The 45,463-nt window shown below is 62.7% G+C and carries 46 protein-coding genes and 2 pseudogenes; 28 read left to right on the forward strand and 20 right to left on the reverse strand.

Features of this window, described 5'->3' with window-relative positions:
• Both GM910_RS20935 and guaA read left to right on the forward strand, forming a co-directional pair.
• A pseudogene (locus GM910_RS20935) lies at positions 1–641 on the forward strand (hypothetical protein); the annotation flags it as partial.
• A 129-nt stretch (positions 642–770) separates the two neighbouring features.
• Positions 771–2,345 carry a glutamine-hydrolyzing GMP synthase gene (gene guaA / locus GM910_RS20940; RefSeq protein WP_159590885.1) on the forward strand — a complete coding sequence of 525 codons (1,575 nt, stop codon included), beginning with the start codon at positions 771–773 and terminating at the stop codon, positions 2,343–2,345.
• 65 nt (positions 2,346–2,410) lie between these two features.
• On the opposite strand, the gene GM910_RS20945 is transcribed toward guaA, so the two are convergent.
• Positions 2,411–2,809, reverse strand: coding sequence for an Hsp20/alpha crystallin family protein (locus tag GM910_RS20945; protein ID WP_425482712.1), 399 nt, complete (start codon positions 2,807–2,809; stop codon positions 2,411–2,413).
• Positions 2,810–3,311: 502 nt separating this feature from the next.
• Between GM910_RS20945 and GM910_RS20950 the strand changes: the two genes are divergently transcribed.
• Positions 3,312–3,605: a hypothetical protein gene (locus GM910_RS20950; RefSeq protein ID WP_159590888.1), complete on the forward strand. Its 294-nt coding sequence runs from the start codon at positions 3,312–3,314 to the stop codon at positions 3,603–3,605.
• 183 nt (positions 3,606–3,788) lie between these two features.
• The gene (locus GM910_RS20955; RefSeq protein ID WP_159590891.1) at positions 3,789–4,145 is read left to right on the forward strand and encodes a response regulator transcription factor; all 357 of its coding nucleotides are present in this window, start codon (positions 3,789–3,791) and stop codon (positions 4,143–4,145) included.
• Between the two features lie 35 nt (positions 4,146–4,180).
• On the opposite strand, the gene GM910_RS20960 is transcribed toward GM910_RS20955, so the two are convergent.
• The 3 genes from GM910_RS20960 to GM910_RS20970 all read right to left on the reverse strand — a co-directional run bounded on the left by GM910_RS20960 (position 4,181) and on the right by GM910_RS20970 (position 8,760).
• Complete coding sequence (locus GM910_RS20960) at positions 4,181–4,804, reverse strand: response regulator (RefSeq protein WP_159590894.1); 624 nt, start codon at positions 4,802–4,804, stop codon at positions 4,181–4,183.
• Entirely contained in the window at positions 4,797–7,040 is a 2,244-nt protein-coding gene (locus GM910_RS20965; RefSeq protein ID WP_246226247.1) for a PAS domain S-box protein, read from the reverse strand. Before GM910_RS20965 ends, GM910_RS20960 begins: the two co-directional genes overlap by 8 nt.
• 826 nt (positions 7,041–7,866) lie before the next feature.
• A complete protein-coding gene (locus tag GM910_RS20970) occupies positions 7,867–8,760 on the reverse strand; it encodes a LysR family transcriptional regulator (RefSeq protein ID WP_159590897.1) in 894 nt (297 codons plus the stop codon).
• Positions 8,761–8,854: 94 nt separating this feature from the next.
• Here GM910_RS20970 and GM910_RS20975 point away from each other — a divergent pair, with 94 nt between their 5' ends.
• A complete protein-coding gene (locus GM910_RS20975) occupies positions 8,855–9,592 on the forward strand; it encodes an SDR family oxidoreductase (RefSeq protein ID WP_159590900.1) in 738 nt (245 codons plus the stop codon).
• A gap of 28 nt (positions 9,593–9,620) precedes the next feature.
• Complete coding sequence (locus GM910_RS20980; RefSeq protein ID WP_159590903.1) at positions 9,621–9,842, forward strand: tautomerase family protein; 222 nt, start codon at positions 9,621–9,623, stop codon at positions 9,840–9,842.
• Here the strand turns inward: GM910_RS20980 and GM910_RS20985 are convergent.
• Positions 9,823–10,590: a hypothetical protein gene (locus GM910_RS20985; RefSeq protein WP_159590906.1), complete on the reverse strand. Its 768-nt coding sequence runs from the start codon at positions 10,588–10,590 to the stop codon at positions 9,823–9,825. The two genes, GM910_RS20980 and GM910_RS20985, sit on opposite strands and share 20 nt — an antisense overlap.
• A gap of 28 nt (positions 10,591–10,618) precedes the next feature.
• A complete protein-coding gene (locus tag GM910_RS20990) occupies positions 10,619–10,816 on the reverse strand; it encodes a hypothetical protein (RefSeq protein WP_159590909.1) in 198 nt (65 codons plus the stop codon).
• A gap of 243 nt (positions 10,817–11,059) precedes the next feature.
• Between GM910_RS20990 and GM910_RS20995 the strand changes: the two genes are divergently transcribed.
• The 3 genes from GM910_RS20995 to GM910_RS21005 all read left to right on the forward strand — a co-directional run bounded on the left by GM910_RS20995 (position 11,060) and on the right by GM910_RS21005 (position 13,950).
• Positions 11,060–11,506 carry a CBS domain-containing protein gene (locus GM910_RS20995; RefSeq protein WP_159590912.1) on the forward strand — a complete coding sequence of 149 codons (447 nt, stop codon included), beginning with the start codon at positions 11,060–11,062 and terminating at the stop codon, positions 11,504–11,506.
• A 3-nt stretch (positions 11,507–11,509) separates the two neighbouring features.
• Complete coding sequence (locus GM910_RS21000) at positions 11,510–12,433, forward strand: complex I NDUFA9 subunit family protein (RefSeq protein WP_159590915.1); 924 nt, start codon at positions 11,510–11,512, stop codon at positions 12,431–12,433.
• 131 nt (positions 12,434–12,564) lie between these two features.
• The gene (locus GM910_RS21005) at positions 12,565–13,950 is read left to right on the forward strand and encodes a UDP-glucose dehydrogenase family protein (RefSeq protein ID WP_159590918.1); all 1,386 of its coding nucleotides are present in this window, start codon (positions 12,565–12,567) and stop codon (positions 13,948–13,950) included.
• A 50-nt stretch (positions 13,951–14,000) separates the two neighbouring features.
• Here GM910_RS21005 and GM910_RS21010 read toward each other — a convergent pair whose 3' ends face one another.
• On the reverse strand, positions 14,001–14,264 hold the full coding sequence (locus GM910_RS21010; RefSeq protein WP_159590921.1) for a hypothetical protein: 264 nt from the start codon (positions 14,262–14,264) through the stop codon (positions 14,001–14,003).
• 138 nt (positions 14,265–14,402) lie between these two features.
• On the opposite strand from GM910_RS21010, the gene GM910_RS21015 reads away from it, so the two are divergent.
• The 9 genes from GM910_RS21015 (at position 14,403) to GM910_RS21055 (ending at position 24,271) form a co-directional block, all read left to right on the forward strand.
• Positions 14,403–15,512, forward strand: coding sequence for an NAD-dependent epimerase/dehydratase family protein (locus GM910_RS21015; RefSeq protein ID WP_246226248.1), 1,110 nt, complete (start codon positions 14,403–14,405; stop codon positions 15,510–15,512).
• Positions 15,509–17,542: an NAD-dependent epimerase/dehydratase family protein gene (locus GM910_RS21020; protein WP_159590924.1), complete on the forward strand. Its 2,034-nt coding sequence runs from the start codon at positions 15,509–15,511 to the stop codon at positions 17,540–17,542. The genes GM910_RS21015 and GM910_RS21020 overlap by 4 nt, the downstream gene beginning before the upstream one ends.
• The gene (locus GM910_RS21025) at positions 17,539–18,684 is read left to right on the forward strand and encodes a glycosyltransferase family 4 protein (RefSeq protein ID WP_246226249.1); all 1,146 of its coding nucleotides are present in this window, start codon (positions 17,539–17,541) and stop codon (positions 18,682–18,684) included. The genes GM910_RS21020 and GM910_RS21025 overlap by 4 nt, the downstream gene beginning before the upstream one ends.
• Positions 18,685–18,686: 2 nt before the next feature.
• Positions 18,687–19,811: a CgeB family protein gene (locus GM910_RS21030; protein WP_159590927.1), complete on the forward strand. Its 1,125-nt coding sequence runs from the start codon at positions 18,687–18,689 to the stop codon at positions 19,809–19,811.
• Complete coding sequence (locus GM910_RS21035; RefSeq protein WP_159590930.1) at positions 19,808–20,902, forward strand: CgeB family protein; 1,095 nt, start codon at positions 19,808–19,810, stop codon at positions 20,900–20,902. Before GM910_RS21030 ends, GM910_RS21035 begins: the two co-directional genes overlap by 4 nt.
• Positions 20,899–22,038, forward strand: coding sequence for a CgeB family protein (locus GM910_RS21040; RefSeq protein WP_159590933.1), 1,140 nt, complete (start codon positions 20,899–20,901; stop codon positions 22,036–22,038). The genes GM910_RS21035 and GM910_RS21040 overlap by 4 nt, the downstream gene beginning before the upstream one ends.
• A complete protein-coding gene (locus tag GM910_RS21045; protein ID WP_159590936.1) occupies positions 22,035–23,030 on the forward strand; it encodes a UDP-glucuronic acid decarboxylase family protein in 996 nt (331 codons plus the stop codon). The genes GM910_RS21040 and GM910_RS21045 overlap by 4 nt, the downstream gene beginning before the upstream one ends.
• 16 nt (positions 23,031–23,046) lie before the next feature.
• A complete protein-coding gene (locus GM910_RS21050; RefSeq protein ID WP_159590939.1) occupies positions 23,047–23,802 on the forward strand; it encodes a TIGR04290 family methyltransferase in 756 nt (251 codons plus the stop codon).
• Between the two features lie 73 nt (positions 23,803–23,875).
• Positions 23,876–24,271 carry a hypothetical protein gene (locus GM910_RS21055; protein WP_159590942.1) on the forward strand — a complete coding sequence of 132 codons (396 nt, stop codon included), beginning with the start codon at positions 23,876–23,878 and terminating at the stop codon, positions 24,269–24,271.
• Between the two features lie 20 nt (positions 24,272–24,291).
• Here GM910_RS21055 and GM910_RS21060 read toward each other — a convergent pair whose 3' ends face one another.
• The 3 genes from GM910_RS21060 to GM910_RS21070 form a co-directional block, all read right to left on the reverse strand.
• Positions 24,292–24,624 carry a hypothetical protein gene (locus GM910_RS21060; protein ID WP_201285565.1) on the reverse strand — a complete coding sequence of 111 codons (333 nt, stop codon included), beginning with the start codon at positions 24,622–24,624 and terminating at the stop codon, positions 24,292–24,294.
• A gap of 83 nt (positions 24,625–24,707) precedes the next feature.
• A complete protein-coding gene (locus GM910_RS21065) occupies positions 24,708–25,736 on the reverse strand; it encodes a Gfo/Idh/MocA family protein (protein ID WP_159590945.1) in 1,029 nt (342 codons plus the stop codon).
• Positions 25,733–26,686 carry an MDR/zinc-dependent alcohol dehydrogenase-like family protein gene (locus GM910_RS21070; protein ID WP_159590948.1) on the reverse strand — a complete coding sequence of 318 codons (954 nt, stop codon included), beginning with the start codon at positions 26,684–26,686 and terminating at the stop codon, positions 25,733–25,735. The genes GM910_RS21065 and GM910_RS21070 overlap by 4 nt, the downstream gene beginning before the upstream one ends.
• Positions 26,687–26,976: 290 nt before the next feature.
• Here GM910_RS21070 and GM910_RS21075 point away from each other — a divergent pair, with 290 nt between their 5' ends.
• On the forward strand, positions 26,977–27,561 hold the full coding sequence (locus tag GM910_RS21075) for a sigma-70 family RNA polymerase sigma factor (protein ID WP_159591010.1): 585 nt from the start codon (positions 26,977–26,979) through the stop codon (positions 27,559–27,561).
• 381 nt (positions 27,562–27,942) lie between these two features.
• Here the strand turns inward: GM910_RS21075 and GM910_RS21080 are convergent, their stop codons facing one another.
• The 3 genes from GM910_RS21080 to GM910_RS21090 are packed head-to-tail and all read right to left on the reverse strand — an operon-like array spanning position 27,943 to position 28,915.
• Positions 27,943–28,101 (reverse strand): hypothetical protein, encoded by a 159-nt coding sequence (locus GM910_RS21080; RefSeq protein WP_159590951.1) that lies wholly within the window; start codon positions 28,099–28,101, stop codon positions 27,943–27,945.
• A 29-nt stretch (positions 28,102–28,130) separates the two neighbouring features.
• Positions 28,131–28,526: a hypothetical protein gene (locus GM910_RS21085; protein WP_246226250.1), complete on the reverse strand. Its 396-nt coding sequence runs from the start codon at positions 28,524–28,526 to the stop codon at positions 28,131–28,133.
• Positions 28,527–28,576: 50 nt separating this feature from the next.
• Entirely contained in the window at positions 28,577–28,915 is a 339-nt protein-coding gene (locus GM910_RS21090; RefSeq protein ID WP_159590957.1) for an ElaB/YgaM/YqjD family protein, read from the reverse strand.
• A 151-nt stretch (positions 28,916–29,066) separates the two neighbouring features.
• On the opposite strand from GM910_RS21090, the gene GM910_RS21095 reads away from it, so the two are divergent.
• Together GM910_RS21095 and GM910_RS21100 are read left to right on the forward strand one after the other, a co-directional pair.
• Complete coding sequence (locus GM910_RS21095; protein ID WP_425482713.1) at positions 29,067–29,225, forward strand: hypothetical protein; 159 nt, start codon at positions 29,067–29,069, stop codon at positions 29,223–29,225.
• A gap of 258 nt (positions 29,226–29,483) precedes the next feature.
• Entirely contained in the window at positions 29,484–32,030 is a 2,547-nt protein-coding gene (locus GM910_RS21100) for an SPW repeat domain-containing protein (RefSeq protein WP_159590960.1), read from the forward strand.
• Positions 32,031–32,052: 22 nt separating this feature from the next.
• Here GM910_RS21100 and GM910_RS21105 read toward each other — a convergent pair whose 3' ends face one another.
• The 6 genes from GM910_RS21105 to GM910_RS21130 form a co-directional block, all read right to left on the reverse strand.
• Entirely contained in the window at positions 32,053–32,403 is a 351-nt protein-coding gene (locus tag GM910_RS21105; RefSeq protein WP_159590963.1) for a hypothetical protein, read from the reverse strand.
• Between the two features lie 21 nt (positions 32,404–32,424).
• On the reverse strand, positions 32,425–34,968 hold the full coding sequence (locus GM910_RS21110; RefSeq protein ID WP_159590966.1) for a cbb3-type cytochrome c oxidase subunit I: 2,544 nt from the start codon (positions 34,966–34,968) through the stop codon (positions 32,425–32,427).
• On the reverse strand, positions 34,965–35,141 hold the full coding sequence (locus GM910_RS21115) for a hypothetical protein (protein ID WP_159590969.1): 177 nt from the start codon (positions 35,139–35,141) through the stop codon (positions 34,965–34,967). Before GM910_RS21115 ends, GM910_RS21110 begins: the two co-directional genes overlap by 4 nt.
• Positions 35,142–35,146: 5 nt before the next feature.
• The gene (locus GM910_RS21120) at positions 35,147–36,139 is read right to left on the reverse strand and encodes a cytochrome c oxidase subunit II (RefSeq protein WP_159590972.1); all 993 of its coding nucleotides are present in this window, start codon (positions 36,137–36,139) and stop codon (positions 35,147–35,149) included.
• Entirely contained in the window at positions 36,136–37,185 is a 1,050-nt protein-coding gene (locus GM910_RS21125; protein WP_159590975.1) for a c-type cytochrome, read from the reverse strand. The genes GM910_RS21120 and GM910_RS21125 overlap by 4 nt, the downstream gene beginning before the upstream one ends.
• Before the next feature lie 79 nt (positions 37,186–37,264).
• The gene (locus GM910_RS21130) at positions 37,265–37,864 is read right to left on the reverse strand and encodes a cytochrome c oxidase assembly protein (protein ID WP_159590978.1); all 600 of its coding nucleotides are present in this window, start codon (positions 37,862–37,864) and stop codon (positions 37,265–37,267) included.
• A 193-nt stretch (positions 37,865–38,057) separates the two neighbouring features.
• On the opposite strand from GM910_RS21130, the gene GM910_RS21135 reads away from it, so the two are divergent.
• The 3 genes and pseudogenes from GM910_RS21135 (at position 38,058) to GM910_RS21145 (ending at position 41,119) form a co-directional block, all read left to right on the forward strand.
• Positions 38,058–39,110 (forward strand): AI-2E family transporter, encoded by a 1,053-nt coding sequence (locus GM910_RS21135; protein WP_159590981.1) that lies wholly within the window; start codon positions 38,058–38,060, stop codon positions 39,108–39,110.
• A gap of 131 nt (positions 39,111–39,241) precedes the next feature.
• Positions 39,242–39,994 (forward strand): tellurite resistance TerB family protein, encoded by a 753-nt coding sequence (locus GM910_RS21140; RefSeq protein WP_159590984.1) that lies wholly within the window; start codon positions 39,242–39,244, stop codon positions 39,992–39,994.
• A 196-nt stretch (positions 39,995–40,190) separates the two neighbouring features.
• A pseudogene (locus tag GM910_RS21145) lies at positions 40,191–41,119 on the forward strand (threonine ammonia-lyase).
• A 51-nt stretch (positions 41,120–41,170) separates the two neighbouring features.
• Here the strand turns inward: GM910_RS21145 and GM910_RS21150 are convergent.
• Positions 41,171–41,662 (reverse strand): MarR family winged helix-turn-helix transcriptional regulator, encoded by a 492-nt coding sequence (locus GM910_RS21150; protein WP_159590987.1) that lies wholly within the window; start codon positions 41,660–41,662, stop codon positions 41,171–41,173.
• Positions 41,663–41,826: 164 nt separating this feature from the next.
• Between GM910_RS21150 and GM910_RS21155 the strand changes: the two genes are divergently transcribed.
• The 4 genes from GM910_RS21155 to maiA are packed head-to-tail and all read left to right on the forward strand — an operon-like array spanning position 41,827 to position 45,243.
• Positions 41,827–42,777, forward strand: coding sequence for an MBL fold metallo-hydrolase (locus tag GM910_RS21155; RefSeq protein ID WP_159590990.1), 951 nt, complete (start codon positions 41,827–41,829; stop codon positions 42,775–42,777).
• A gap of 36 nt (positions 42,778–42,813) precedes the next feature.
• Entirely contained in the window at positions 42,814–44,403 is a 1,590-nt protein-coding gene (locus GM910_RS21160; RefSeq protein WP_159591000.1) for an FAD-dependent oxidoreductase, read from the forward strand.
• A 7-nt stretch (positions 44,404–44,410) separates the two neighbouring features.
• A complete protein-coding gene (locus tag GM910_RS21165) occupies positions 44,411–44,608 on the forward strand; it encodes a DUF2783 domain-containing protein (RefSeq protein ID WP_159591002.1) in 198 nt (65 codons plus the stop codon).
• A complete protein-coding gene (maiA, locus tag GM910_RS21170) occupies positions 44,605–45,243 on the forward strand; it encodes a maleylacetoacetate isomerase (RefSeq protein WP_159591012.1) in 639 nt (212 codons plus the stop codon). The genes GM910_RS21165 and maiA overlap by 4 nt, the downstream gene beginning before the upstream one ends.
• Positions 45,244–45,463 lie beyond the last annotated feature (220 nt).

Here is a 45,463-nt window from a genome sequence, read left to right on the forward strand (position 1 = left end):
GTCTGGCCGTCTGTCTGCCGCCCCCGCGCAAGCCGAAACCCGTGAGCCCGGCGCCGCTCCTGCGCAGCCTCGGCATCGCCGTGATGGCCTCGCCCGCCGACCTGTCCGCCGAAGCCCGAAGGGCGAAGGCGGAAGCCAGGCGCGCCGCCGCGCCCGCCCGTCCGCGAAGCTTGAGCCTGCCGCTCTTCGACCCGCTGCGGCTTTCTCTGAGCCCTGAGCTTGCCGAAGGGGGCCGCGGCCGCCATGGGCCCGCGCGCGCTGTCCCGCGCATCCTGTTTCCCGGCGTCACCGAGCCGTCTGCCCTCCCGCAGCCACCCTCCCGCGACGATCCCGTCAGCGCCGCGCGCCTTGGCCAGCGCCTCGCGGCACTGGTCGCCGCGCTTGACGATCTGCCGGGACAGGCCATGCGCTTTGCCCGCTGGAAGGCGCGCCGCGATCTGGGGCTTGGGCGCCGTACCTCACCGCTGCGCGGCGGACGGCCGCCCGGCGGCCGGCTGTCTCGCTTCGACCCGTCCGCCTGGCGCGACGCCGCAGGCGCGCGAGGACAAAAAGCACCCCGCAACGTCCGTGAGGTCGACGAAATCCTTGCGCATGCCCATTCGCTGGCCCTGTACGCGCTGGAGAGCCCTGATACCTCATGACACGGGCGGCGCACGCCGGCTTTCGGCGGAGCATTTCAACAAGCTTAGAGGTCAGACGGTGAATACCGGGCGTGGCAACGATGAAACACGCCCCTTGCACGGAATCGATTCCTTCCCTAAAGGCTCGCCATGAGTATCACGACCCATCCCGACACCGTCCTCATCGTCGACTTCGGCAGCCAGGTCACGCAGCTCATCGCGCGCCGCGTGCGCGAGACCGGCGTCTACTCCGAGATCGCTCCGTTCCAATCCGCCGAGGAGGCGTTCCGGCGCCTCAAGCCCAAGGCGGTGATCCTCTCCGGCGGTCCCGCCTCCACAACCGAGATCGGCTCACCACGCGCCCCTCAGATCGTCTTCGATGCAGGCGTGCCGGTGCTCGGCATCTGCTATGGGCAGATGACGATGTGCGTACAGATGGGCGGCGAGGCAGAAGGCTCGGATCATCGCGAATTCGGCCGCGCCTTTGTTCAGATCGAGAAAGAGTGCCCACTGTTCGAAGGCCTTTGGGCGACCGGCCAGCGCCATCAGGTCTGGATGAGCCACGGCGACAGGGTCATCTCGCTTCCTGAGGGATTCGAGGTGTTCGGTCGGTCGGAAGGCGCTCCGTTCGCCATATTCGGCAATATAGCGAGCAAGATGTACGGCATCATGTTCCACCCGGAAGTGGTGCACACGCCCGATGGCGCGAAGCTTCTGTCGAACTTCGTGCACAAGATTGCGGGACTTAAAGGCGACTGGACGATGGCCGCCTACCGCGAGCAGGCGGTCGACGCCATCCGCAGGCAGGTGGGTTCGGGCAAGGTGATCTGCGCCCTCTCGGGCGGTGTCGATTCCTCCGTCGCCGCCCTTCTCACCCACGAGGCCGTCGGCGAGCAGCTCACCTGCATCCTCGTCGACCACGGCCTGATGCGCAAGAACGAGGCCGCCGAGGTGGTGGAGATGTTCCGCGGCCACTACAACGTGCCGCTCATCCTCGTCGATGCGTCCGACCGCTTCCTGGGCGCGCTCGAAGGCGAAAGCGATCCCGAGAAGAAGCGCAAGACCATCGGCCGCCTTTTCATCGAGGTCTTCGAGGACGAGGCGAAAAAGCTCGCCAAGGACGGAGAACCGGCCGCTTTCCTGGTGCAGGGCACGCTCTATCCCGACGTCATCGAGAGCGTCTCCTTCACCGGCGGCCCCTCCGTCACCATCAAGTCGCACCACAATGTCGGCGGCCTGCCCGAGCGCATGAAGATGAGCCTGGTCGAACCGCTGCGCGAGCTCTTCAAGGACGAGGTGCGCGCGCTCGGCAAGGAACTGGGCCTCCCCGACAGCTTCATCGGCCGCCACCCCTTCCCCGGCCCGGGCCTCGCCATCCGCTGCCCCGGCGGCGTGACCCGCGAAAAGCTCGACATCCTGCGAGCGGCGGACGCGATCTACCTCGACGAGATCCGCAAAGCCGGCCTCTACGACGCTATCTGGCAAGCCTTCGCCGTCCTCTTGCCGGTACAGACTGTCGGCGTAATGGGCGATGGCCGCACCTACGAATACGTCTGCGCGCTCCGCGCGGTAACCTCCGTCGACGGCATGACCGCGGATTTCTACCACTACGACATGGATTTCCTCGGCAGCGCCGCAACCCGCATCATCAACGAGGTAAAGGGCATCAACCGCGTCGTCTACGACGTGACGTCAAAGCCGCCGGGGACGATTGAGTGGGAGTAGAGGAGGGTATAAAAGTAAACTAAATCAATATGTCGCACGAGTTGTTGATGATTTAGACTACATAGTCAAATAGCTTGAGTGATCGTCCTGCCTGATGCCCGCGCTCGAGCGCGGTTTCTGTTGGCCTTCACGCTGATCTTCTTCTCGTTCTTCTTCGCTTCCGCCGATTTGGGCAACGTCACGGTCAGCACGCCCTTCGCAAACCTGGCGTCGATCTTGTCGGTGTCGACACCCTCGGGAACGCGGAAGCTGCGGTGGAAGGAGCCGTAGCGGCGCTCCGACAGGTAATATTCCTTCTCGCGCTCTTCCTTTTCCTCGGTCTTCTCGCCCTTGATCGTCAGCGTGCCGTTGGACAGCTTGATCTCGATGTTCTTTTCATCGAGCCCCGGCAATTCGGCGCTGATCTCGTAGGCGTTGTCCTTCTCGGCCAGATCCATCGCCGGCGCGATCTCCCATGTTGCCACGCGCGGCCAGTCGAACTCCAGGTCGAACAGGGACGGACGGATCGAAGGGGGACCAGAGTTCCCGTTTGGTCCTCGCTGATTTCTTCTCGGTCTTCACCGGCAGTTTGGTAGCGGCCTCGGCCATGGCTTCATCTCCTGGTGTTGATCCCGCGGGCACCGCTCCCGCGCGTTTCGCCTTGGGGTTACTTCAGGCAGCGGGGATGCGGGTCACCCTCCCGAGCATTGTGGCCGGCCCGTCGCTTGCCCGGTTTCCAAGGTGACGCTTTGCCTTGCCTGCTCCGCTCGAAGAGGTTCTCATCAAAGCCCATTGCGCCGGTGGCTTCATTGACGCGGATCAAGGCCGGTGTCCTAGCGGCACTGAGGGCAGGTGATACAGCCAGATGACGCGTTGCATCAGCGTGAAGACCCCAGCGTTGACGAAGATCAATGATGGCGGCTCCACCCTTCAATTAAACATGACAGCCGTTACACGGCGGCGGGGCGCAAGAAGAAGGGATGGGTCATGAACCAGATTTCTGCGAGATCTCGCCGCGTCTCAGACCAGGCGAGTGGCGAGAACCGTACTTTGCAGCCGGATTTTCGTGTCGAGTACTCCACAGCCGTCGGATGGCAGATCGCAATCGTGTCGCAACGCGCAAGCGAATGGGCAAGGGAGAACGCGCGCTCTCCGGTGTTCAACAACAACGGCGGTTTCATCCAGACCGATCTTGCCGGCGTCAATTTACTCGTCCACGGTTCCCGCCAGGATGGTTTGTCAACCGAATATATCGGCCCGCAGCGCATACTGAGGTTCTGATGCGGGGCTCCTCATCTCCCCGAGACTCTGCGCGTCGATGGCTCTTGCCAGGGATTTCGGAACGCAGCTTGGATCCGGCATGCCGCGAGTCACGGGTCCTTTTGCAGCGAGGTGTTGATCTGGATCATGGTCCCAACAGGCGAAAAGGTCCGATTCTGCATCTTGCAATGCGAGGTGCTTGCCTTGAAGCCGACCATCCTGATCATTGAAGACGACACGGCAGCCCGCCATTCGCTGAAAATGGTGCTGGAGACCTATGGCTACCGGGTCCGGGATTTCGCTTCCGCGGAGGATTTTGCGCGAGAGCCGCTGGATCCTCGCAGTTTTCTGATTCTCGATATCAGTTTGCCCGGGGCGAGCGGTCTGGAGACGCTCCGTCGTCTGCGCGCTGCGGGTTCATCCGTTCCGGCCGTTCTGGTCTCCGGCCGCGCATCCGACGCGCTGCAGGCCGAGGCGGCGCACCTGAATGCTCTCGCATTTTTCGACAAGCCGATCGATATCGATGCCCTGCTGACAGCAGTAAAGTCGATCAGACACTGAGCCTCATCACCATCCGAATGAGCCGCGGGAAGGTGTTAGGCTGAGTTGCGGCTGCTTCCGCCGCGGGCGGCGAGTGCTATTCGGATGACCTGCGATAGGCTCGAGGCGTGGAGCTTGTCCATCACATTTGCGCGATCCACCTCCACCATCCGCGGGTTGAGGCCGAGCCGGTCGGCTATGGCACTGTTTGGATACCCCTCGGTCAGGGCTTGCAGCACCTGTCTTTCGCGTTCGGTCAGCAGTTCCAGGTGCGCGAGCGCTTCCGCTTGATCCGCCTCCCAAGAACGGGCCGGATGTTCAAGAGCGGATAGCACAGCGGCAACAATGCGCTCATCCTCGAACGGCTTTTCGATGAAGTCGTACGCACCCGCCCGCAGGGACTCGATCGCCAGGCTCACGTCCGATTGGCCCGTGATGACGATGATGGGCAGTTCCTTGCCGATCTCACGGAGGCGGCGAACGAGAGCCAGCCCATTCATTCCGGGCATTCGCATGTCGGTCACAACACAGCCCACTTCCGAGGAGGGGAGGGTGGCCAGGAAGGACTCCGCCGTTTCATGAGCATCAACTTCGAACGCTGCGGTTCTCAGCAGGAACACCAGTGAACGGCGCATTGCGTCGTCATCGTCGATGACGTGGATACGCTTTGCCTCAGCCATGTCTGGTGCCCTCCGACATGCGCGGTAACGTGAAGCGAAAGACGGTGCCATCGGGCGAGTTTGGCTCAGCCCAGATGCGCCCGCCGTGCGCCTCTACGATTGTGCGGCAGATAGACAGGCCCATACCCATGCCATGCGCCTTGGAGGTGACGAAGGGCTGGAAGAGCTGGGTGGCCACGACTTCGTCGAGACCCGGGCCGGTGTCCGCGATGCTGACTTCGATGGATTCGCTGTCGCGAGCCGTCGTGGAGATCGTGAGTTCGCGTCTTTCCGATCCCTCCATCGCCTCCACGGCGTTTCGGATCAGATTGACCATCACCTGTTGTATCTGGATCTTGTCCACGACCACGACGCCTGAGGTCGCATCGAGCCTGTAGCGGGCATTGATCGCACGTTCCTTGGCTCCGACGAGAGCCAGCGCCCCTGCTTCCTCGATTATCTTGGAGATGTTCTCAATCGATCGTGAGCTTTCGCCGCGCTTCACAAATTCACGCAGTCGGTTGATGATCTGTCCCGCTCGGATCGCCTGTTCGGCCGCGAGGTCAAACGCCTCCACGAGCACTTCCTTTCGCGGAGGACGATCGGCCATGAGCAGGCGCCGGCAGCCCTTCAGATAGTTCGAGATCGCCCCCATGGGTTGGTTCAATTCGTGCGCGAGGTTCGATGCCATTTCGCCAAGGGCCGTGAATCTCGAGACATGGACGAGTTCTGCCTGCAGTTCCTGCAGCCTTGTCTGGGTGTCCTGCCGCTCGGTCAGGTCGCGGATGAAGCCCGTGAAGAAACGTTGACCGCCACTCTGCATTTCGCCGACGTTGAGTTCCATGGGAAACGTCGAGCCATCCTTGCGCTCGCCGGAGACGACCCGGCCTATGCCGATGATGCGCCGCTCACCCGTGGCGAGATAGCGGGCGATATAGGTGTCGTGCTCTTCGCGGTAAGGCGACGGCATCAGCATGGACAAATTCTTGCCGACGACCTCGCCGGCCGCATAGCCGAACTGGCGTTCGGCAGCCGAGGAAAAGGAGTGCACGTTTCCTCGCTCGTCGATGACGACCATCGCGTCGGGCATGGTATCGAGGATCGATTGCAGATGTGCTTCCCGCTCGTGTGCTCTGCCCGCGGCGGCCGCGAGCGCTCGCCCCACCTGGTTCACCTCCTCGACGGCCGTCCTCACGGGTCTGATTTCCTCTTTGCGGCCGGCTGCTGCTCCTGCGCTTTCAAGGCTATGAATCGCATGCGAAAGCGTGGAGCCTATTCGGAAGGCCAGAATGGTTGCCAGCACCACCAGGGCCGAGCCGATGCCGGCAAGCGTCAGCAGTGCGTTGCGCAAGGGAGCGTTCAGGAGGTGCGTCGGAGCTCCGACGGCTACGATCCACTCCGCATTTTGAGGTCTTGCGTAAGCGGTGCGCACCTCGATTCCTTCCAGGTTCCGCCCTGTCCGTATTCCCTCATTTCCGGATGTCTGCCCGATCGTTCCAGCCGGCGCTGATTTCCCGACGAGCTTCTCATGCTGTGCGGAGCGGGCGACCACCCTGTTCTTGCCGTCGACGAAGTTGGCGAACCACTCTGCCGGGAGGTCAACCTGTCCAAACACTTGCGCGAGCCGATCCGCTGGAATCCCGACAGAAAGGAAATAGATCACATCGCTGTCCTTCAGCACGGGAACCATGACCACAACCACCCATTGCTGATTGATCGGTCCCTTGATCAAGTCGGATACGACCGGCTGCTTGGTTCGAAGAACCTTCCGTTCGAAAAGGGGAATCTCGGGGTTGCCGCCGGCGGGCGGCGTTCCCCATGGCACCGAAGTGTTCATCAACTGAAGCTGCTCGCCAGGCGCGCGGAGAACGATGTTCGTGTCCAAAGCGGTGTAAATGTCGCTCGCACGCTGATAAAAACCCTCGATGTCACCCGTCTGCAACTCGATCGATGTTGCAAGTGCGTTCAACATGAGAATGTAGGAACCGAGCTCGCGGTCGAGCGCGATCGAAAGCTCACGAGCTGCCGAGACCGCGCTCTCGTCGACGCGCTCGCGCTGGGCGACGACATAGTACCACGTGAGGACGCCGGCGAATATGAGCACCGGCAGAATGAGAACTCCCGCCATTCTCAACAGGTGCGTCGACGTGGAGCGTGCTTGAACAGGCTCCTGGTGAAGGTCAGCTTTCTCCCTGTCCGCTCGCATGTGCCGTGGACCGGGGAGCAGTAGTTTTGGCAGAGCAAGGGACATGCTCATGCAAGCTCCACAGGAGCGGCAGAATCGGCATCATACTGAGGAAGCGATAGCTCGGTTCTCTGCCGCAAACTCCAGCTTAGAACATGCCTGGCAATAAGCAAGAACGAGAGGCCGGGCGCTTCGCCGCCGTGGAGCGTGGTGTCCGGCTCGCTCACGGCAGGCACATCCCGCCCTCACCCGCGGAAGCAGTGATCTATGGTCCTCGATTACCTTCAGGTCGATGACCCCGCGGTCCGGGGCTCTCGAAGGGAGTGCGTTGTCGGCAATACTTGGCGACTCTCAGAGCGGGGGGAAGGACATCATCAAGGTCGCGTTCCTGTCGAAGGAATGGGAACGTGTCCAGGGAGAGGGGGTAGGGACGATTCCTTGACTAGTGATTGCCGTTAGTAAAGACTCCGTTCTCTCCAGACGCAGTCATATAGCTCTTGTCGGGATAATCTCTCTGCCATCGCTTTGGCTACCTCGCCAAGACCTCTTCAAGCCGCGTCACCAATGTGTCGCGCTCCCGGCGAATGACGGTATTTTATGTATGCTCACAGGTGCTCAGCGAAGGGTCGCTTCCGAGGTTGAAAGGGCCGATCGACGCCGATAGTCTCTGAAGCCCCAAAAAAATTTTTCAGCCGATTTTCCCTTTAAAATCAAGAGCGTAACTTTTTGACGGCATGGTTGTCAGATTTGTCGCGCTCGTCAGTAAGAATTTCCAGCTATATCAATGGCTTATGGCATATATGAACAATCGAGTGGGAGTGATTCAGACGGTGCGAAATCCGAAGAATGCGGCAGCGGCGCAGGCGCGTTGGCTTCGGCCGCAAGAGAACGCATCGAACTACAGGTCTGCCGCGTCAAGAACTGTGGCGACCCAATCGAGGAAAACCCGCACACGCGGCGATAACTGGCGGTTCTGCGGATAGTAGGCGGCGAGCGGCAAAGGCGGCGGCGGATGACCCGGCAGAACCTCGACGAGGATGCCTCGCGCCAGATCGTCCCGGAATCGGTAGCGCGGCGCCTGAATCAATCCGTAGCCCATCCGCGCCAGATGATGCGCCGTCTCCGCCTCGTTGGCGGTCACGCGGCAGGGAAGCGTCACCTCCCTGATCCCCTCGGCGGTCTGAAACTCCAAGGGCATCACACGCCCCGTGCGCGACGACACAAAGCCGATCATCTGGTGTCCGTCGAGGTCGTCGACTGAGGCGGGCAGCCCATGACGGCTCAGATAGTGCGGGTTGGCGCAGGTTTGCTCGGGAATATCGGGAAGCCTGCGCATGATCATGCCGCTGTCGTCCGGTTCGCCCGCCCGGATCACGCAATCCACCCCTTCGCGCACCAAATCGACCAGCCTGTCGCCCTGGCCGATCTGCAGCGTGATCTCAGGATACGCCCCCATGAACTCCGGGAGGCGCGGCAGCAGGAAGGCCCGCGTCAGAGCACCATGGGCATCGATCCGCAGGAACCCAGCCGGCGCGCCGCCGCGCACGGCGCCCTCCGCCTCGTCAATATCGGCAAGGATCGACAGGCACCGCCGGTAATAGGCTTCTCCATCCGGGGTAGGCGCCACATGCCGCGTGGTCCGCTCTAGCAGGCGACAGCCGAGATCGCGCTCGAGCCGCCTGATCGCTTCGGTGGCCGTCGAACGTGGCATGTCCAGATCGGCCGCCGCGGCCGTGAAGCTGCGACGGTCGATGACCCGGACAAGAAGACGCATTGCGTCGAGGCGATCCATGTTTGTTCGAGATATCCGAATTTTATTGTCAGTAAAAGGGGGATTATCCGGAAATCAGAAGCCTCTACCTCCATGCCAGGCAATGGAGGTCAAAATGACACTGAATGACAAAATCGCAGTCGTGACCGGCGCCGGCAAGGGCATCGGCGCGGCAATTGCGCGCCGGCTAGCCCATGACGGCTGTGCCGTCGCGGTGAACTACGCACGCGACGAGGCGGCCGCCCGTCAGGTCGTGCAGGATATCGAACGGGCGGGTGGCAAGGCGGTCGCGGTACAGGCCGATGTCGGGAACCCCGCCGCCATGCCCGCGCTGTTCGACGCAGCCGAAGCCGCCTTCGGTCCGGTCGATATTCTGGTCAACAATGCAGGCATGATGCGGTTGTCCCCGCTGGCGGAAGCAGCCGACACGGATTTCGACGACCACTGTGCAATCAATCTTGGCGGCACCTTCCGCGGCATGCGCGAAGGCGCGAAGCGGCTGCGCAATGGCGGGCGGATCATCAGCGTTTCCTCGAGTGTGGTCGGCTTCTATCAGCCCGGTTACGGATTGTATGCCGCGACGAAAGCCGGGATCGAGGCCCTGACGCACGTGCTCGCCAAGGAATTGGGGCCGCGCGGGATCACCGTGAACGCGATCTCGCCCGGTCCGGTCGAGACCGAATTCTTCATGCGGGGCAAGTCCGAGGAGCTGGTGGCCAGCATCATGCGGATGATCCCGCTCGGTCGCCTCGGCCGTCCCAACGACATCGCCAGCGCCGTCGCTTTCCTGGCTGGGCCGGAGAGCGGCTGGATCAACGGCCAAACCATCCGCGCCAATGGTGGCGCGGTGTAATCGCACCCCTCAAACCAAGGAACACACCATGCCTTTCGCGAATTACAAACTGCCCCAGGCATCGCTCTCGACGGTGCAGAAGGAAGACCTGATCCACAAGACGACCGAACTCATGGTGAGTTACTTCGGGGAGGTTGCGCGTCCAACCACGATGGTTCTCATCGAAGAAGTGCCCGACGGTGGATATGGGCGCGCGGACGAGGTTTTCATCCGCCCCTTGGCTGCCGCAGTCAGTTCCAACGGCCTTTAAAGAGCGGCTTTACAGGATGCCGTGATTTCACCATGCGCAACCGCCGTATCGCGTCGGCATCCTGGTACTCTTCGTGCTCGGCCTCCAGATCGATGCCGTAGGCCTTCTCCGGGTCGGTACGTGCGCCCACGAGTAGGAATTCGGCACCCTCGTAGTCGAGCAGTTCCACATCTTCCCGGCCGAAGCGTCGACCGCGAAACTCTTCTTGCAACTTGTCAGGGTAGTCGGCCTGATCCTGCTCTCGCAGGCCCGCATAGGCAGGGCTTCCCTTCTCCGGGTTCTTGACGGAAAGGACGTAGCTCGCCTGCGCCAGAATGCGGAGCTCCTTCTGTACATCCCCCCGGCGCTCGGGCAGTTCGAGCTCGTACGACAGATGCATCTGGCCATCCTCCAGCGTGATGACATAGACACCTTCGCCCGCGGGCCGCGCGGCCGGCGCCGTGCGTTGGCCGCGCGTTTGGGTTTCATAGGTGCCACCGCGCAGCTCTTTCTCGATGTCTTTGGCCGAGTCGGCAATTTTATCGACGAAGCCCCAGTGCCGCTCATGCTCCTTCGCTTCCGGCATTCGTTTTCGCCCGACGATCATCAGGCGAACCTTCTCTCCGCCGCGTGGACGCAAGATCACGCCGAAGCGTTGGATATCACCGCCGCCCTTCGGATCCTCTTCCTCCACACGCGGGCGATAAAAGAAGAAGATGTCTCCTTCCTCTACGAGTTCCGTGTTCCTGTCGTTTTGCGGATCCGCCATCACTCTACTCCTTCGCGACTGCGAAACCTCAAGGTTCAGTAGCGTCTCCGGTTTCGCTCGGAACCGGCCTCTGGACGTCCTCGGGCGCCTCCTCCTCGAGCGCGTGGTAATCCGGGGCGACATTGCCCGCCGCCGGCCAGCCGCCAGTGATGGCGAGGAACCCCGCAAACACGAGTGCAAGCACCGCGCCTGTCACGATGAGAACGTAAAGGTCCTTTCTGGGCATGGCCCTTCCCGTTTCCCTCCAAACGCCGTTTCTGTGATCGTGTTCCGACGCCTGTGGCGGTGTACGCACGCTCCGGCCGGGAACAATCTGCCTCCCGACGGGTTCAAGCGGGCAGAGAAATCCTGCCAACCCGGGACCGGAGGAAAGAAGGCAGCCTCCGCATTCACGAAGAGACGGCCGCTACCTTTCACGAGCAGGATTGGAGAGCACTGGCATGACCACTGGCAGGAAGGAGAAGGCACTATGAAAATAAGCGAAGCAATGACGCCCAATGTCCGTACCGTGAGCCCTGACCAATCCATCCTCGAGGCGGCGAAGATCATGGCCGAGATCGATGTCGGCGTCGTGCCGGTCGGTGAAGATGACCGTCTGGTCGGCATGCTGACCGACCGCGACCTGGCGGTTCGGGCAGTGGCGCAGGGGCGCGGTTCCGACACGCAGGTCCGCGAGGTGATGACCCGCGATATCAAATACTGCTTCGAAGATGAGGATACTGATCACGTCGCGCACAATATGGGCGACCAGCAGATCAGGCGCATTCCGGTCGTGAACCGGGAAAAGCGGCTGGTCGGCATCCTCTCACTCGGCGACCTGGCGCTTAAGGAAGGGCCGGCGCCTGCCGGTGAGGCGCTTCGGGGCGTAGCGCGTCCGGGCGGTATTCATTGCCAATCGGGCGATGCGCACGCCTGAGGTATGGCCCGCACCAAGAGGCAAACACGTTCCGCGGTTGTTCTCGGCGGGACTGGATTTCTCGGCCGCCGCATCGTTCGCCATCTGCTTAGACACGGCTTCGAAGTCCGTTCAGGATCTCGCCATCCTGAACGGGCGCGCAGCATCTTCGGGGCGGCGGTCGAGGCTATCCGTGCCGATGTGACGGATGAGCTCTCGCTCAACGCGGCGCTTGCGCGTTCCGCCAATGTCGTCAATGCCGTCAGCCTATATGTCGAGCACGGCGAGCAAACCTTCGATGCGATCCATGTCAGGGCCGCCGCGCGCCTCGCGCGGGTGGCGCGTGACGTCGGTATAAGGCAACTGGTTCATATATCGGGAATCGGATCCGATCCGCTTTCCAGATCCGGCTATATCAGTGCCCGGGGCAGGGGCGAGGACGCTGTGAGGGAAGCTTTTCCCGGTGCGACGATCGTCCGCCCGGCGGTCATGGTTGGGCAGGATGACGCATTCCTGACCACCGTCGCCCGCCTCGTTCGGCTGTTGCCGGTCTATCCGTTGTTCGGCAACGGAAAGACGCGGCTGCAGCCGGTCCATGTGGAGGACGTGGCAGAGGCGGTTGTGCGCGTGTTGGATAACGGGGACAGCGCTCCCTGTTATGAACTGGGCGGGCCGCGCGTCTATCTTTATCGCGATCTCGTCAAAACCATTGCACAGCAGTCTTCTGCGCACACCGTCACGGTACCGATGCCTTTCGTTTTGTGGAGCATGATGGCGCGGCTGGCGGAAGAGGTGCCGAGCGTGCCCCTCACGCGAAACCAGGTCGAGCTTATGCGGCGCGACAATGTCACCGCCGCCGATTTGCCCGGATTTCAGCAACTCGGGATCGAACCTGTGGCGATCGAAGACGTCATTCGGGAGATGCACGACCGAAAGTCGGAGAGATAGGCTAGACCCGTCTTTCCGTTGGCTCGCCTATAGCTGCGGCAGCATCATGGTTTCATCTTCAGCGTCTACGGGAACATCGGCTACCTGCTGCGGTTAGGAGCGGCAGAACCTAAACCGAGTGGGAGCCGCTTATGCAAATCGCAATGATCGGGGCAGGCTATGTGGGCCTTACGACGGCAACGTGTTTTGCCGAGATAGGCCACGAGGTCGCCTGTCATGACGCGGATAGTGAACGCATCAGGCAGCTCGAAACGGGCGAACTACCCATTTATGAACCCCGTCTCGAAGAGGCCATGCGGCGCGTAGTAGCCTCCGGTAAACTGCGTTTTTCACGTTCTGGCGCTGATTGCGTAAGTGGCGCCGATGTGGTCTTTCTGGCCGTCGGTACACCCGCCATGCGCGACGGAGGTATAGACCTGTCGCAAGTGGAAGCCGCGGCGCGGCTCGTCAGCCGTTGGCTGAAGCCAGGCGCGGTGGTCGCTATCAAGTCGACGGTCGTTGCGGGAACATGTCGCCGTGTTCGCGAGATCATGGCGGAGGAGCGCCAGTCGCTCGATTTCAGCGTTGCGGCAAATCCCGAGTTCCTGCGCGAGGGATCGGCGATCGAGGACTTCCTGTGTCCGGACAGGATCGTCATCGGCTGCGACGACCGCCGGTCCGCTTCGTTGCTGTCCGAAGTCTATCGACCATTGACGGAACGAGGCGCACCGAAAGTGCTGTCGAGCACTCCAAATGCCGAGCTGATCAAATATGCGGCAAACGCGTTCCTGGCTCTCAAGATCGGCTTCATCAACGAAGTGGCCGACCTGTGCGCGCAGACAGGTGCGGATGTCGGCCCCGTCGCCGAAGGCATCGGCCTCGACCGGCGCATCGGCCCGAGCTTTTTGCGGCCGGGGCCGGGCTACGGCGGGTCGTGCTTCCCGAAGGATACGTGCGCCTTCGCTGCCACCGGCCGTGACCGTGGCGCACGGCAGTTTCTGATTGAGACGCTGATCGAAAGAAACGAAAAGCGTAAGGCTGCGCTGGCAGGGCGGGTCATCGCGCAAGGCGGGTTGCGGAAAGGCTCCGTCGTCGCGGTGCTCGGCCTGGCCTTCAAGGCGAACACTGACGACGTCCGCGAGTCCGCCGCTCTAACGATCGCCCCCATCCTTCAAAAGGCAGGGCTTAGGGTGAGGGCACACGACCCGAAGGCCATGACAAATGCGCGGCAGTGGCTGCGCGACGTCGAATGGGCGGATACCGCCTATGAGGCGGCACACGGTGCGGACGCGGTTGTCGTCCTCACGGAATGGGAGGAGTACAAGAACATCGACCTTGGCCGCCTCGCCTGCACGATGTCCCAGCGTGTCGTCTTCGACTATCGGAACTTGCTCGATCCACGGGCGGTCGCAGCGCACGGATTGATCTATTTCAGCCTTGGCCGCCCTCCCGTTTCTCCAGCCGGGAAAAGCACGAGAGGGCGCGTGTCGGCGTTGGCCGGTACACGCCGACGCGTAGCCGCGCCGGCGCGCGACTAGCCCATCAGACCGGGCTCTACGGCCTACGCTGGTCTCCCTGCCACGTCGCCTCAGCCACGCTCGACCAGTTTATTGAAACGGCTGATACGATCGTCGTCCGTGGGCTCCTGATAGAGGAACGCCAAGTTGTTCTCATCGAATATACGGAAGAAGTCGGCCCAGGTAATCGGTTCCAGCTCCTCTTCCGGCTCGCCGAAATCGATCCTCAATATTCCGTCCGGCTTGGTCGCCTTCACACGGGCTGGCTGGCCGCCCCTGGTCTCGGCCCATTTCCTGATCTCGTCGTGGTCGGTTGTGGTTACTGCCGCGCTCATTCGCCTTCTCCTGCATGTGTTTTGGAGCGCCAAACACGCGAGAAGGCCTTCTGTTCCAAATGCGGCCGATAGGAACAAAAGCTTCCTGCTGCTGTTGGAAGACACTGAAGAGCCCATCTTCGATATAGGCAGGAGCAAGTGAAAGATATCGTACTGATCACTGGAGGCGGCGGATTTATCGGCCGCCATGTGGCACGTGAACTGCTGGACGACGGCTTCGAAGTGCGCGTTTTCGACAGCCTCGTCGATCAGGTGCACGGTGGCCGGCCCGCCGTCCTGCCCGACGGAGCCGAGTTCATACGCGGCGACATCCGCGATGCCGATGCAGTGCGGCATGCCTTGAATGGGGTGGGCCTGGTGGTGCATCTGGCGGCCGAAGTCGGTGTCGGCCAATCCATGTATGAGATCGAGCGCTACGTCGGCGCCAACGACTACGGCACGGCCGTCCTGCTTCAGGAGATCGCCGCCCAGCCTGTCCGGCGCATCGTCGTTGCCTCGTCGATGAGTGTTTACGGCGAGGGGCTCTACTGGGATGCGGCCGGCGGTGTCCATGACGATGTGCGAAGGGACCGTTCGCGTATAAAGGCCAGGTTGTGGGACCCGGCCACCCGCGACGGCCAGCCACTCCTGCCCATCCCCACGAACGAGGATAAGCCGGTCGAGCTTGCATCCATCTATGCGCTGACCAAATTCGCACAGGAGCGTGCCGTTCTCATCTTCGCCGAGGCCTATGGCATCGATGCGGTGGCGCTGCGGCTGTTCAACGTCTTCGGGCCGGGCCAGGCACTGTCGAACCCGTATACAGGCGTGCTTGCCAACTTCGCCGCGCGCCTGATCAACGGCGAGCCCCCACTCATCTTCGAGGATGGCGCGCAGCGGCGTGATTTCGTGCATGTGCAAGATGTCGCGCGCGCTTTCGCCTTGACCCTGCGCAAGCCGGAAGCGCGCGGCAACGTCATCAACATAGGCAGCGGTCGCGCCTATACGATCAGCAGCGTCGCGCGGTTGCTGGCCGAAGCGATGGGCATGCCGGATGTCGAGCCGGAGATTCTCGGCAAGGCACGCGCGGGCGACATCCGCCATTGCTTCGCCGATATCTCCCGTGCGCGTGCCTTGCTCGCCTTCGAGCCTGAGCACCTGCTCGAGGATTCTCTGGTGGAACTGGCCGACTGGGTGCGGCTGTCGGGCGCCGTCGACCGGGGTGCGGAAATGAAACGTCACCTCGAAGAAAGAGGGCTCGTGTCATGACCGGCGCGAAACGCCCCTCCTACAGCGAGCGCAAATTCGGGTTCGTCGAGTGGTTCCGCCCCGGCGAGTACGAGCGCACGGAAACGGTGCTTCCCGAAATTATCGCTTCCGGCGCCTCCTATCTTCGCACACACCTGTCCTGGGCGGAGTATTTCGCGCCAGGGGGCCCGGAGTGGTTCGATTGGCTCCTGCCAAGGCTGGCCGAGAAGTTGGATGTGTTGCCGTGCATCCACTATACCCCACCCTCCATCTCACGTACGGGCAAGACGTCGGGCGCGCCGCGCCGCCTCCGCGATTATGCCGATTTCGTCGACCACGTGTTGACGCGCTACGGCCACCTCTTCCGTCATATCGAGCTGTGGAACGAACCGAACAACCTTCTCGACTGGGACTGGCGCGAAGACACCGATTTCCAGCTCTTTTGCGAGATGATCGGTGACGCCGCCCATTGGGCCCAGGAACGCGGCTGGAGTCCGGTTCTCGGAGGGCCGTCGCCTTTCGATCCATACTGGCTCGACCTGATGGGCGAAAGAGGCGTCCTGGACCGCGTCAGTGCCGTTGGGTTCCATGGTTTTCCAGGTACGTGGGACAGCGAGAAAGGAAGCTGGGGCGGCTGGGATCTGCATATCGGCGAGATGCGGCGCATCGTCGACCGCTACAATAAAGCGGCGGAGATATGGATCACCGAAACCGGCTATTCGACCTGGCGCAACGACGAGGTCGAGCAGGCGCGGCGCTTCATCAGCGCACTCGATGTGCCGGCCGACCGCATGTATTGGTACAGCTGGCGCGACGTGCCGCACGACGTGGCTGTGCAGGAAGGTCTATGGTTCGACGTCCGCCACTATCATTTGGGTGCTGTCGATAATTCCGGTCGGCCGAAGTTGCTGGCGCGGCTTCTGACCGATGGCGGTGTTGAGAAGGTGGCGGAGATCGCACGCCTGGCCGCTCCCTCGATCGGCGCCAGAACCGAGCCCGTTCTGATCACGGGCGGCAGCGGTTTTATCGGCGCCAATCTTGCGGACAGCCTGCTCGACGACGGCGAGGAGGTGATTGTTCTCGACAATCTGAGCCGTCCCGGTGTCGATGAGAATCTCGGCTGGCTGAAGGAGAGGCACGGCGATCGCGTGCATCCGTTCCTTGCCGACGTGCGCGATTATATGACGATCTACCCCGCCGTCGCCGACGCCGGCTCGATCTTTCACCTAGCAGCTCAGACAGCCGTTACGAGCAGTCTCCTGCAGCCCTTTGACGACTTCGAGGTCAACGGCCGCGGAACGCTGAACGTGCTGGAGGCGGTCCACCAGTCGGGGCGGCGCATACCGATCGTCTTCGCCAGCACGAACAAGGTCTACGGATCACTCGAACACCTGGAGATGATCGAGCTGGAAGACCGCTATATGCCGGCCGACCGACAGGTGCATAAATACGGCATCGGCGAGGACTGCCGCCTTCGGTTCTGCACGCCCTACGGCTGCTCCAAGGGGGTGGCGGATCAATATGTGCTCGACTACGCCACCTCCTATGGCCTGCCGGCGGCGGTCTTGCGTATGAGCTGCGTCTACGGCCCGCGCCAGTTCGGCACGGAGGACCAGGGCTGGATCGCTCATTTCCTCATCCGCGCGCTGGAGAACAAGCCCATCACCATCTTCGGCGACGGCAAGCAGGTTCGCGATGTACTGCACGTCAGCGACGCCGTGGCTGCCTATCGGAAGGTGCTGCGCGATATCGCGGAGCTTCGCGGCGAAGCCTTCAACCTCGGTGGCGGCTCAGCCAACGCGGTTAGTTTGCAGGTCGTCCTGCAGAAGATCGCACACCTGAAGGGCAGCAAGCCGCACGTCAGGCGCGAAGACTGGCGGGCCGGCGACCAGCTCTATTTCGTGGCCGACACGCGTTGCCTGAAACGACGTATCGGCTGGAGCCCCAAGGTGCCCTGGAGCGATGGCCTGGAGGATCTCATGGCCTGGTTGCGCGCGGAAAGGGTGTCGGTGCCCGACGACCGCGCCACGGCAAGAAGGATCGCGCGATGACGCACGCTGTTTCCGCTATATCGACACATCGGCATCCGCAGCCGGGCGCACCGGTGCGCCTGCTGATGACAGTGGATGCCGTGGGCGGCGTGTGGCGCTATGCGATGGGTCTGGCGCGTGCACTTGCGCCCGACGGAGTCTCCATCGTCTTCGCCGGCCTCGGACCGGGCCCGACGGCGGAGCAGCGCGCCGAAGCGCAGGTTCTCGGCGAGCTTGTCTGGCTCGATGCGCCGCTCGATTGGACGTGCAAGCGCGAAACCGAGTTGGAAGTCTTGCCGGAGTTGCTGCGGCATCTGGCAGTCGAATACCGGATTGACCTCATTCACCTCAATCTTCCCTCCCAGTCCTGCGGCTTGGAGGTCGACGTTCCCATCCTCGTCGTCTCCCATTCGTGCATCCCGACCTGGTGGCGGACGATGCGCGGAGAGCCGCTGCCCGACGAGTGGCAATGGCACATGAGACGCAACAAGTCCGGCTTCGAGCGCGCGGACGCCATAGTGGCGCCAAGCCGCAGCCACGCCAAATCTCTCGAAAACTGTTACGGCGCGCTGCCCCGCCTTACCGTGGTCCCGAATGCGCTCGCGGTCGCTCCGGAACCGGGGCCCAAGGAGGAGTTCGTATTCGCTGCGGCGCGCTGGTGGGACGAAAGCAAGAACGGCAAAATCTTCGACATTGCGGCGCAGCAGACGTCCTGGCCGCTTCTTATGGCAGGCCCTCTCTCCGCTCCCGACGGCCAGCACTTCATGCCCAAGCACGCCTACTACTGCGGCGAGCTCAGCAACCGCGAGGTTCTTGAGCACATGCGGCGAGCCGCCGTCGTTGTCTCGCCTTCGCTCTATGAGCCCTTTGGGTTGGTGGCGCTCGAGGCCGCTCACGCAGACTGCGCACTGGTTCTTTCCGACATCCCCACCTATCGCGAGCTGTGGCCGGACGCCGCATTTTTCTTCGACCCGCATGACGCCGCGAGCCTCGTTGCCGCACTTGACCACCTGGTTGCCGATAGGGCGCTGCAGCGGGACTTGGCTATGCGGGCCTCCCAGCGCGCGCGGCATTTCACCCCAAGGGCGCAGGCCGAGGCGATGAGCGGGATCTACCGCTCGATGATCGCCGCGAGCCGCCGGCACAGCGCGGCGGGAGCGTGACCATGCGCCTTCTTTTCTATACCCACTCGCTCGTGTCCGACTGGAACCACGGCAACGCACACTTCCTGCGTGGCGTGATGCGCGAGCTCATGGCGCTCGGGCATGAGGTGCTTGCGCTCGAGCCCGCCAATGGTTGGAGCCGCACGAACCTGAAGGCCGAGCAGAGTTCTGCCGCCGTCGACCGCTTCGCGCGCGCCTTCCCCGGTTTGCGATCAGTCACTTACGGTCCCGGCTTCCCTCATGAGGAGGTGCTGCAGGACGCCGATATCGTGATCGTCCACGAGTGGACGGAGCGCTCGCTGGTCGAGCGCATCGGCCGGGCGCGTCGCATGGGGCGCTTCACGCTTCTCTTTCACGACACGCACCACCGTGCCGTCTCGGCGCGCCGGGATATCGAGGCGCTTCACCTTGAAGATTATGACGGCGTCCTGGCATTTGGCGAATCTCTGCGTCAGCGCTATGTGGAGGCAGGATGGGGCCGCAGCGTGTTCACCTGGCACGAGGCGGCCGACACCGCTCTCTTCAAGCCCATATCGCATGAAGGCGACCGCCGTGATCTTATCTGGATCGGCAACTGGGGTGACAATGAGCGCACCGCCGCGCTGCGTGAATTCCTGATCGAGCCGGCGGCGAGGCTTGGCCTTTCAGGTACCGTGCGTGGCGTGCGCTATCCGCGCCGCGCGTTGGAGGCACTTGCCGAGGCCGGGCTCGACTATGGCGGCTGGATCGCCAACGCGGATGTTCCGGCCGCCTTCGCACGCCACCGTGTAACGATGCATATTCCCCGGCGCCCCTATGTCAAGGCGCTACCGGGCATCCCGACGATCCGCGTCTTCGAAGCTCTTGCTTGCGGAATCCCCCTGATCTCGGCGCCTTGGGACGATGCGGAAAATCTCTTTCGCCCCGGTGAGGATTTCCTCTTTGCGCGCGACGGTGCAGAGATGTCCGCACTGCTGCGCGAGATTCTGGCCGATCGCGGCCCCGCGGACGTCCTTGCGGCCTCTGGGCTGGAGACAATTCGGGCGAGGCACACCTGCCGTCACAGGGCACGCGAACTTCTGTCGATCGTATCGTTTCTGGGCGGAGCGCGCACGGAAACCTCAATACGAAGGGAGGCTGCGGAATGAAGATCGCGTTCTATGGGTCAAGCCTCCTGTCCTCCTATTGGAACGGAGCGGCAACATACTACCGTGGCCTGCTGCAGGCGCTGTCCAAGCTTGGCTACGACATCACCTTCTACGAGCCCAACATCCGCGAGCGTCAGCAGAACCGGGACATGGAACCGCCCGACTGGTGCCGCGTCGTCGTCTACGACTGTGACAGCGCATCGATGAAGCAAGCCGCGGCGTACGCGGCGGCAGCCGATGTCGTCGTCAAGGCAAGCGGCGTCGGCTTCGAAGATAACGCGCTGCTGCAGTTGGTTTTGAACGCGGCCCGACCCGAAGCGCTTACAATCTTCTGGGATGTCGATGCGCCTGCCACACTCGCCCAGATCGACCGCGACCGCGAGCATCCGTTGCTCCGCGATCTTTCGCGGATCGATCTCATTCTCACCTACGGCGGCGGCGACCCGGTGGTCTACGGGTACCGGGCGCTCGGCGCGCCGCATTGCATCCCCGTCTATAACGCGCTCGACCCTCTCACCCATCACCCCGTCGCCCCCGATCCACGCTTTGCGGCCGACCTTGCCTTCCTGGGCAACCGTCTGCCGGACCGCGAGGAAAGGGTGGAGACGTTTTTCTTCCGTGCGGCCTCGCTCCTTCCAGATCAAATATTTCTTCTAGGCGGGGCCGGCTGGTCCAGTCGGCGTCTGCCGGACAACCTGCGTTATCTCGGCCACGTGCCGACGCGCGACCACAACGCTTTCAACGTTTCCTCCAAGGCCGTCCTCAACATCAACCGGCAGAGCATGGCCAGCAATGGCTTCTCGCCGGCCACCCGCGTCTTCGAGGTGGCGGGCGCCGGCGCGTGCCTGATCACCGATAGCTGGGCCGGGCTGGATCTTTTCCTTGCCGAAGGCAGCGAGGCGCTGGTGGCACACGATGGCAAGGACGTCGCCGATATACTGTGCTCGCTGACGCCGGCCGAAGCTGAGAGGATCGGACGGGCGGCGCGGCAGCGCGTGATGCGCCAGCACACCTATGCCCATCGGGCCGAGCAGGTGCACCAGATACTTTCCGGGTTTCTGCCAAAGCCGCAAACGGAGGCTGCCGAATGAGCCGCCGGCTTAACATCGTCGTGATCGGCCTTTCGCTGTCGTCCTCCTGGGGCAACGGCCATGCCACAACGTATCGGTCGTTGCTCAGGGGCTTGCATGCCAACGGCCACGACGTTCTCTTCCTGGAACGCGACGTGCCGTGGTATGCCGACAATCGCGACCTGGCCGCACCTGATTTCTGCCACCTCGAATACTACCGAAGCCTCGATGAGTTCGGTGCGTTCCTGCCGGAAATCCGCAAAGCCGACGCGGTCATCATCGGCTCGTTTGTGCCGGAGGGGGTTGCGGTGATCGACCGCGTCCGCGCGATGAACCCACCGCTTCTCTGCTTCTACGATATCGACACGCCGGTCACCATCGCGCGGCTGGAGGCCGGCGAGGAGGACTATCTGGCACGCCATCAAGTGCCGTATTTCGACCTTTACCTCTCCTTCACGGGCGGCCGCGTGCTCGAGCTTCTTGAAAGCCGCTATGGCGCCAGGCGCGCTGAGCCGCTGTTCTGCTCTGTCGATCCCGACTTCTATTTCCCTACCGGCGAGGACACACGCTGGGACCTCGGCTATCTGGGCACCTACAGCCCGGACCGGCAACCGGCGCTCGAACGGCTTCTGATGGAGCCCGCCCTGCGGCTGCCGGAGAAGCGCTTCGCGGTCGCCGGCCCGCAATACCCGGCGGATATCGACTGGCCGGAAAATGTCGAACGGATCGAGCACTTGCCGCCTTCCGCGCATGCGTCCTTCTACAGCAGGTCCCGCTTTACGCTGAACATCACGCGTGCCGATATGGTCGCCGCCGGTTTCTCGCCCAGCGTGCGCATCTTTGAGGCCGCCGCCTGTGCGACACCGATCATCAGCGATCGCTGGCCGGGACTGGGCGCGCTCTTGCCCGAGGGCGAGGCGGTTATCATAGCCGACACGCCGGAAGACGTCGTTCAGACACTGACGCAGCTTCCCGACGACGTGCGTCGCAGGGTTGCCAGAAGTGCGCGTGAGCGCGTTCTGGCAGGCCATACCGCGGTCGCACGTGCGAACGAACTTGCCAGACACATTGAAACGCTGAGCGAGGCCCGGATGCGGAGCGAGCGCCCCCCAATGCGGCATGCGCCCGCGGTCAGAAGCGGAGGTCAGCCGTTATGAAGACCGTACTGATCGCCGGCGGCGCAGGTTTTCTCGGCTCCCACCTTTGCGAAGCGATTCTGCGGGAGGGAAATCGCGTCATCTGCGTCGACAGCTTTCTTACCGGGGCGCGCGCCAACGTCGTGTCCTGGCGCGCCAACGACCGGTTCAAGCTGATCGAGAAGGACATCTGCATGCCCATCGAAATCGGCGAGAGGATCGACGAGATATACAATCTCGCCTGTGCCGCCTCGCCCCCGCGCTACCGTGCCGATCCTGTCCATACCATGATGTCCAGCGTTCTGGGCACGCACAATCTGCTTCGGCTTGCCGAGCGCAAGGGCGCTACCTTTCTCCAGGCATCGACAAGCGAGGTGTATGGCGATCCTCAAGAACACCCGCAGAACGAGGACTACTGCGGAAACGTCAACTGCACCGGCCCCCGCGCCTGCTACGACGAGGGCAAGCGCGCGGCGGAGGCGCTGTGCTTCGATTTTCTGCGCCTCAACCGCGCCAATGTCCGCGTTGCCCGGATCTTCAACACATACGGGCCGCGCATGCAGCCGGACGACGGACGCATCGTCTCCACCTTCATCTGTCAGGCGTTGTCGGGCGCGCAGATCACCGTTCACGGCAGCGGCGAGCAGACGCGTTCCTTCTGCTATGTCTCCGACCTCGTGCACGGCCTCATCCTCCTGATGCGCAAGCCGCAAAACCCAGGCCAGCCGATCAATCTCGGCAATCCGGGCGAGTTCACGGTGAAGGAGCTCATCGATCTTTTGGCGCGGCAGATCGGCACAAGGCCCGAAGTGATGCAATTGCCGATGGCGGAAGACGATCCGCAGCGGCGCCGGCCGGATATCCACCGCGCACAAGCCATCCTGGGGTGGGAGCCGCGCGTGCCGCTCGAGGAAGGACTGCGCAGAACCATCTCGTGGTTCCAGCTTACGACGCGCCGGCACGGCGGACGCCGGCCGGCCAAGCGGCCCGCAACGGAACCGCTCATCTGCTGACTTGAAGGAGAGCCGAATGAATGTAGGCTTCCATCCGAAGCGGAAGGCGTCGATCCGCCAACGCATCGAGGAGCTGGCGCCGTGGTTTCACAACATGACCATCGGCGGCGTGGCGACTGCCCCCGACCATTTCCTCGGCGACTATCCGCGTTGCAAGTGGGAGAAATTCGCGCATGTCCTGCCGCAGGATATCGCCGGCTGCAGCGTCCTCGACATCGGCTGCAATGCCGGTTTCTACGCGATCGAGATGAAGCGGCGCGGTGCCGGTCTCGTCGTCGGGATCGACTCGAACCCGCGCTATCTGGCGCAGGCGGAGTTCGCCGCCACACAGGCCGGCATCGACCTCGAACTGCACCAGATGTCGGTCTACGACGTCGGCAAGCTGGGTCGCAAGTTCGATCTTGTCCTCTTTCTGGGGGTACTCTACCACCTGCGCCACCCGCTTCTGGCGCTCGACCTCATCCATGAGCATGTGGCGGGCGACCTGCTTCTCATGCAGTCTCTCCAGCGTGGCAGTGACACCGTGCCGGAGGTCCACGGCGACTACCCGTTCTCGGAATGGGAAGTGTTCGAGCAGGAAGATTTCCCGCGCCTCCACTTCGTCGAGCACCGCTATGCCGGTGACCCGACGAACTGGTTCATTCCCAATCGTGCCGCCGTGGAGGCCATGTTGCGCAGTGCCGGCTTCTGCATTGAGAAGCATCCGGAGCGCGAGGTCTATCTGTGCCGGCGCGGCGAGCGGCCGGAGATGGTCGAGCCGCCGCCGCTTTGACGCCCTGGATACTCTTGAAACAATCTCCCCCGCTTTCCCGTTTCCGTCCATAACAGGCACAAGGAACAGGGCAATGCAGTTCAACGATGTGCAGGTGCAGCGGCTCGACGCCGGCGACGGCTATTGGGCGGTGGTGACCTTTCGCGGCACCAGAGGCGAGACCATTGTCGTCCGTCTTCCACAGTCGGACGATGAGGTTAGAGAGAGCAGCGGCATGCTCGTCGGCAGCGCGCGCGCCGCCCTCCTTGACGCGGTGTCGGCAACCGAAGGCGAGGATCCGCTACCGTTGGCAGACGTCGAGGTCGATGCCTCGGGTCGCTCCATGGAGACGCCGATCGCGGCACCTTCGCTGGAAGAGAAAGACGACAATCCTTATCAGAGGCCGGGCGAAGCACTTCCCGGCTCGGAGGAAGAGTCAAACCTTCTGCGCAATCCGTCGCAGGAGAAAGGTCGCTTCGGCGAGGGATAGCATTTCAACCGTCAGCGCACTCAGCGGTCACGTCGACGCGCGGCAAGCGCCCTCTCGAGGCGGCGCGCCAACTGGAGCAGCCGTTCCGGGAGCAGCTCCATTATGGTCTCCCTGATGAGCAGGCGCAGGGACCGCGGCATCTTCTGCTCCTCGCCGCCAAGCCGCGAGAGCTCATGCCGCATCGCTTCGGCCACTTGATCGGCGGTCGGCGGGTGACCGCCCGCCTCGTCGTCGGCACCGAGCGGTGCTGCGGCGGGGTCGGGATATGAGACCTTGTCGCCCGCCCGCCCGTGATCGATGTCGTCGCGAAGCTGCTCGACCGTAGGCCGGTTGTTGCGGGGTCGGGACTGCATGCCTGCCCAACCGCCAAACGGTACAGATTGTTCGGGGAAGAGGATATATTTTCCAGTGGCGTGACGCGTTGCGCCAGCCAATGTCACCCATCTCGTCCGTAGATGCGGTCAAGAATCTCGGCCACGTCCATAAGTCTTTCGACGGAGGGATCGAAGCGATCGCTCCTGGCCAGCCGCGCCGCCCAGTCGACTGCGGCGCGTCCGCCCCACGCATCCGGCGGCCGGGCAAGTGTCTCACGCGCGGTGCCGCGGTATCGTTCGGCCGTGAAATCATAGAAAGAACCATCGATATTCCTCAGTACGGCACTGCCTTCCGCCCCATGGAAAGCGGCGGAAATGACGGCATCGCAGCCTGCCGAAAGGTGCCAGGAACAGGCGAGCCGGACCACTGTGTCTCCTTCGAGATCGATCGTCGCGACCGCATAGTCCTCAACGGTCCCAGTGCCGTCGCGTAGCGGCCTCCCGCGCGCGTGCAGCCTGCTCGACACCCCGTGGGCACGTGGGAAATCCAGGACCCACAGCGCCAGGTCGACCAGATGAACGCCAAGATCCATGACACAGCCGCCGCCCGAAAGCCTGGCATCATGGAACCAGGGCTTATCCGGCCCGTAGGCATTGTGAAACGTCATTTCCACCGCATGCACGCGTCCGATCCCACCGGAAGCGACCACGTTGCGGACCCGCCGCGCAGCCTCCGTAAAGCGGTACGACATGTCGACGCCGAGCAGCCGGTCGACCGCGCGTGCGGTATCGATGACGGAGCGCACCTCATCAGCCGTGCGCCCAAGCGGCTTTTGGCAGAAAACCGCGGCACCATGCCTGAGGGCACGGATGGTCTGCGGCGCGTGCAGGGCGCTCGGTGTGGCGATGACGAGGCCGTCGACGCCCACATCGAGCACGTCGTCGAGCGATCGCGCGATCGCGGCATCCGGCGCCAGTTCGGCTGCTCTCGCGGCGATTTCCGGCGACTGATCGGCTATCGCCACGGTCTCCGCGATACCGCTTTCGATGATCGCCTGCATCCTGTGCCGCCCTATCCATCCGACGCCGAGAAAGCCGACGCGTGGTTTGGCAAGGGTGTGGCGTGGATGTTTTGCCAGTGCGTCGTTCACATGACCACCATGGCTTTGAGGAAGCCGTGCGGCCTGTCCCGCGTCGCGTTCAGTGCCGCATCGAGGCGCTCCAGCGGATAGGCGTGCGTGAGCAGCGGCGCCGGATCGAGGCGCCCCTCGGCAACGGCCTCCACGGCCGCGCGCATGCCCTGGACATAGTTCGCCGGGTTGCGCTCATGGGCATTGATCACGTCGAGACCGCGCCAGTTCCAGAGCTGCATGTTGACCCGTCTTGGCCCGTCCTGGTGATAGCCGGCGATCACGAGACGGCCACGTTCCCTTGTCAGCTCCGCGGAAAGCTCCAGCGGGCGCGCCAGCCCCGTCGCCTCGACTACGCGGTCGCACAGCGTGCCACCGGTAATCTCCGAGATCCGGCCGATGACGGCAGCCGGGTCACCCGTGGCCATCGTTTCGGATGCTCCCATCTCGCGAGCCACTTCCAGTGCGAACGCACGTCGGGAGATGGCGATCACGCGCGCACCGGCTGCCGTTGCGAGCTGCGTGAGCAGCGCGCCGAGGAAGCCGATCCCGACGATCGCCACCGTCTGACCCGGCTCGATGCCGCTGCGGTGGAAGACGTTCATGGCACAGCCGAGCGGTTCGCCGGGAAAGGGCTGACCTGCAAAGGCCGGTGGCAACGGCACGACCGAGCTTGCCGGTCCGACATCGTATTCCGCATAGCTGCGATAGAAGAGCGCGGCCACACGGTCGCCAGGCCTTAGTCCCTCGACGTCTGGTCCGACTTCATCCACCACTCCCCAGCCCTCATGGCCGAGATCGCCGGGCTCAGTGGGAAACTGCATCCAGTCGGGACCGAACCACGGCCCAAGATTGGAGGCGCAGACGCCACAGCCTTCCAGGCGCACCCGCACCTCCCCGGCTGCGGGTTTCGGGATCGGCACCTCCTTGATCGCCACCCTGCCGGGCTCCGTCACGACAGCGCCGCGCATCGTTTTCTTGGCTCGGGGCAAAGGTATTCGACCAGATAGCACGGTGGGAGCGGATGCCATTTCGTTCGTTCGGTTCACTGATTCCGTTTCAGCCGAACAAGATGCTGCGGGAAATGTTCCGGAGGCGGAGTGGTGGAGCGGAACTTGTCACTCTTCCGCCCCCGGGCCGCGGCCCACTATCACGGTGTGTTACTTCCTCGGAACGCTATCGCTCACAACGCATTAACGGGAAGGGGTGAGACCGGGGGCCTGAGGTTTGGTTGTTACTCGAACCCACAGGAGGTTACGGTATGCTGCCGTCACCGCGCCCGCAAAATGGCGTTCCGACCCAGTCAGACAACGAAATAGTCGATCTTATTCCCGCACTCAGAGCCTTCGCCCGCACCTTATATCGTAATCGTTGCGATGCGGACGATCTGGTGCAGGAGACGCTGACCAAGGGGCTGGCGAACATCCACCGGTTTCAAGCAGGCACCAACATGAAGTCCTGGCTTTTCACCATCATGCGCAACACGTTCTACACGCGCGGCAAGATCGCCCGGCGTGAGGTGCCCGGCATTGAGGACTGTGCTTCCTTGCGCCCGGCGGTCGACCCGGAACAGGAATGGTCGGTGCGCGGGATCGAGGTGCGTGAAGCGGTCCAGCGACTTCCCGAGCAGCAACGCCAGGTGCTTGTGCTCGTCGGCGTTCTCGGTGTCAGCTATCAGGAGGCGGCGGAGATTTGCGGCTGTGCAATGGGAACGGTCAAGAGCCGCCTCAATCGCGCCCGCCTGCGGCTTCTCGATGAGCTGGGCGAGAATGCTCCCCGTGCGACCGTGGAGGCAACTGACGAACATCCCGTAGCTTCGATAAAGAGCAGCTCCTTCGTGGAGTGACGTTATTCCACAACACGCCTTGGCGCACGGAACGCCGCGTCAGTCGGCGCGGTCATACTTGTTCATGCCTCGGACTGGGGGAGAGTGGCGGATGCTATCGGCGCCTTGCGGTCTCCCGGCGTCGACGTTCTGCGAGTGCCGCCTGCAGTTCCATGGCCAAGGCCAGAACCCGCTCTGGAACAGACTCCTTTTCGATCTCTGTCAGAAGAAGCTGTATGTCCCGCGGGTAGACGTCAGGAGCTGTATACTTTCCGCCTTTGGATTCGTCCTTGCTCATGGCGGCATCTTAGAGGATCGGGCGCCGCGGCCAAATAGTTTATGAAATGGCGGCTTGCCGGCAATTGCTCCCCCGCCTCTCAAATTAAATCGATAAGTTTGAGTCTAGCGGCGATAGAGTTCGCGGGTAGCCTCGTCGCGTCTTCTACGCTCTTCCCTTTTCAGCCGCCGTCGCCTCAGAAGGGCGAATATGAATGCAGCCGCAAGGATGACAGGGCCGCCGGCGACGACGAAAAGCCACAGATAGTTCATCAGCGGTTCCACTGTCACCTCCCGGCTCGGGGACCTCCTCTTCAGTTGTCGCCTGACTGAAAGTTTTCCTGGTAGATTGCGTATCCGGCCAATGCCATGAACGGCAGGGCCAAAGCTCGAACACCGCCGGGACGAGCCAGAAGCGCGGGTAGCAAGGTCAGAACTACCTTCCCCGCGACCATATCCGCGTTGGCCCTCTGCCGTTGACGCAAGCGGCGGGCGCGCTGTCTCGCCCAAATTCTCAAGGTCACAACGGTCGCGAGAGACAGGACTGCGAATGCCGCGCCAAAGCCAACCGCCGCAGCTACATTCCCCCAACGTGCCGACGCCAGGATGTAGGCTGCGAAGACAAGGAAGCCCACAGCAACGAGCCCCAGCAAAGCCGCCGCGGCATAGAGCATCGCTATGAGACGCAATCTCCTTGCGGCGATTGACATCTCCCCCGCCACCATGGATGTGAGTGATCGCACCAGCATCGCCGGGCGCCTTACCGCCTCGTCGCAAGTGCAAGCAGGAAGCCGAGCCCGCCTGCGAGCACCAGAGAGCTGACCGGGCGCTCGCGGATCATTTGAGACACTCCCTGTCCCAGTTCCTCGGCGCTATTCCTGACGTTCTCCATCGCCGCTTCGCTCTGCGCACGCAATTGGTCCAACCCGTCACCCGCGGCCTTGCGAGCAGCGGGCCCGGATTGCTCACCCATCGCTTTCAAGTGATCCATGAGCTGAGCCACGTCGGTACGCAGTTGCTGGATATCGCTTTCGATATCGCGCGTCGATACACCCATCTTTCCCTCCGTTTTGCGGGATTTCCTGGTCGTGGTTGCCATCTGGAAGGTTCCTTTCTCACTGACAAAGCAACCCTTCACAGCAACTCCCAACACACAGCGATGTTCCCTTTCCAGTGTGACGGGAACATTCGGCGAGTGATTTGGTTGAGGGCTGCAGAGGTCGGCTATGCGGCTGAACAAGGAGGTTTTGATGAGCGCGACGGGGCTGGAGGTCTTCGACAAGACGCTGCAGACCACCAACATCTGGCTCGATGAAACCATGGAGGAGATGGGCCCCCAACGGCAGGTTGCATGGCAAGACGCTCTACGTGTCATGTGCCGTGTCCGCCATATACGGGAGAGGTTCTGATGCCCAAAAAGCTCTCCAGGAACAAAGCGAGACAGGGCCGCCGCGGTTTCCCCGTTCTCATCATATTGATCGTGGGGCTGCTGCTTGCGGGGCTCGTATGGTGGGGTGCTGAAATCTACGGCGTGGCAATCGAGCCCAGCAACCCTAGTGGTGATCCACAAACACCCCCGTGATCCCGTGATCGCCGCGCTCATCAAGTGACTGAAAACGTAGGATGAGTGCATCGCTCGCCACGGGGTGTCGTCAACGGGGTGTCGAATGGATAGTAGGCAAGACGTAGTCATCGTCACGGGAAGCAGCGGCTTCATCGGTTCCGTACTGATCGAGAAGCTGGCCGACCGCTTCGTGCCGGTCGGCCTCGACCTGTTTGTGCCGGAGCATCCACCGGCAGGCGCGGAGTACATCCGCATCGACCTGACGTCCGACGAGAGCGTCGACGAAACGCTGGAGCAAGTGCGGAAGCGCTATGGCGACCGCATCGCCTCGGTGATCCACCTGGCCGCCTATTTCGACCTCACCGGAGAACCGAACCCGAAATATGAAGCGGTGACCGTGCGCGGCACGGAGCGGCTGTTGCGGGCACTGCAGGATTTCGAGGTCGAGCAATTCGTCTTCTCGAGCACCATGCTCGTCCACGCCCCGGGTAAAGAGGGCCAGCCGATCGATGAGGACTGGCCGCTCGATCCGGAGCTCCCCTACCGTGCCTCGAAAGTTAAGACGGAAAAGCTGATCCGCGAGCAGCGGGGCCACATTCCGGCCGTGATGGTGCGACCGGCCGGGGTTTATGACGACATGTGCCGCGCGACTTTTCTGGCGCATCAGATCGCCCGCATCCACGAGCGCCTGCTCATCAGCCATGTCTATCCAGGCGACTTGGACACCGGGCAGCCCTTCGTCCATCTCGACGATCTCTTGGACGCGCTTCTTGCGATCGTGGAGCGCAGGAAAGAGCTGCCGGCGGAGCTGCCGCTTCTCATCGGCGAGACAGACACGCCGACCTTCGGCGAACTGCAGTGCGAGATCGGCCGTCTGATCCATGGCGAAGAGTGGGAGACGCGGCAGATCCCGAAGAGCCTCGCCCGCACCGGGGCGTGGGTGCAGGGCGAGGTGCTGGATCAGGATCCGTTCATTCGGCCGTGGATGGTCGACATCTCGGACGACCATTACGAGCTAGACATCTCGCGCGCCAGAAAACTCCTGGGCTGGGAACCGACGCATTCCCTGCGCGACACCCTGCCGAGGATGATCGACGCGCTGAAGGCCGACCCTGCGCGCTGGTACAAGACCAACAAGCTCAATCCGGCCTCGGTGGCGGCAGAGCAGGTCGAGACGGAGGAGCGCGAAGAAGGAGAAGAAGAGGCAGGCCCCGAGCATCAGGGGGCCATGCGCGAGCACATGCAGCACATGCGCATGATGCATTTCGACATGCTCTGGGTGCACTTCCTCAACATGCTGCTCGGCCTCTGGCTGGCGACGAGCCCCTTCGTCTTTGGCACCTTCGGTGCCGACACCTTCAATGAAGCGGTCATGCGCGTAACGGAGGAGCGCGGCCTTTGGGATCCCTCGTTGCGCAATTCGCTCACCGCCTGGAGCGACCTCTTGAGCGGCATCCTTATCATGGGATTCTCCGCGCTTGCGCTCTCGCCACGCCTGAGCTGGGCGCCATGGGCCAACACCGCGGTCGGCATATGGCTTCTGTTCGCGCCGCTCTTCTTCTGGGCGCCGAGTGCAGCCGTCTATGCCAACGACACCTTTGTGGGCGCGCTCGTCATCACCTTCTCCATCCTGGTGCCGATGATGCCGGGCATGAGCCACGAGGGCATGATGGACCAGTCCGACATGCCGCCCGGCTGGACATATTGCCCATCCACCTATCTGCAGCGCCTCCCCATCATCGCGCTAGGCGCCATCGGCTTCGTCATCGCACGCGCGCTCGCCGCCTATCAGCTTGGGCATATCGATTATGTGTGGGAGCCGTTCTTTGCGGGAGAGGGCGACCGCAATGGCACAGAGTTCATCATCACGTCCGACGTGTCAAAGGCCTGGCCGATCGCCGACGGCGGTCTGGGCGCGACCAGCTACATGTTCGAGATCCTTATGGGGGTGATGGGCGGGCGGTCGCGCTGGCGCACCATGCCTTGGATGGTGCTTCTGTTCGGCATCGTCGTGGTGCCGCTCGGCGTCGTCTCCATCTATTTCATCATCGTCCAGCCGATCATGATCGGCACCTATTGCACACTATGCCTCGCTGCGGCGCTCGCCATGCTGATCATGATCCCCTTCGCGCTCGACGAGTTGGTGGCGATGGGCCAATTCCAGGTCGCCAACACCCGCCGCGGCCGTCCCTTCTGGCGCTCCTTCTTCATGGGCGACGCCCTGCCGGGGAGCGGCAAGGACACGGATCGGCCCGGCTTCGACGTGCCGATTGGCGAACTTGTCCGTTCGGCCGCGCGCGGCATTACAGTGCCCTGGACGCTGGTCGCCAGCTCGGTGCTTGGCGCCTGGCTGATGTTCAGCCGACTGGTCTTCGGCACCGAACCGCCGATGGCCGACAGCGATCACCTGGTGGGTGCGCTGGTCACCACCGTTGCCGTCATGGCCATGGCCGAGGTGGCGCGGCTGCTGCGCTTCATCAACGTCGCCTTCGGCCTCTGGCTGATCGCGGCCCCCTGGCTCCTGACCGGCGGCGGCACGCTGGCAGCGGCGCACGGCGTCTTCGCCGGCTTGATCCTGATCGCGCTAAGCTTGCCGCGCGGCGCCCGGAGCCAAGAACATTATGGCGGCTGGGATCGCTACGTCTTTTAGGCGCGTGCCGATGAACGCCCGGTCATGCGCAGGCACTCAGTAAGAAGGCCGTTAGACCGGTCCAGATGACCGCCGCCATGCCCAGTACGGCCATGAGGCGCGCTATGAAGTCGTAGGTCGCGCGATCTTCTACGTCCGCCGGCAGCCCCAGCAGTCGCGCTGTGGGCTTCTGCCAGACCAGAAACGCGAGCACGACGAGCACCGCTACGCCAGTGATGGCAAGGACGAGACCGGAGACCAGCGACGGCGGGGCACCAAACCTGCACATCAGCGTATGGACGACATAGACGAAAGTGAATTGTATCCCCCACATGAGCAGTCCGGCGAGCAGGTAGCAGAGGGTGCCGAGCGTTGAAGATTGCCTTGTCCGCATGACTTCATCCCTGAAAATCGATCATACGGCCACCCTGGGAAAGCCATGCACCAGAATGAGCCCGGCCACGAGCTGGGCGGCCGTGTAGTAATAGAGGATGGCGCCGTTCTCGATGCTGACGCGGCGCTCGCGGTTGAGCTTGCCGGTGAGATAGCGTGCGGTGGCAAAGCCGAGCAGGACAACGATGGCAAAGCCGAGCTGGGCGTTGAGCGCGCTGCCCATGAAAACCATGGCCGAATAGGCGTTCTCTGTCGGCCGCAGCCCGGTGAGCCAGTGGCCGGCGATCTCCAGCGCTATCGCCGAGGTCAGACAGATGGCGGCGGCGGCGATCGCCCAGGGCAGCGCGGCATTCCTTCCACCCGGTTCCGGCAGGAGGCGCGTTGCCGCAACCATGCTTGCGGTCCCGGCGACGGCAAGTGCCGCACTTCCGAGTGGCCAGCTTGGCGCCGGCAGCATCGGCGATCCCACGGGCGCCCAAACCTCCGGCGAGACGACCCAGAGATAGAGATAGGAAAAGACATAGGCGGTGTAGAGAGACGCTATGACGATGATCAGCACAACCATCGCCCACCAGGAATGGGACCGGGGCCCGGCCATGTAGGTGGGAAGGCTGATCCCGCCGCCAATGTCGACCGGTTTCCGTCCCGGGCTGGGGTCGAGGCTCCACGTCCAGGCGAGGCAGGCGGCAATGGCAACGACCCCGCAAATGATCGCGGGAACGACCAGCTTGATGGTCAGCAGGAGGAAAAAGCCGGCGGTGAAGACCGCCGCGGTCACGTGCGTCCAACTCGGCCCTGGCATGCGGAGGATATATTCGGGTTCCGCCTCGATCGGGCTCGTCACGATGGTCTCGCGACCGCCGGTCGGCGCGTTGGGCAGAAAGTGGTGGCCTTCCTCGACCTGGCGTTCCAGGCCTGGCTGCTCCCAAAGCGGTTCACGGCTGGTGATCAGAGGTATGCTGCGCGTCGAGTAGATGTCGCTGGGCAGCCATTCGAGTGAACCCGCCTTCCACGGGTTGCCCTCTCCACCTGCAGATGTCGGCCTGAAATTAAGTGCCAGGTCCAGCAGGAAGAGCAGGACGCCGGCGGCGAGCATGTAGGCACCCGCAGTGGAGATCATATTCAGTGTGTCCCATCCGACGCCCTCGGGGTAGGTCCAGACACGGCGCGGCATGCCGCGCAATCCCGTCAGGTGCATGGGGAAGAACGCCACGTTGAAACCGACAAACATAAGCCCGAAGACCCAGCGTCCGAGCTTTTCGGAAAGCTGTTTCCGGCTGGCCATCGGTGCCCAATAGTAGAAAGTGGCGAACAGAGGGAATACCATGCCGCCGATCAGCACGTAGTGGAAATGGGCGACGACGAAGTAGGTGTCGTGAACCTGGAGGTCGATCGGTACCAGCGCCACCATCACGCCGGTAAGCCCGCCGATGGTGAAGATGAACAGAAATCCGAGGACGAACAGGGAAGGCGTGGTGATACGAAAACGCCCTTTGCTGCCTGCGATTGTGGCGATCCAAGCGAACATCTGTATGCCGGACGGGATGGCGACGGCCATGCTGGCGGCGGAGAAGAAACCGAGGCTGAGAGCGGGGATGCCGGTGGTGAACATGTGATGTACCCACAGCCCGAAGCTGAAGAAGCCGGTTCCGATCAAGGCGACGACGATCGGCCGGTAACCGACCAGCGGCCGGCCGGCCATGGTCGGCACGATCATGGAGACAAGGCCGGCCGCCGGCAAAAAAATGATGTAGACCTCGGGATGGCCGAAGAACCAGAAGAGGTGCTGCCACAAGAGCGGGTCGCCGCCCTTGGCAGCGGTGAAAAAGGGCCAGCCGAAGGAACGTTCGATCTCCAAAAGCATGGTTCCGAAGATCACAGCCGGAAAGGCAAGCATGATCATCGCCGCGAAGATGAGCATTGCCCAGGCGAAAATGGGCATCTTCGCCAACGACATGCCGGGCGGTCGCGTGCGCAGGGTCCCAACCACAATCTCGATCGCTCCGGCGATTGCCGATATTTCGATGAACCCTATGCCAAGTAGCCAGAAATCGGCATTATCGCCGGGGGAGAACTCCTTGAGCGTGAGCGGCGTGTACATGAACCAGCCGCCTCTGGGCGCCAGGCCATAGAACACAGTCGAGAAGAACACGAGACCGCCGATAATATACGCCCAGACGGCAAAGGCGCTGAGTCGGGGAAAGGGCAGGTCGCGGGCGGCCAGCATCTGCGGCAGAAGCATCACGCCCAGCGCCTCCATGGCCGGTACGGCAAAGAGAAACATCATCGTGGTGCCGTGAACCGTGAAGATCTGGTTGTAGAGGTCCTGGTTCAGAAACGTGTTTTCCGGCACCGCAAGCTGCGTGCGTATGAGAACGCCCAAAGCGCCTGCCAGCAGGAAGAAGAGAAGCGCAGCCGCGATGTAAATCAGGCCAATGACCGTATTGTTGACGGCCGTTACGATGCGGAACCCTTTGGGTGTAGCCCAGGCCCGCAACAGGTCATCCACCTCGCTTTGCGGTCTCGGTGCCGGGTTGGGTAGACTTTTTTCGTCAGAAGCTGTCATGACGACTGCCTCAACGCGTACTGCATCCCGATAGCAGCGTGGCCGATGCCGGTAGTGTCTGTGGTGGCGTCGGCATAGTGGGTAAGGCGAGCGCCCGCCACCCACACCGCGACCGCCGCGCTCGCGAAGAGCAGGAAATTGAGAGGGAGGCTGAGCGCGGTGAAGTCAAACATTCATCTTACTTCAGGCTGGAGAGATAGGCGGAGAGAGCCTCCAGTTGTTGCGGCGTGAAGACGTCGAACTCCGGCATGAGGTTCTCGGGCTTTATGTGCTGGTTTTCCGCGATCCAGCGGGCGAAAGCTTCTTCATCGTTGGGCAACGTGGCCGCCGCCAGCGATCTTCGACTGCCGACATGGGTGAGATCGGGTGCGATCACGCCCCGCGCCTCGGTTCCGCGCACCGTGTGGCAGGCGCCGCAACCGCTGGTCATGAATAGCCGCTCTCCCAGGCGTTCCTGCTCGGTTTGCGGCGTCCGTGCGTCTGCCGCTTCCCTCGACAGCCACGCCCGATAGTCCTTTGGCGGAAGAGCGACGACGTAAAACGCCATCAGTGCGTGGGCGCCGCCACAATATTCGGCGCACTGGCCGCGGCTGGTGCCCGGTTCCGTGGCCTCAAGCGTGATGACGTTGGAGCGGCCGGGAATCATGTCCAACTTGCCGCCCAATTGCGGCGCCCAGAAGCTATGGATCACGTCCGCCGTTTCGAGGCGCACGGAAATGGGTCGACCGACCGGAAGGCGCAGTTCGTTCGCGCTTGCGACCGTCTCGCCGTTCGGGAGATGGTAGATCACCTCCCACCACCACCTTTTGCCGACGATGGTGATGCTCGGCTCGCCCGAACGCTGGGTTCTGGCTACGCCGGCCTGCAGCAGCGTGGAGCCCTGCACCAACAGGTAGGTCAGCACAAGAACCGGCAGGACGATGCCACCAAGGAGCACCGCCCTTTCCCGGCTGAGCAGGTCTTTCCACGTTGGCGGCCCCCACAAGGCGAACATGATGGCGATAATGACAAGGATCGTCACCGCTGCACTGACCGCGGTTGCGATCCAGAACAGAGAGCCGATTTCGCTGGCTTCACGGCCCCGCGAGACAAGTGCAGATTGCTCGCCCGTGCAGGCGGAGAGAACCAGCAGCAAAGCCGCGCCCGAACAGCGTTCCAGCACCCGTTTCATGGAGCACCCGTTGCGTCGGCGGGATGCGAGGCAGTGTCCACCGGCGTTTCGCGCTTAGAGGCGAAGTAGGCAGCGACCGCGTCGATGTCGGCTTGGCTGAGACGGCGCGCAATGGTGGTCATGATGCGGCCATAGGTGGTGCCCATGCGCCGACCGTCGCGCATCAGCGCCAGTTGGCGGGCGATATAGTCGCTGGAGAGGCTGTCGAGCCGCGGGAACCGGTCCGATGACCGCTCGGAGTGGCAGGCAAGACACGGAGGAATCTGGGCGCGTGCGGCCCCGGCCTTGGCAATTGCGCGGCCGCGTGCGATCTGCTGTTTGTCGCCATTCTCCGGCGGCGCGCGAAGTTTGTCGCTGAAACGACGGGCAAGCGCCTGCCGCTCATCCTCATCGAGCGCACGGGCGATGGGCTCCATCATGCCGCTCTGCCTCTGGTTGCGTCCATATTCGACCAGCGCACGCTCCAGATAGGCGCGTCGCTGTCCGTTCAAAGAGGGGACCAGGCCATCCACCGGTTTCGCGCCGGCGTCTCCGTGACAACCAGCGCAGAAGTCGACGCTGTTTCTCTCGGGGACGAGGAACCGCAAGGCTGATCCGGCATCGCTGGGCGTTTCCCGCCAGGTCACTGGCCGGCCGTCGTTTGCATTCGTTTCTGAAAGACGCGAGAGGAAGGCCACGAGCGCCCACACCTCGTCGTCGCGGCCCACGCCGGACCAGGCTGGCATGCCGGTGAATTTGAGCCCGTTTGCGATGATCCAGTATAGCTCCTCGGTGCTCCAGTCTTCCGCGGCATGATGGAGGGCGGGAGGTGGGGGATACATTGCACGCGCGACCGGATTTGGCTCCGCATTCGCCGTGCCGTGGCAGGGTGCGCATCCGAGTGTGAAGTGCCGGGAGCCAAGCTCGGCCAGCCCCTCGTCCGTAAGATCCGGTGTTTCCACCCCAGCGGCATGTGTCGCGACGGATCGGCGTAGTGCCAGCCTTAAAATGGCGTCCGTAACCGCAAAATGGGGTATCGAAGCACTGACGTTGTAGACGCCCGACAAGACGATTCCCGCAGCCAACGCCAGTCCGCCGGCTACGGCGATTACCAAGCCCGCCACCCAGCTTCTGCGCCACCACATCCTACAGCGGGTCTTGCAGGTGCGGCGCCGCTCGATGCGTCCAACCAGGGTGCCGATCGATGTAGGAAAGCCAATAAGCGGCGATGACGATTGCGGCGAGAACGTAGGTGAGGGGACAGACTATGAGCATGAGCAACCCGGCAAGTTGCTGGTCGGCCAGCTGAAGTGCAGGATCGGCAAATTGGCCGCGTTGCGTGTGCAAGGGCATGGTCGGATAGAGCGGTCGTGGCGCAAAGACGATGATGACGCCCAAGAGGCAAAAGATCTTCCCTGTCACCAGCAGTGCGGCCAAGGCACGCCAGCCGGTTCTAATCGCCGCGTCGACGACGCTGGCCCAGAACCAGAGCGCTGCGAGGAAGAGCGATGTGTGCATCAGCAACATGCCTTCGGCGGAGGCCGTTGCATAAGCCATGGGCACCGGCAGATGCCATCCCCACAACAGCGCCAGTTGCACCGCCGTAGCCGCGCCGATCGATGACGATGCCTTACGCCATATGAGCCTGTTTCGTTGAGCGAAGAGCGCAACAACGGGGGCAACCATGTTCATCGCGACGATGTGCGCGATCATGTGTTGGGTGATGAGGCCGGTCATCATGAGCATTCACCGCAACCCACAACCTCGCGGATTGTTCCCGCCACTCTGGCCATCGCAGGTAGAGGTGAAGCAGATCGGCGACACGGAACTTTTCCGTGCACGTTGCTGTTTGTGTTCGTGCATCTAACGTCGCCACGCTTGCGGGAATCGACGCTTTCCGCGGATGGATCGTTTGAGCGTTTTTCTGATGTGATATTGGATGGCAGAAAAGAACAGTAGGGATTTCGCGATTGTCCACTGGCAGTTGTTAACTGTTGGCTTGGTCATAGCTGCGGCATTGGCAGTCTGGAAATTGCGGGATCTGGTTCTTCTTGTTTTTTCTTCAATTATTGTATCGATTGCACTAACGAGCTTGGCTTCTTTCGTAGAGAGAAACGCACGTCTCAACAGAAGTGCATCGTTCACAATAGTATCGGCGGCAATCGTTGCGTTATTTGTAGTATTCTTCATTGTGCTTGGGTCCCAACTCCAGGAGCAACTGGCGCAGCTATGGAATCGGCTACCGGAACTCATCAGGCCCCTAGAGAGATGGCTGGGTGTTAGCGACACTGAAGCCTGGCTTGCGGAGCGCGCCGAGGCGATGATGTCCCAGACTTTCATGCTCGGCCGCATTGCGGGACTGTCGTCGGCGGCGGTGGGGCTGCTGGCGAACGTCGTCCTTGTTCTTGTCGCCGCTCTCTACATAGGTTATCGCCCGGAACTGTACCGATACGGTCTGCTCCTTCTATTTCCTCCGCGTTACCGCTCGCTTGCGGAGGAAACTCTCGATGTGATGGACATCGGCCTGCGGCGATGGCTGATGGGGCAACTGCTTGCCATGCTGGTCGTTGGGGTGCTGACCTACATCGGTCTTCGGTTTCTTGGTGTCCCGTCGGCCCTCGCTCTGGCCGTGATCGCGGGGGTGCTTGAATTCATTCCTTTCGCGGGTCCCGTCCTGAGTGCGGCTCCGGCAATCGCCATCGCTCTGGCCGAGGGGCCGCAACTCGCGCTGTGGGTTGGCGCTTTGTACCTTCTTATTCAACAGATCGAGGGGAATTTCCTGATTCCGCTGATACAGGAGCAGGTGGTCACGCTTCCGCCCGCGGTGACTCTCTTTGCGCTCCTCGCCTTTGGAATTCTTTTCGGGCCCTTCGGCGTCGTTCTGGCAACGCCGCTTGCTGTTCTCATGCTCATCGCGGTGAAACAGCTCTGGGTCCGAAACAGCCTTCATGAGGCGGTGGAGCTGCCGGGAGAAGACGTGGACGAGACTTGAAGACCGCCCAGCCGCTCTTCGCCCCGTCCGCAGCAGGGAGCGTGTCCGGCAACCGAACGATCCTGGAAATCTTGCGTCAACGTCCTTAGATGCAGGTCACCGGCCGATGCATCAGCGAAGGACTCTTCTCCATGGACATCAACAAGCTTCTCGAAGGCTTTCTGGGCTCCCCAAGGAGTGTGCATCCCCCCAAACAACCGGGACCCTTGCCGGTCGATCAAATCCGATCGGGCCTTCCAGGGGGGCTCGCAGGCGGGGCTGCGGCAGGTGGATTGCTCGCGCTCTTGCTCGGCACGAAAGCAGGACGCAAGCTTGGCGGAAAGGCGCTGAAGTACGGTGGTATGGCCGTCGTTGCCGGTCTCGCCTACAAGGCCTATCAGGACTGGAAGCAGAACAAGCCGTCGGGCAACGAGGCCGAGCCGCTCAATCTGCCGAAACCGCCCGATGGCAGTGGCTTTGACGTCGACCATGATCGGGATCACGAGGGACAGGATTTTCGGCTCGCGCTGATGCGCGCGGTGATCTCGGCGGCAAAATCCGACGACCATATCGACCAAGCGGAGCACGGCCACATTCGCGATCAGATCAAGGAAATGGGATTCGGCGCAGAGGAGAAGGCAGCCTTGCTCGACTATTTCTCGGCTTCCCCCGATCCCGTCGAAGTGGCGCAGCTTGCTCGAACCGACGCCCAGCGCGCCGAACTCTATCTCGCCTCCGCACTGGCCGTCGATCCGGACACGGCCGAGGAGCGGCGCTATCTCGACGAACTGGCGCGTCAGCTGGGAATGCCGGACGGGCTGCGCGATCATCTCGATCTCGAGGCAGCTGCGGCCCGGCGACAACTCAGCGATGCTGAGCGTTCGAGCGAAACAAAGTCAAGTTGACAGACATCTGTGGGGGATAACGCGCGCGTGGAGGTCGGCGTGACCTTTCAACCAATGTGATAGCTACTGCCGTAACGACTCAATCTGGCTTGCTATCGGAACACAGCCTCTTACTGTGGGCGAAATTCGTACTTGGAACAGGATTCATACAGTGCTTGAACTGCCCACTGCGGTCGATGTCGGCGATGCAGCCTGTATGATCTCTGGCGTGGCGTTTCGGACGCCACTTCTAGCCTCACCCGAGCTCGACACCATCACTGGAGCCAGGGTTTTTCTGAAGGCGGAGACGCTTCAGCGAACCGGTTCCTTCAAGTTCCGTGGCGCCTATAACCGGCTTTCACGCATTCCCGACGACCGTAAATCGGCCGGTGTCGAAGCAATGTCCTCTGGAAACCATGCGCTAGGCGTTGCCACAGCTGCCAAGTTGCTCGGCATCCGAGCCATCAACCTGATGCCGACGGACAGCCCCGCGACGAAACGGGAGCGCACGGCTGCGGCCGGCGCGGAGGTCATTCTGTTCGACCGCGAAGAGGACGACCGTGTTGCCATGGTCCGCGCTATCGCCGAGGAGCGTGGTGCCGTCGTCGTCCCGCATACGACGACTTCTTCATCATCGCCGGGCAGGGTAAGGTCGGCCGCGAGATTGTCGAAGACCTGAACAAGCTGAACCTCACGTCGGACGCGGTTCTCTTTCCGTGCGGAGGCGGCGGACTGCTCGCGGGGAATTCACTGGCTATCCACGAACAAGCACCGTCAACAAAGCTCTACTCCGTCGAGCCGGAAGAATTTGACGATCACGCGCGATCGTTCATCGCAGGCGAGCGGCTTGCCAATCAGAAGGCCTCCGGCTCACTCTGCGATGGACTGTTGGTCTCGACGCCAGGCGAACTCACGTTTTCGATCAATAAGCAGCATGTCATGGGGGGATTGGTCGTTTCGGAGGAAGAGGTAAAGCGGGCCGTTGCTTTCGCATTCCGTGAGCTGAAGCTGGTCGTGGAACCGTCCGGAGCGGCTGCACTTGCTGCTTTGCTGAACAGGGGCATCGATGTGAGGGGCCAAACGGTTGTCGCCGTTCTATCCGGCGGGAATGTCGATCCAGGTCTCTTTGCTGAACTCATATCCTGACGTGCTGCGGTATCGCCTATGTCATGATGGGCAGCGGCGGCACGCTCGCCATCATCTCTCGCTGTGCTTGGCGATGGGCTTGCTCTGAGAGTTCGGATCTTCCGTCCCGCTCAACATTGCGTCTTCGAGCGCGGTCAGGCCGCGTTCAAGCTGCTTCAGGCCGCTTGCGCCGAGAAGGCACGCGAGTTCCTCTTCGTAGTCCTGGGCCATTTTCGCCAAGTCGCGATAGCTGTGTAGGCCAAGAGCGGTTAGCTCCAGATGCTCGGTCCGGCGGTCGTTCTTGTCCTCGATCCTGCGCAGCCAGCGCCGTATTTCCAGGGCCTTGACCGCGCGGCTGACCTTGGTCTTGTGCATGGTCGAATGCGCACCGATCTCGGTTGCCGTCATGCGGCCATGGAAGCCGAGGGCCGCAAGGGCGCGCCACTCCGGCCGCGTCATCCGGTACTTTGCCTTGTACTGGGCGGCGAAGCGGAGACTGACCAGCTCTGCCGCCCTGTTGAGCCGATAGGGGAGAAAGGCTCCAAGGTCGAAATCCCCGCTCATGCCGGCCCCCATTTCCTGGTCTTGATAGTTGCAAAATCAACCGTTACGACCGTAACGAAATCTGCATTAGCGGGATTGCAGAGGAGGTGCAAGCGACGCTGGACGAAGCGGACAGGACAGCGGCGAGTGCAGAAGCTAAGGCCGGCGACAACCGGGAAGGAATCATGGCGAAACAATTCGCATCCCAAGGGGACATGACGGAAAAGACGATCTCCTTCACGGAGATAGGCCGTGACTTGTGGGCCTTTACCGCGGAGGGCGATCCCAATTCCGGCGTGATCATCGGCGATGATTCCGTGATGGTCATCGAGGCGCAGGCCACGCCGAGGCTCGCCGGCAAGGTAATCGAGAAGATCCGTTCGGTGACGGACAAGCCGATCACCCATCTCGTCCTCAGCCACTATCACGCCGTGCGCGTGCTTGGCGCCTCGGCTTTCGATGCGCCGAACATCGTCATGAGCGAGAAGGCCCGCGCCATGGTGGCCGAACGCGGAAAAGAGGATTGGGATTCGGAGTTCGGGCGTTTCCCGCGCCTCTTCGAGGGGCATGAGAGCATACCCGGGCTGACCTGGCCGACCACCACGTTTTCCGACCGCATGAGCGTCTATCTCGGCAAGCGCCGGGTCGACCTCATGTTCCTCGGCCGCGCCCACACTGCGGGCGACATCGTCGCCCATGTGCCGGACGCCAACGTGATGTTTACCGGCGACATCGTCGAGTACCATTCCGCCTGCTATTGCGGCGACGGGCATTTCGGCGACTGGCCGGCGACGCTGGAGGCCATCCGAGCCTTCGATCTCGACGCCATCGCGCCTGGCAGGGGGGATGCGCTGGTCGGCCGCGAAAAGGTGGACAGCGCTCTCGACCTCACCGCCGACTTCATCTGCTCCACCTATCGACCGGTGGCCCAGGCGGCGGTGCGCGGCGGCCCGCTCAAGGAGGCGTGGGAGGCCTGCCGGGCCGCCTGCGACCCGAAGTTCTCCAGCTATGCGATCTACGAGCACTGCCTGCCCTTTAATGTCGCGCGCGCCTATGACGAGGCGCAGGGTATCGATACGCCCCGCATCTGGACGGCGGCGCGGGACAAGGAAATGTGGGAGGCGTTGCAGGGCTGACATGCGCCGGCGCAGACCGGCGTTCGGGGAGGACGTATGCCGCGCTACCGGTACAGGCGCTTCGGATACACGGCTCCGCCGGAGCTTTCCGGCGGGCCCCGGCGCGACTGCAAGGTCGCCATCGTGGGCGCGGGACCGATCGGCCTTTCTCTTGCCATCGACCTGGCGCTCAGGGGCGTGGCCTCGATCGTGCTCGACGACAACGACGTCGTTTCGATCGGCTCGCGGGCCATCTGCTGGGCTAAGCGCACGCTCGAAATCTTCGACCGGCTGGGCGTCGGCGAGCGCATGGTGGAAAAGGGTATCATCTGGAAGGTGGGCCGGGTCTACCACCGCGAGCGCGAGCTCTACGCCTTTGACCTCCTGCCGGAGCCGGGGCACAAGATGCCGGCCTTCATCAACCTGCAGCAATACTACGTCGAAGAGTATCTGGTCGAGCGCGCACGCCAATTCCCCGAACTGATCGACCTGCGCTTCAAGAACAAGGTCGTCGGCATCGAGGACGGCAGCGGCAGAGCCACGCTCAAGGTGGAAACGCCCGACGGTGCCTATAAGCTGCATACCGGCTACATCGTCGCCTGCGACGGCGCGAAATCGCCCATCCGCTCAATGCTGGGGCTCGACTTCCGAGGGCAGCTCTTCGAGGAGCGCTTCCTCATCGCCGATATCGAGATGCAGGCGGATTTCCCTGCCGACCGGCGCTTCTGGTTCGAGCCGACCTTCCATGAGGGGGAGTCCGCCCTCCTGCACAAGCAGCCCGACGGCATCTACCGCATCGACCTTCAGCTCGGCTGGGACGCGGACCCGGAAGAGGAGAAGAAGCCGGAGAACGTCATCCCGCGCATAAAGTCCATCGTCGGCGAGCGGCCCTTCGAGATCGACTGGGTCTCGGTCTACACCTTCCAGTGCCGCCGGCTGGAGCACTTTGTCCACGGGCGCGTCATCTTCGCCGGCGACAGCGCGCATGTCGTCTCGCCTTTCGGCGCGCGCGGCGGCAATGGCGGCATCCAGGACGTCGACGCCCTCGGATGGCGGCTTGCGGCCGTGGTGAAAGGGGAGGCGCGGGAAGGCATCCTGGAGCGCTACAACGCTGAGCGCGCGCATGGCGCCGACGAGAACATCAGGAATTCGGCGCGCACCACCACCTTCATGACGCCGAAATCGGACATGGAAAAGATGATGCGCCGGGCGGTGCTCGACCTCGCCGCCGATATGCCGTTCGCGCGCCGGCTCATCAATTCCGGGCGCCTTTCGGTGCCGTGCTCGCTGGAACGGTTCTACGACATCGAGGCCATCGCGAACCCACCACCGCTTCCGCCTGGCCGGGTCGCGGTCGACACGCCGCTAGAAAAGCGTGGCGAGAGCACATGGCTCTTGAACCAACTCGACGACGGGTTCACGCTGGTCACCTTCGGCGACGAGGCCAAGCGAGAAATCGACGGTATCAGGCACCTCCGTGTCGGCGCAGATGGCGGCGATCTCCTTGACCGTGAAGGGTTCGCGCTCGAACGCTACGGCAGCGGCTTCTCCTATCTCTTCCGGCCGGATCAGCATATATGCGCGGTCCTCCGCGAGCCGACGGCGGAAGGCGTCCGGGCGGCGGTCGACAAGGAACTTGGCAGGTGAGGCGGCCATGAAAGATCTCGCGGACGACCGGCTCGGGACAGCGGGCGACGATTTCTACGAAGCGCTGCTGGAGGCGCATAAGGGCTTGAGCTTCGAGGAGGGTGCGGCCCTCAACGCGCGGCTGGTGCTGATCCTCGCCAACCGCATAGGCGATCTCGAAACTCTCAAGGCGGCGCTCGCCGCCGCGCGCAGGAGCAAGGAATAGTGGCTACGGTCCTCTACGACTACTGGCGGTCTTCCGCGAGCTACCGCGTACGCATCGCGCTCAACATGCTGGGCGAGGATTATGAGATCGTGCCTGTCGATCTCCTGGCACAAGCGCACAGGAGCGAGGAGCACTTGGCGCGCAACCCGCAGGGGCTGGTGCCGGCGCTCGAGATCGACGGGCGCATGCTCACCCAGTCGCTCGCCATCATCGAATACCTCGACGAGACCCGTTCGGCCGGCTTCCTGCCCAAGGATGCCGCGGGACGTGCCCATGTCCGCGCGCTGGCGGGTGCTATCGCCATGGAAATCCACCCCGTGTGCAACCTGCGCGTCGTCGCCCATGTGGCGGATCTGACCGGTGGAGGGGAGGAGGTTCGCAAGGCCTGGATGCAGAAGTTCATCGCTGAGGGCCTGCGCGCCTTCGAGGCCATGCTGGGCGTTGCCGGCGACTTCTGCCACGGCGACAGGCCGGGCATGGCGGATTTCTGCCTCGTGCCACAGCTCTACAACGCCCACCGCTGGGAGGTGGACCAGTCCGGGCTGGAACGGATCCAGAGGATCGGCCGGAACTGCTCCGAGATCGCCGCCTTCGCGGCTGCCCATCCTGACCGGATCGGGCCGCCCCCGTCATAGGACTGAGACGCACCGCGCGTCACGCCCCCTCGGAGCGTTTCATGCCTGCGTATCCAGCGTCATGGCGATTTGCGGCATGGATGGCAGTGGCGAGGAGGCGGCCTCGCAAGCGGTTCCGACCGATCGACGTTCTCTAGAGCATGTCCTGTGATCGATGAATCGATTGTGATGTGACGGCGACATTTTGTTCTGATTCAACCTCCATTTTGACGGAGGTGGA

This window comes from Chelativorans xinjiangensis, from assembly GCF_009812055.1.
In the GTDB taxonomy this organism is placed as follows: Bacteria; Pseudomonadota; Alphaproteobacteria; order Rhizobiales; family Rhizobiaceae; genus Chelativorans; species Chelativorans xinjiangense.

Coding starts and splice junctions, on each gene's coding strand:
- guaA (WP_159590885.1), top strand. CDS start 771: ATGAGTATCACGACCCATCCCGACACCGTCCTCATCGTCGACTTCGGC.
- GM910_RS20950 (WP_159590888.1), top strand. CDS start 3,312: ATGAACCAGATTTCTGCGAGATCTCGCCGCGTCTCAGACCAGGCGAGT.
- GM910_RS20960 (WP_159590894.1), bottom strand. CDS start 4,804: ATGGCTGAGGCAAAGCGTATCCACGTCATCGACGATGACGACGCAATG.
- GM910_RS20965 (WP_246226247.1), bottom strand. CDS start 7,040: ATGAGCATGTCCCTTGCTCTGCCAAAACTACTGCTCCCCGGTCCACGG.
- GM910_RS20970 (WP_159590897.1), bottom strand. CDS start 8,760: ATGGATCGCCTCGACGCAATGCGTCTTCTTGTCCGGGTCATCGACCGT.
- GM910_RS20975 (WP_159590900.1), top strand. CDS start 8,855: ATGACACTGAATGACAAAATCGCAGTCGTGACCGGCGCCGGCAAGGGC.
- GM910_RS20980 (WP_159590903.1), top strand. CDS start 9,621: ATGCCTTTCGCGAATTACAAACTGCCCCAGGCATCGCTCTCGACGGTG.
- GM910_RS20985 (WP_159590906.1), bottom strand. CDS start 10,590: ATGGCGGATCCGCAAAACGACAGGAACACGGAACTCGTAGAGGAAGGA.
- GM910_RS20990 (WP_159590909.1), bottom strand. CDS start 10,816: ATGCCCAGAAAGGACCTTTACGTTCTCATCGTGACAGGCGCGGTGCTT.
- GM910_RS20995 (WP_159590912.1), top strand. CDS start 11,060: ATGAAAATAAGCGAAGCAATGACGCCCAATGTCCGTACCGTGAGCCCT.
- GM910_RS21000 (WP_159590915.1), top strand. CDS start 11,510: ATGGCCCGCACCAAGAGGCAAACACGTTCCGCGGTTGTTCTCGGCGGG.
- GM910_RS21005 (WP_159590918.1), top strand. CDS start 12,565: ATGCAAATCGCAATGATCGGGGCAGGCTATGTGGGCCTTACGACGGCA.
- GM910_RS21010 (WP_159590921.1), bottom strand. CDS start 14,264: ATGAGCGCGGCAGTAACCACAACCGACCACGACGAGATCAGGAAATGG.
- GM910_RS21020 (WP_159590924.1), top strand. CDS start 15,509: ATGACCGGCGCGAAACGCCCCTCCTACAGCGAGCGCAAATTCGGGTTC.
- GM910_RS21025 (WP_246226249.1), top strand. CDS start 17,539: ATGACGCACGCTGTTTCCGCTATATCGACACATCGGCATCCGCAGCCG.
- GM910_RS21030 (WP_159590927.1), top strand. CDS start 18,687: ATGCGCCTTCTTTTCTATACCCACTCGCTCGTGTCCGACTGGAACCAC.
- GM910_RS21035 (WP_159590930.1), top strand. CDS start 19,808: ATGAAGATCGCGTTCTATGGGTCAAGCCTCCTGTCCTCCTATTGGAAC.
- GM910_RS21040 (WP_159590933.1), top strand. CDS start 20,899: ATGAGCCGCCGGCTTAACATCGTCGTGATCGGCCTTTCGCTGTCGTCC.
- GM910_RS21045 (WP_159590936.1), top strand. CDS start 22,035: ATGAAGACCGTACTGATCGCCGGCGGCGCAGGTTTTCTCGGCTCCCAC.
- GM910_RS21050 (WP_159590939.1), top strand. CDS start 23,047: ATGAATGTAGGCTTCCATCCGAAGCGGAAGGCGTCGATCCGCCAACGC.
- GM910_RS21055 (WP_159590942.1), top strand. CDS start 23,876: ATGCAGTTCAACGATGTGCAGGTGCAGCGGCTCGACGCCGGCGACGGC.
- GM910_RS21060 (WP_201285565.1), bottom strand. CDS start 24,624: ATGCAGTCCCGACCCCGCAACAACCGGCCTACGGTCGAGCAGCTTCGC.
- GM910_RS21070 (WP_159590948.1), bottom strand. CDS start 26,686: ATGCGCGGCGCTGTCGTGACGGAGCCCGGCAGGGTGGCGATCAAGGAG.
- GM910_RS21075 (WP_159591010.1), top strand. CDS start 26,977: ATGCTGCCGTCACCGCGCCCGCAAAATGGCGTTCCGACCCAGTCAGAC.
- GM910_RS21085 (WP_246226250.1), bottom strand. CDS start 28,526: ATGTCAATCGCCGCAAGGAGATTGCGTCTCATAGCGATGCTCTATGCC.
- GM910_RS21090 (WP_159590957.1), bottom strand. CDS start 28,915: ATGGCAACCACGACCAGGAAATCCCGCAAAACGGAGGGAAAGATGGGT.
- GM910_RS21095 (WP_425482713.1), top strand. CDS start 29,067: ATGAGCGCGACGGGGCTGGAGGTCTTCGACAAGACGCTGCAGACCACC.
- GM910_RS21100 (WP_159590960.1), top strand. CDS start 29,484: ATGGATAGTAGGCAAGACGTAGTCATCGTCACGGGAAGCAGCGGCTTC.
- GM910_RS21105 (WP_159590963.1), bottom strand. CDS start 32,403: ATGCGGACAAGGCAATCTTCAACGCTCGGCACCCTCTGCTACCTGCTC.
- GM910_RS21110 (WP_159590966.1), bottom strand. CDS start 34,968: ATGACAGCTTCTGACGAAAAAAGTCTACCCAACCCGGCACCGAGACCG.
- GM910_RS21115 (WP_159590969.1), bottom strand. CDS start 35,141: ATGTTTGACTTCACCGCGCTCAGCCTCCCTCTCAATTTCCTGCTCTTC.
- GM910_RS21120 (WP_159590972.1), bottom strand. CDS start 36,139: ATGAAACGGGTGCTGGAACGCTGTTCGGGCGCGGCTTTGCTGCTGGTT.
- GM910_RS21130 (WP_159590978.1), bottom strand. CDS start 37,864: ATGCTCATGATGACCGGCCTCATCACCCAACACATGATCGCGCACATC.
- GM910_RS21135 (WP_159590981.1), top strand. CDS start 38,058: ATGGCAGAAAAGAACAGTAGGGATTTCGCGATTGTCCACTGGCAGTTG.
- GM910_RS21140 (WP_159590984.1), top strand. CDS start 39,242: ATGGACATCAACAAGCTTCTCGAAGGCTTTCTGGGCTCCCCAAGGAGT.
- GM910_RS21150 (WP_159590987.1), bottom strand. CDS start 41,662: ATGAGCGGGGATTTCGACCTTGGAGCCTTTCTCCCCTATCGGCTCAAC.
- GM910_RS21155 (WP_159590990.1), top strand. CDS start 41,827: ATGGCGAAACAATTCGCATCCCAAGGGGACATGACGGAAAAGACGATC.
- GM910_RS21160 (WP_159591000.1), top strand. CDS start 42,814: ATGCCGCGCTACCGGTACAGGCGCTTCGGATACACGGCTCCGCCGGAG.
- GM910_RS21165 (WP_159591002.1), top strand. CDS start 44,411: ATGAAAGATCTCGCGGACGACCGGCTCGGGACAGCGGGCGACGATTTC.